Origin of the sequence: Rothia sp. HMSC062H08 (assembly GCF_001810775.1) — a bacterium.
In the GTDB taxonomy this organism is placed as follows: Bacteria; Actinomycetota; Actinomycetes; order Actinomycetales; family Micrococcaceae; genus Rothia.
This window is the reverse complement of the sequence record NZ_KV802665.1, coordinates 121,090-173,449: the sequence shown is the minus strand read 5'-3', so window position 1 is coordinate 173,449 and position 52,360 is coordinate 121,090. Positions and strand designations below refer to the sequence as shown.

The following is a 52,360-nucleotide window of genomic DNA, read 5'->3' as shown; positions in this document are numbered from 1 at the left end:
GCCCCGGATAGTTTCGACTATCCGGGGCTCCACTCTTTTGCTACGCCTACCTACTGTTCAGCAGCGGCAGGATTCTGTGGATCCTGTTCCTGGGCCTCCTCCGCTTCGTTCTCAAAGCCCACGTACAGTGCCGCCAGCGACGGAATCGTCGCCTCCAGCACCTCCTGCGCCTCCTCTGCGGTCGGGGCGAGCTTCGCGCCGGTCAGCTGCAGGTACTCGCGCACCGTCATGGGCTGCGCCCAGTCAAAGTGCTCACGCACGGCGGTGATGTTCGCGCCAGACTGCAACACGTTAATACCGTGGGCAAGACCGATATCCGTCACCTTCACGATAGCGTCAGTCTCATCAGGAATGTCGTACGGGTCGCGGTTCTGCAGGTCCACGATGAACGGCAGCACGCCGCGGCTCTCAGCGCGCAAGGTGAACTTGGTGTGCACCTGGCTCACCTCGTGCACCTCGCCCACACCCACGGCGGGAACCACCATGAAGCCCGCCTGCAAGTCGTTCACCGCGGCCAGGGTGTGTGCCTCCCCGAAACCGGAGTACAGCTGCACCACCGGCACGAGGTAGCACACCTCCGCCTTGAGCGCCTTGCGAGCCTCAATATCGATGTACTCCCAGGCACCGCCGGTACCGTCCGTAATGTCGCCGGAGTGGTGCGCGTAAATTGCGCCCTGGCTGTTTTTCACGGTCTGCGACCAGTAGCTGATCTTGTCCATGTAGTTGCCTTCGGCGTCGAACATCATCAGCGACAGGTCAATGTCCACGCCCTCATCCCAGAAGCAGAAGAGGCGAATCACGCCGGTGGGCGGCAGGTGCACCGTGGAGGTGTTGTAGCGGCCCATACCGTCCAGGGAGGGGCGGGCGCTGCGGGTGTTCAGCGGCATGATCGTATCACCCACCTGCTCGGGCAGGTAGATGCTGGTCTCGGCAAGACGGCCGGACAGGCCAATCTCGACCAGGCGCTCCAGCAGGTCCAGCACCGCCGGACTGTACTCGCGCGCCGGAATCATGGTGGCGATACCGGTCTTGGATAGGTTCATGCGCTGCGGGGCGGCAGGCTGAGCCTTCTGAGCGGAAGCCGAGGCACGCTGGGTGTTTCGCGGGCTCTCGGGGACAGAGGTGTGCGGGTTAGATAGGCCGGCGTTACGGTCAAAGAACGAGCCCAGCGGGTTCGGGATGCCCGCGTTCTGCATGATGTTCTGAACCCTGGCGACGCCCTCCGGGTTGCGGCGCGCGTAGTCAGCGAGCTCCCGGTCCTCCTGCACCGCCACAGGGTTGGCGGGGCGTTCCTTCGGCGGATTCGCGAGCGCGTTACGCTGCAGGGTCACCAGGTTGCGAATCTGCACCAGGATGGGCGCGGACACACGCGGCGCCACGGCGGCAAACGCATCAAAGATGACCTGCTGGCCGGGGCTCGGTGCGGTTTCGATGCCGTAGCGCGGCACCTCAAACGCAGTCAGGGCGCGCACCAGCTGGCGCGCGAACACGCCCGGGCGCGTGGAGAGCAGACGTGCCACGTTCTGCGCATCCCGGGTTGCGTAGGCGCGGTCCACCAGCGATTCGAAGCTGTACACCTCGCCGCGGTACAGGTCATCAGCCCAGCGGCTCAGCGCGGTCAGCGAGGGGTAGTCGCCGGGGTGAATCGCCTTGACGAGGCGCTTGTACATCTCTGCATTGGGCGCGCTGTCGTAGCGGGCGCCGACCGGGTCAGCCTCCAGTACCCGGTTGAGCAGGTGCGCGATGCGGGTGCGTTCGTTACGGCGCAGCTTCAGGCGCGGCGCGATGCTCAGGCTCAGGTCGCCCACCGTGCCGTTGAAACGCAGACGCGAGTAGGCGGCGGCGAGGGCGAGCACCTCCTTCATGGTGCGCAGGTGCTCAGCGTCTTCGGGGTGCAGGCAGGCGGCGATGAACACGCGGTTTTCGCGGCTGGTGTTCTCCGGTCGGGCAGCCGGCAGCGCGTCATGCTGGGCGAGGAAACGGCGCAGCGCCACAAGGTCGCGCTGGTCGGTCTGGTTGTACGCCTGCTGCTGACCGAGCAGCTGCTGGTAGAGGGCACCCGCCATAATCAGGGCGTTCTGCACACCGCTGACCATCTGCAGGGGTCGGCGGTTGCGTTCCATGCTGGTGAAGTTGGAGCGGCTCATCGGCTGCTGCCACTCGTAGGGCACGTAGTTCTCGGGCAGGCCGCCAAGGATGCGCTCGGTGCCGTCCGGGTTGTAGTACGGGTTGGAGAGGTAGTGCATGATCTGCTCGGTGTAGCGCTGCTCGTCGGTGAGCGTCAGGGCGCGCAGATCAAAGTCGCGACGGAACACGCGGCCGGGGCGGTACCCGTATTCGTAGGACCAGATGGTCGCGAACAGGGCAAATTCGTTGGCGCTGGCGTTCAGCGCCTGGGCGAGAGACTCGGGGCTGAGGGTCAGACCGCAATTGCTCAGGACGGACACTCGCCCCAGGTCGGTGTCGAATGCGCCGGAGTGGTGCAGGTCGTTAATGCTCGAGTAGTTCGAGCGGTAGTAGGGGCCGTCCAGGTCGGTGAAGACGTACACGCCGTAGCGGCGCATCAGGATGAGGCGCACGAGGGGGCTGAGGCCCTCGGGCGCTTCGCCGTGAAGGTAGGCGGATTCGTTGAGGTAGGGTGATTCCTGCAGGTAGGGGGATGCGTCGTAGGGAGTGGTCACGGGTCGTCCTTTCCGTTGGTCTCACCCGGCTGTCACCGTCGGTGGTGTGTCTATGTTCTTATCGTAGCGGCGTGGGCGCGGGTTGTCGCGGGGTTTGGTCATCGGTGACCTGCGGGGTAAATATTCGCGGGGAGCAGCCGACCGTTACGTATCGCGGAGCCGGGGCGGCGCTTATCCGCCGCGTGCTTGTCCATCAGCCGCTTATCTGTTAGCCGCTTATCTGTTAGCCGCTTATCTGTTAGCCGCGTGGGAACGGGGGTTAAAAGAAAAATGGCGGGAAGCGAAGAATCCGACAAATATAAGAAAAAGATATTTCAGAAAGTAGGACTCTTCATGATCCGCCATTACCTATAGGGTACTCGCGCCCCGCGACGGCGGTCAAGCTGTTTCGTCACGGGGCGGTGAGTGGGGTTGGGCGCACGAGGTTTCGTGTACGAGGTTGGGTACACAGGGTTGCGCGCGTAGGGGTGCAGATACGGCGGCGCAGTTACAGGCTGCTCCCCTGTGACTCCCCTACCTTGAGCTACCCTTCAGCGCCTGCCGGTGAGGTGCCTTCACCCGAGCTGTCCCCGCTCAAGGTTTCTCCACCCAGTAGCGCGAGCGCGGCCTCGCGGGCGGCAAGCGCCTCCTCCGTCACGCGCGGGGTCACCGCAGCCAGGGCGCGCAGTGCCTTCGCCAGCACCGTGGAGCCCTTCATTTTTGGCTCCAGCTCGGCGGGAATCTCAACCGGCGTGCCGTACAGTTCGGCAAGCTCCACCGCCAGGCGCACATAGTCGCCGCCCTTCGTCAGCCCACCAACCATCGGCAGCAGCAGGCGCAGAACCTGCAGCACACGCCAACCCGCCAGCGGACTAATAGCCGACACCTCACGCAGGGTCGCCACCAGGCGGTTCGGAAGGACCATCCCGTCCTCCAGAGCCCACTTCAGGGTCTCAGCGAAGGTGGATGCATCCAGCAGGCCCGCCTCAAAGAGCGCCGCAATGGCTTCTGCCGCCGCCAGACGGTACTCGGGGTTCTTCGCGCTCGCCACGTAACCGAGCAGAGTGCAGGTCGGGGCGCCCACCTGCACGGTGGACTCCCTCAGCGCGCGCATGAGCACGGGGACGGGGGTTACGGTCTTCTCCTCAACGCACTGCGAAGCGGCAAACAGGAAGTATGCCGAGAGCAGGTCCGGGTTGTTCTGAAGCAGCCAGGACGCCCACTCGGTGAGCGCCGGGAGGAAGTCACCCAGCCAGCTGTCAACTCTGTCGAGATTCAGCAGATACACGAAGGGAATAAATGCGGTGTTAAGAGCCTCGTAGGCGATGGCCTCCTCGGGGCTCATGCCAGCGGTTGCACGGCTCAGCGCTTCGCGAGCCTCATCCACGGTATCCGCGATGTCGCCCTTGACCTGCCACATGGGCTGGTACTTCACGAATTCCTCGGCGTCGAAGTTTTCGAAGCCTGCCTCGCGGAGACGACCCGACCTGCTGGCCTCCTGGTATTCCCAGACTCGATCATTGTCGAGACCGCGGTTGAAGCCGCTCCAGGGCATATCCATGCCAGAAACAGTGCGATAAGTCCAGTCACTGTAGGTCAGCTGGCGGGCGGGTAGTGGTGCGCTCAGCAGGCGCACCGTACGACCATCCGTGTGGTACTCTCCCCCGGCAGCAACGGCACGCATCTGCTCGCGGAAAATCTCATAGAGGTCACGGTAACCCTTCAACGGCTTGTAGTCAGCATTCCAGAGATGGTGTTTATTCTGAATAGTCAGACGTATCATCTCTTCCTTGCTCAGGAGCGCGTTACTCGGGCAGGCTCGTGCAACCATCTCACTACGGTCGGAATACTGCAGGAGCGGCGTCAGCTCGGGTAGCTCCCAGGACTTGCATCCCGCGGCCTCGGCGTTAGCCTCCAACACGGCGCACAGCGCAGGCATGTACGCGACGTTGTTGTAGTAATATTCGCTGGCAATCTTACGCAGGGTACGAAGCTGCTGCTGATCCACCGGTGCAAGCTTGCCGGTCGCGGCGTAGCGGTAAAGGCGCGCCAGGTTCTCTCCCCGGGTGCTGGGAGATTCGTCCCCGGTCATTCGACCGGAGTTTGTGTTCGACTCCTCCGTAATGAGGGTGCAGAACTCGTCCAGATCCGCAATGGGGGTGAACGACTCATGGCGCGGGGTACCGGACAACAGCACCGGCGGTACCTCTACGGAGGCGCCCGCCGCCTCCGCCTCTTCCGCCATGGGTAGGCGGTCTTCGGGCAGGCAGGCTTCCGCGGCACCGCGCAGTTCCAGGGGTAGCACCTCGTAGGCTTCGAGGACGCGGTCAGCAACATAGTTGGCGAGCGCCAGCTGCTCGGTGGTTTGCGCCTTCTTACGCTTGGCTTTGCTCACGCCGGCGTACTGGGTGGCGATGAGCTTAAGCAGGCGCAGGGCGCCGCGCTGAATCTTCTTTTCGGTGCGGTAGAGGTTCGCGCCGAGTGCGTCGATGAGCTGTTCCAGGTCGACCTGTTCGAGGGGCTGCAAGTCGGGGGTCTTCTGCAGGGCGGCGGGTGCGCAGGCTTTGAGGACGTTCTGCAGCATGGTCTGCGCGAACCCGACGGAGGCGCTGGGCTCCGCAGTGAGAACAGCCATGAGCTGCCCGAATCGTGCCCGATTTTCTGCGTCGGTGGGTTGCAGGTCCGTGTAGACGGAGTGGAACGCAGCCGAGTTGAAGGCACTGAAATCGCTGGTCAGGCCGCGTAGCAGGGCGTCCAGAATCTCGTCACGAATATCGAAGTATTCGCCCATGAGACGGCAGAGTTCCGCGCTTTCACCCATGTAGTTGCCGTAGCCCTTGAAGAGCACCCCTTCGGTGCGGAAGACCGCCCAGAATTCCTGGTCGAGCAGGGTCATGTCACGGGTGAAGAAGGTTTTGAGCTGGGCGTGATTACTGGCGCTGCCCTTCTTCACGCAGGGCAGGGCCTCGTGCAGGAAAAGAACCAGGTATTCAGGGGCATCGCAGCTCAGGTTGCGGGCGCGAAGCAGCATGTAGCAGGTTTCCCAAATTTTCTTCGAGCGCGCCCAAGAGTTCGGCAGGCCCTCAATAAAACGCAGAATCCACTCATCAGGGCGTTCGGTGGCGCCGAGCAGGAACGCGTCAATCAGCTGCTGATCCGGGCGCCCCTCCCAGAGCAGGGTGCGCATGGCGCGACCAGCGGAACGGTGGTATTCCCACGGGTCACCGTCGGGGGTGCGCACGAGCGCCCCGGCAACGTAGGCGGCAAGCGGGGTGCGGTTAATGTGGTCGCTACCGATCACGCTCCTGGGGGTGAGGGTTCGGGCGAGGGAGGCGCGCTCCTCCTCGGTGGCGCCGGTGATGACGGCATGGTATTCCTGCACGTCAGTTGATTCTGCCGCCATAAGGGCTTTGAGGGCGGCACGGCGCTCTTCGAGGGTGCGCTCACCGGCGCTGCGCTCGTTAGGGTTATGCGGCTGGGCGGTATCAGTCATCGGTACCTGCTTTCAGAGTTGATGGTGAATGGTTGCAAAGAGTTGAATGGAGGGTTTGAACGGGTGCGGGCGGGGCGGTTAGCTCTGCACCTGGTTGAGGATATTCCGGGCGTACCGCGCCTTCTGCGAAGAACCGGTCAGCGTACCCAACCAGGCACGCAGCGGCTCATCCACGAGCTCCACACGGGTGGCGGAGTCGAGAGTCGCCAACGCCTGACTGAAGGCGCCCAGCAGCTTACCGAGCGAGTTCGCCCCGGTATCCAGATGCGGTATGAGGCGCGCGAAGAAGCGCACCGCCGCCCGCGCATCCAGCTGGGCGAAGTCGGTCAGGGCGAGAGCCCAACGGTTCAGCATCGCCAGCGGCACAAAGTTCACGAACCCTGCCGTGGCATCCTCAAGGCTGAGCTGATCGTCCAGCACGCGGTGCATGATTTCCACGGCGAGGGAACGAATTTCGACGCGCTGCTCCGAGAAGCCCGCGGCAAACACGAACGCGCAGGCGGGACCCCACGCGCCGGGGTGTGCCTCCAACGCCAAATACAGGCTCCGGTCGAAGGCGCTGTGATCCAAGACGTACCAGTTGCTGCTAGCGCAGTAGAAAGCCAGCGGCTCTGCCCGTGAGGGGTAGAGCAGGGCGTACTGTCCTTCTTCGTCGTGGTGGGCGGTGGCGAGGCCGCGGAAAGCGTTCAGCTCCGGGGTGGAAGCACCGTGCATCACCCCGTTCAGTTGAAGGCCCCAGCTCTTTTCCCGCTGGGCTACCGTGATGGATTCCAGGTAGGGGTTGACGCGCCCGGTGGCGAGAGTGCCGTCGAGGGCGGAGCGGAGCACACGAACCTGGGTAGGGGCAGAGCGCGGAGCATCCTGATCGGCGTTCTTCACGTATTGCTCTTCGAGGCTTTCAAGCAGGGTCAGCGCCTCAGCGCGACGGCTCTGTGCGTCCTGTCGCTGCTCATCGGTAGCGTACGGAGGCAACACCTCCGGCACACGCACACGCAACAGCGCCGCCGTGAAATCCGGGCGCAGGATGGGGGCTCCATCAGCCAGGTTCTTGACGTACCGGCGCACCAGGGTATCCGGATGCACCCACCCACCGAACAGTTCAGGGGTGGCGAGCGGCGTGTAGCTCTGCCTGCTCTTCAACACGCCGAGGGCATCCTTGAAGCCGGTGCTGAAGAACGCGGCGTGACGGGAGTACATGTAGTGCAGGTTCGGCACGGTACCGGGGTCTTCCCTCTGGGTCATCTCCGATGCCTGCTCGCGCTCACGCAGCTTCCCGGCGGCGGCAAGAACCGTCAAATGCACGCGCATGTCGAACCAATCCAGGCCCCAGTGGTTCAGCTTTTTCAGGCAGAGGGGAACAAGCTGTTCGAGCAGGTTCGGGCTCTGCGCGGTGCCGTCGGTACTGAGCAGGTAGGCGGTGAGCAGTTCCAGCTCCAGCTCGCATCCGGCGTGCGTTTCGGGCTGGTCTGCTTCGTTGAGCGTATCGGGGGTGGCGCAGGGCGCGACCTGGTGGTGCAGGAGCGCACGGGCGCGTTCTTGCACGTCAGATGCGGTAACGGGGCGCACGGGGGTGTCCCAGTACCGGTGGATGACGGCTCGGGAGGCGGCGGCCTCAATGCCTGCAGGTTCAGTGAGGGCGCTTTCCGCACCGCTCCCCTGTCCATTCTCCGGGTCGCGCGTCTCTTCTAGCAGCGGCGAGCCGTTCTCCTGAATCTGCGCCACGACAAGCGGATCCAGCTGGGATCGGTAGTCGCGGTAGAGTTCGCGGGCGCGCTCGGCAAACACGATAGTCTCAGCGCTCGCATCGTCTGCGGCGCCCGCCTTCACCCATTCTTCGAGGTGTGTGAGGGCGGCGGCTTGAACCTGCGCGTGGGTGTGGCTGAGCGCCATGACCACCGCGTCTTCGCAGGCGGCAGCGTCGAGGGTGCCCGCCCGGTAAAGCGCCTGGAGCATGCTCAGGGTTTTGAGTGCGTTTGCCTTGGTTCCGGCGCATACGGCGGGTGCCGCGTAGGCGAAGGCGGCGGCATCCAGCGCCTGCGGGTTTTTGCTCCAGAGGCGGTGAATATGCTGCACGCCGAGGGTTACGCTCGGACCGATGGGTGAGGAGAAAAGCGTCAGAAATTCGCTCTGACGTGCCTCGATTTCTTCGGCGGTGAGTTTGAGCCCGGTGACCAGGCGTGAGAACCAGCCGACCCGGTACGCCGGAAAGTCGCTCATGAGGGAGCTCAGGAGCGCATCAATCAGGCGGTCACGGCTAATCAGCCCGGTTTCGGTGGCTTCGATGAGGGCGCAGGACCAGCCGGGGTTGTTGACCTTCTGCCCGGGCTTGTAAGAGTCTCGCTGGGTGAGGGATACGTCCCGGTTACCTTCGACGGCGAGCATGCCCCAGATGAGCTCTTCGCGGAGCTGTTCGTCCTCGCGCAGCAGCGGGAGGATCAGCTCGCGGTCGCAGTTAATGAGGGCGGTGTAGTATTCCTCGTTGTGTTCGAGGCGCGCCCCGCCGTAGAGCTCAGCTAGGCGCATCGCAACACCTCCGGTGAACCAGCCGAACTCTGCGTAGGCTTTAACGCGGTCCTGGGTGACGGTTCCGGGCGTGTTTTTACCGAGCTGGGAGCCGTATGGGGTGGTGGTGATGTCGAAGTACTGCCAGCGGCGGTAAATCTGTTCGAAGGTACCGCCGACCGCCAGGATGTTGGCGAGGTTGCGGTTGAAATGCATGATGTCGCTCCAGGTTTTTTGTTGCCTGGTGAGCGGGTAAATGACTTCGCCGGGGAGCGGCTCGGTGATGACCCCTTCGGGGAAGGTATGCGTTTCGGGGCGTTTGCTCATGGTGGTCTTTCGGGAGGAAGCTGAGGGGAACTCTCGCGGCTGGTATTTTGCGGTAGAGATTCCTGGGCAGAAATTCAGCGGCTACAATTTTCGCCGCGAGAGTTCCGTACGGTGCGTGTTTTTTCGGTGTTATTCGCTCGGTTTTCACTCGGTGTTACCGCCGAATGTTTACCCTAGCCGACGGCGTGTTCGCGGTAGAGAATACTGACCGCCAGCGCGTGCTTGCAGGGGCCGCGCGTACCGCGGTACTTCAACCACCAGGGGCAGGAGCAGAGGTACCCCTCCACGGCGTACGGGTCGGCGGGCAGCACCACGGTGTACGTGTTCGCGCCGCTGCGCACACTGTACTCACCGGTGCCGTGCTCCCCCGCCCCGACCCGCTCAATAGCGCTGGAGTCGGCAAGCTTCTTCGCACCAACCAGGCGCGGGTGCATGGCGGTCAGCGCATCCGGATGCACGGGCAGCGGGCGGTGGAAATACTCGCCGGCGTGCGCGTCAAAACCAACCTGGCCGGAGGAAGCCAGCAGGGCAAGGGCGTCGCGGGTTGTCGCCTCATCCAGGCCGGCTCGGGCAGACATGACGGGCACGTCAATGCGCGGCTCGAAGGAAAGCAGCACGCTGAGCATGTCAGCGTTCTGGGCGGTGTTCGGGTTAGACAGCGCCTGCAGCACGGATCCCTCACCGGAGAACCCGCGTGATTTTTCGGGGCTCAAACCGATGCTCAGGCGTGCGCCGGGCAGGTGCGCCACCCATACGCTGGGCACGGGCGCGTTACCGGCGGTCACGGGCTCGCTGTACGCGTCCAGGCGCTGAATGTGGCGGATGAGCGGCTCAAGCACGCGCAGACGTTCGGGGCCTGCCACGCATACGGATCCGGCGGTGGCGCGGGTGGCAAGCCGCAGGGAACGCACCGCACGGGTCGCCCACAGGACCGCCTTGGTGCTGGAGTTACGCGGCAGGGAGTGGATAAAGGTTCGGGCGGCGGCAGCGTCCAGGCTGTGCACGGGGCTCATGCGGGATGAGAGCATCTGCGTTTCTGCAAAGCCCTTGAGCCAGCGGATGGGCAGCGGCACTTTTTCTTCCATGACGGAGCCGTCAAGGGTGGTGGTAAGCAGCCCGTCGTCGCCAACGTTCAGGTGGATGGGCTCCCCCGCCCGCAGGGAGGCGAGCGCGGCGCGCAGAGGCGGGTTGACGTCTACATTGGTGACGCCTACGGCGCTGTGGCTGGCGTCGAGCGCGCTGGAGTCAACGTCGAGGCGCGCGTACACTCCGCAGCAGGCGCTGAAGGATTCGAAGCGTAGGCCTTCGGCGGTGCTGGTGACGACGGGGTCTGCGGCGCGTAGGGCTCCGGCGAGGGAGCTGGGCGGCACGTAGAAGCGGGTGCGGGCGACCCTGGCGACGACCAGTAGTGCAGTGGCGTAGACGTCTGCTCGTTCAAGGAACCCGGAGAAGAAGTACGGGTGGGAGGCGGCACCTTCGGGGGTGCTGCCGCCGCTGGTGGCGAGGCTGAGCGCGCGGGAGTCGGCGCCGTCGATGAGGGCTGACGGGGCGGTGTACGTGTAGTCGAGGGTGTAGGCGCTCATGGCTTCTTTGCCTTTCGTATGTGGTGTATACGTCCTATCATGCCGTAAAGATTCGCGCCCCGCTACCGCTTTCGTCATTGCCGTTTGGTGCATAAAAAATCCCCGGCATTCTCGGTTGAGAAGTGCCGGGGAGAAGCTCTATTGGCTCACCCTCGGTGGGGTGGGCGTGGGCTCTGATGAGAGGCGACTAGACGACGATCTGGCCGTTGAAGCGCATTGCCAGGCCGTACAGGACCACTGCGATAACCCAGATGACGATTACGGTCACGGTCAGGCGAATCAGGTTCTTCGACGCCATACCGGAGGAGTTCAGGGAGTTGGTCATACCGCCACCGAACATGTCGGAGAGGCCGCCGCCCTGACCGCGGTTGAGCAGCACGAGCAGCACTGCAATCACGCTGGTGATGGCAATAATGACCATGAGTACGTTCATGATGACGTCCATGGGGACCTTCCTGTAGTCATTCTTCGGGCGGGGTCTGCGGCTTTCGCGTTGCAGACAGACGGTTTAACTATACGCTACCGTCGCCGTTCGGTCACGTTGATTAGGTTTTTAGGCGGCGCGGTTAGTGCGGCGCTGGTACTCGCTGGGGGTCAACTGCAGGGCCGCGGGCCGGTCGGTGAGCACGCGCTGGGCGGTGAGCTCATCGCCCTCAGTGTCGTAGGCGCGCACGTACCCGCCGTCAATGAGGTAGTAGGTGAACTGTTGCGCGGCCGCCCAGTAGGCGCCTCCTCCGGCGTAGAAGCCCTGGTCAACCCAGTCGCGCAGGGTGAGGGTCACGGGGATTTCGGGCGAGGAGGTGCGGCTGTAGAGCCGGTCGAGGAACTCGTCGCGTCGGCTTTCGAAGTACTGGTATTCGGGCGAGGGCTCCCTGTACTCTTCGCCGCCCGCGTAGCCGAGGTTGCCGCCGTCATTGCCGGGTAGGCGCGGGGCGCTGACCCTGCGGTTGCGGATGTAGAGGAAGAGCATCGTGCCGATGAGGCCTGCGATAATGAGGGAGAATCCGAAGCTGAACATGCCGTTAAGTGTACGGGGTGAACCGTGCGGCGGGCACGTTCCGGGCGGGTTTTGCGGCGAGGGGCGAACGGGTCCCGGCGTATCGCCCACCGGCCGCGCATCGCCGGTTAGCGGGACTCCCCTTAGCCCAACTCCCCAGCCACTTTGCTGCCGAAGCTCACGGACTTACGGAGGTGCACCCGTGAAGAAGTGTGGTTAAGTTAAAAGGCGCGGCGCCCGGTCGGGTGGGTACCCGGCCGAGCGCCGTAACACTATGAAACGCCGTGATGCGTCGAAGCTTTATGCGTCGAAGCGTGCGATTGCTGCAAACTCTTCAGCCTGCAGGGATGCGCCGCCGACGAGCACACCGTCCACGTCTTCCTTACCCATGATGGAGGGCGCGGAGGAGGACTTGACGGAGCCGCCGTAGAGAACGCGGACCTTCTCTGCAACGTCTGCGGAGTAGAGCTTAGCGATTTCCGCGCGGATAGCTGCGGACATCTCCTGAGCGTCGTCTGCGGTTGCGACCTTGCCGGTGCCGATGGCCCAGACGGGCTCGTAGGCGACGACCAGGGTCTCTGCCTGCTCTGCGGTCAGACCAGCGATGGAGCCGCGCAGCTGCTCGAGGGTGTACTCGACGTGGGTGCCTGCCTCGCGGACCTCGAGGGGCTCACCGACGCAGAGGACGGGGGTCAGGCCGTGCTTGTAGGCTGCCTGGACCTTTGCTGCGCACAGCTCGTCGCTTTCGTGGTGGTAGGTGCGGCGCTCGGAGTGGCCGACGAGCACGAAGGTTGCGCCGAGCTTGGAGAGGAATGCGCCGGAGATTTCGCCGGTGTATGCGCCGGAGTCGTGGACGGAGAGGTCCTGGCCACCGTAGAGGATGTCCAGCTTGTCGCCCTCGACGAGGGTCTGCACGGAGCGGATGTCGGTGAAGGGCGGGAAGACGGCAACTTCGGTTGCGGAGAAGTCAAAGTTTGCGTCGTCGAGGGTCCATGCGAGCTTCTGGACGAGGGTGACTGCCTCTGCGTGGTTGAGGTTCATCTTCCAGTTGCCTGCGATGAGGGGCTTACGCGACATAGTTCGCTCCTTAGCTGTCCCGCGCGGTATGCCGTGCGGGGTTGTTGTTCGGAATTTTCCTTTCCCATTTTAGAGGGTTGGCGGCATATTTTCACTGGTTCGGCGCGGTTTTATGCTTCACGTTGACTATTCTCACCCCGCACTCATCGGTTTCTTTTAGCCCTCGCCGTTTTACGGGTTCTGGAGCCGTTTAAGCGAGCGCAGGGAAGCCTTATAGCAGCTTCCCTGCGGATGCGTGCCCTCGTTCTTGTCTCAGGCTATAGATTGCCAAAGCCCTTCGGGTAGATCGGTTCGTAGGTGTTACGGTTGCTGTAGCCGTCGCGGTCCACCACAATCACCCACTGCCCGCGCAGATGCTCCACAGCCAGCGAGAAACGCCCCAGGTACCTCAAATATTTGTGGATATCCTGCTTCTCACCCGTCTCAGTCACGTAAAACGCCAGGTCCGTAGCCTTAGTCGTGTACAGGGTGCTCACCAAAATATTTCGGCTCGTATTTTTAGCCTTTTCACCCGCAACAAGATCGTCAACAACGTTGGCGCTCAGCACATTCTTGTCAGCCGAAATAACCCACCCGCGCTTCTCCCTGTACAGGCGAAGAATATCGGGGTGTAGCACCTTTTCGGGGTCCGTGACCTTAGAAAGAGGCTCCGTGTCGCCCGTGTGGTAGAAGTAGTTCATCGACGCAAAGAAGTACGCCAAGAATGCGTACAAGCCGGCGCGGTCGTAGTTATCCATTCCGGGCTGCTGAATAGGGTATGGCACGTTCTGCGCCGCCTGCGCCTCGGTAGCAGGAATGAAGCGGCCCTTACGCTCAAACGCCGTGTAGACGAGCGGCCCGGAGGAAGGGCCCAAGGTACGGAGCTCATCGTACTTCTCCGTGGGTTCCAGGCTCACTAACTCCTGGTCCCGCTTCTTATCGGCTTGGGAATCCGAGCTCATCGTATTGAGCAGGTTGACACCCCAGCCAAAAGCCACCGCGACGAGGGCGGCACCGGCGAATACGCCAGCCCGTATAAACTTGGCGCGAGAAAGCATAGACCTCATGAGCGCTCGTTGCTCGTTGTATCCGGGTCCGCCGTATCCGGGTCCACCAAAGTTATTCGTCATGTTGCCCTCCCCTAGCTCAAACTATTTTCTGGGATGAATTGGACGGGCCTCCACTCATTCGTGAATTGTGTGCGTAGAGTCCCGTGTATCGCGCCGTCACGAATCAGGCCGCGCGTATCAAAATCGGTGATGGGATACACCTGATTAGTGTCCTTGCGGTACACCTGAACTTCGGGAAGAATATCGAACCGCACATTCCATTCCACAATTTTTAGCGTCTCGTCAATGAGGCGCGGTTGCCCTTCCAGCAGGTTCATGGTCAGAATCTGAGGGTTGGGCGTGATGGCCCAGCCTTTACCCTCTTCGTAGAGGTCCTGAATGGCGGGGAAGAACATTTCCTCGCTGATATTGTCGATCTTCAGAATTGCAGGTTCCGAGGCGAGAATCATGTAGTTTTGGCAGGCATAGTAGTAGCCCAGGTAGGGGCGCAGGTTCCTCGCCGCATAGTGCCTCGGCCTGTACCTCACCCCCGGCGCCGGCGCCGAGTAGGCGGGGTGGTCCCGGTTTGCGGGCGTGTAGGGCCCGATCACGCCATCGGCAACGTACGGGTATGTTCCGGTGTAGTCTTTTTCGTCAAAGAGCGCTTGAGCGTCTACTGTCATTCTTTCCCTCCTTGGATTCCATATTTATGAGCCATCAAGTTCGCGAGCTGCCGAGGTGGTCCTGGACTGCTCGGGCGGCTGGGTTCAGCACCTGGGCGTCTTCGCTCGTCCCCTACTTCGTTCGCCGAAGAGGTACTCGCACCCCGCTCCTCGCCGGAACGGTACCGAAATACCGTCCCGACAGGAACCTTAATGTTAATACTCTACGGCCCAGCCAGGTCCCGGCAGCATTATTGAGTCGGCTCGCGAGTCTCTATGGGCTCAAACCCCGGCGGATACATAGGGGTATATTTACCTATTTCATACTTAACAAAGACCCAACGGCCGCGCAGGTGTTCTACGTGGAAATATGAGACATCCGAAAAAGGTATATTGATGGGGATTTTCTCTCCAGTATCCCGAATATAAAACACCTTATCTTTTGCTCCACGAAAATCTAAGTCGACTACAAAGATATTGCGCTTTGTATCTTTTTCAGAATCATATGTAAGTAATCTTTGCCTGACACTCGCACCGAGGATATCCTCTTTCGAAGATATAACCCACCCGCGCTTTTCTTGATAGAGACGAAGAAGCTCGGGATTCAGCATATCTTCCGGCTTTACAATCCGAGAGAGTGGTTCTGTGTCTCCCGTATGATAAAAATAGTTCACCGCAGAACAAAAGTAAGCTATAAATATGTACAGACCACCCCTGTTGTAAGCATCAATTCCGGGTTGCATAACGGGGTATGGAACGTTTTGAGCTGCTTGTTTTTCAGTTGCGGGGATAAATCGCCCCTTACGCTCGTACGCCGTATATACAAGGGGGCCATAAGAGGGACCTAAAGAAAGGAGGGCATCGTATTTTTCCGCAGGTTCGAAGCGGATAAATGCTTGATCTCGTTCCTCCTGATTTTTCTTCTTTCGTTTCTCGGTCCTCGTTTCGTCCGAATCAAACAGACCAACGCTCTGTCCAACAATCACCCCGGCAGCGCCCACGCTAAGCGTGGCTACTGCGCGGCGGGATATAAGAGGTGCTCTGCCTGCAGAATTCTCGGTTGTCTGCTCATCGTGGTTACTCATGGTCGTCTCCCTAGTTCTTAGTGTTTTCCGGGATAAATCGATGTTCGTCCTGCTCGTGCTTGCTACTCGCTGGGCGGGAACGGAATGTACCGTAAATTGCTCCGTCTCGGATAATCCCACGCGTATCAAAATCAGCGATGGGATAAAGCTGTCCGGTATCTTTTCGATACACTTTGGCTTCCGGAATAATATCGAACCGAACCTTCCACTCCGTGATTCTTTCTTCCTGATTAATCATGCGCGGCTGAGGTTCAAGAAAATACATATTCAGAATCTGCTGGTTTGGGGTAATAACCCACCCTTTACCTTCCTCAAAAAGGTCCTGGATAGCCGGAAAGAACATATCCTGAATTACCGCCTCTTCTTTCAAGAAACGTGTTTCCGATGAAAGAAGTAAATAATTCTGACAGGAATAGTAGTATCTATACTGCTGCCATAGTTCCGCAGAGGTATAACGGTCAGTGACGAAGAGAAACCCACGATTTGGAGCGGGTGGCGAATAAGCGGGGTGATCGCGATTAGCCGGGGTGTATAGCCCGGTGACACAGTTAGCGACATAGGGACATTGTCCCGAGTAGTCTTCACCGTCAAAGAATTCTCTGTCATGCCTAGCCATTCTTTCCCTCCTGGCTTCTACCTAAGACCAGCTGCTGTATTCCTGGGCAGCTGGACTGGATATACTCCTTTGCATATCCACGATGTAATTTTTAAAGGTTTACCCGCCCTGCGCTTAGCAACGCTGACGCCGCCAGCTATGGGAGCCTCTACGTTTCCAGTCTATTGGAAGCCATCCACACCGGCCTCAAGACGGCCCTCCAAACCACAGAATCCACAGGATATAGTCAGGTGTGCACTCAGCGATGAGAAATCCCGCTGGAGCGGTACCGAAGTACCGCTCCGGCTGGGGTCTCTATCCAGCCCCACGCACTTGGGCTACCCTTAGATGGATTGTTCGGCGACTCCCACCCATCGATTTAGTATCTTATTTTATGAAAACCGGGAGGATATAGAGGCATCAAATCCTTTCCATTATTAATCAAAACCCATCGCCCTTTTAAATTTTCTACATACAAACCGGGACGAGTTTCTTCCACCGGCTTATAATTTTCAAGATTAAACCTTTCACCTGTCTCAGGAACAAAGAAATACGGCGTCTTAGACTTGTAAGCATCCGTAATACTGAATTCAAAAATATTTCGCTTGGTGGACTTGAATTCCACATTCGGATAGAAACTGCCTCTACTTATTGAGAGATTTTCATATACGTCACCATCAGCAACAAGCCATCCGCGTTTTTCTTGATAAAGTCGGAGAATTCCAGGTTCAATAACGTCTTCTGGCTTCACAATTTTAGAAAGAGGCTCAGTATCCCCAGCGGCGTAAAAGTAATTCAGAGACGCATAATAGTAAGCGATAAAAACGTATAACCCAGACCTAGTGTACTTATTCATACCCGGGTGTAATACCGGGTAGGGAACATTCTGCGCCGCGCGCTTTTCCGTTGCAGGAACATACCGCCCATTACGCTCATACGCCGTGTAGATGAGCGATTCACTAGTTTTTCCGAGCTCCTCCTGATAGTCGTATTGCTGCTTCGGCTCCATGTCTATATATCTCTGGTGCCGCAAACGTCTACGCGCTTCCAGCTGCTCATCGTACGACCCCAGCACACCGGCACGATACCCGGCAGAAACAAGCAACCCAGCACCCAGAACGCCTACGCCCACTCTGCCTAAAAAGACACGGCGACTAACGGGACGACCTTTCCAAGGTTCAGGCTGATAATTGGACCGGGAATATGGGTCGGAATACGAGGTAGGATACGGGTTAGGACCGCTGTTGATACTCATGATGTCTTCTCCTCTGACGCATTGTTGGTACCTTCTGGGATAAAACTGATTATTGGATTTTCTCCTTTTGTACTCACCGTTTTCATCGTGCCGTGTATTGATCCGTCACGAAGCAGGCCACGCGTATCAAATTCAGCGATGGGATGCATCTCTCCGGTGTCTTTTCGATACACTTTTGCCTCGGGGTGAATATCAAATCGAACCTTCCACTCAGTCACCTCTTGCCCCGAATTCGTGATGCGCGGTCGACCCTCGAGAACGTGCAGGCTGAGAATCCTAGTATCAGGTGTAATTACCCACCCTTTACCCTCTTCAAAGAGATCTAGGATAGCTGGGAAAAAGATCTCGTCCTCACTCCACGGGTCTTTTAAACCCCGTATATCAGACGCTAAAAGCACGTAATTCTGGCAGGAGTAATAATAGATGTAATTAAAAAGCTCCCGCACAAAGCTAGTTACTGAATCATATAAGTAAGCGTAATCTGGGATAGGTGCAGAATATGCTGGATGATTCTGATCAGCTGGAATATACTCGCCGGTTAAACGAGTGGTTGCTAACGAATACTCGCCAGAGAAATCATCCATGTATATAAATTCCTTAGGCAATTTTTTGCTGTCTATCATTGTCTTCTTCCTTACACTCATCTTTGGATGTTTAGAACCAAATCTTAGGATTCACCGGTACGAGGAACATCTACGGGGTACATCGGTGTCCAGTCCTCGTCCTTCTTCAACAGGGTCCACATGCCGTTCAGATGCTCAGCTTCCATCCACTCTCCATCGTCGTACGATGATTCTCGCCCCAGAGGACTCCGATATTTGTAAAGAGATAATTTTTCGCCGATGCTCGGAATATAGAAATACCCTCTATAGGATTCTTTAGATACCCCTATCAAGCACGACATGATGTGTCGGCCATTCCGCTCCGACATTGATAGACGATCCGAACTACCCGTTGGGAAATAAATCCACGCCTTACACACGTCCTCTTTCGATATAACCCATCCGCGGTTCTCTCGGTACAGGCGAAGAATTGTTTCAGGAAGGACAGCCTCCGGTTCAACAACCTTCGACAGGGGCTCGGTATATCCCGTGTAATAGAAGTAGTTGAGTGCCGCAGAAAAATACCCCATGAAGGTCAGAAAACCCTGAAGATTATATTCGTACATCTCCGGTTGAGGTACAGGGTACGGTACATTCTGTGCAGGATGCTCCTCAGTCGCGGGCACAAACTCACCGCGGCTTTCGTAGGCGGTATACGTAAGAGGAACATCTTTATACAGATAAGACTTATCGATTACCCCCACGAATTCTTGATCCGGTTCAAGAGCCGCCAAAGCCCGATCTTTTTGAGCCTGCCGTTCTTTCTCCTCAGCTTCCTGCTTCTTTTTACGGTCCTCTTCAAGCTCCTCCGGAGTCTTAATCAGGCCCGTGCACCGGCTAACAACCGCAGCCGTCAGAACACCTACGCCGGCATATCCCAGGGTTCGTCGGGAAAAGCGCTTCTTCTCAGGGTTTTGTTCAGGGGTTTGCGCAGGGTTCTGCTCCGGAGTCTGACTGACTGAATTGCCATCGTTGTTCGTGGTCATTAGTGTTCCTCCACGGCTTTCGTAAAATACCGCGATGTATTTTCTGGAGTTGCAGTCCTCCACCGGGTGCAACAGACGTGTCCTACGAACGGCGGGGAACCCTACATTCCTAGTCTATTAGAGTCGGTTCCACACGCCTCCGATACAAGCCGCAAACCCAGGGAATCCACAGCAAATAGCCAGGAAACAGCCCCGCATCCTGCCCACATAAGATGGACCGGGCATGAGTGGGCACGCAGAAACCCCCGCCGGAACGGTACCGAAATACCGCCCCGACAGAGGTCTCACGCTAAAACTCTGCGCTCAAATCACGCAGTCAGGCTAGGCCACCCGGATTAGGCGCCCAGTGCCTCCAGACCAGGCAGGGTCTTACCCTCGATGTACTCGAGGGAAGCGCCGCCACCGGTGGAGATGTGGCCGAACTGCTCGTCCTTGAAGCCCAGGTTACGGACTGCAGATGCGGAGTCGCCACCACCAATGATGGAGAACGCATCAGACTCGACGATAGCCTCGGCCACCGCGCGGGTACCCTCAGCGAACGGAGCGATCTCGAACACACCCACGGGGCCGTTCCAGAAGATGGTCTTTGCGCCCTTAATCTTCTCAGCGAAAATCTCGCGGGTCTTGGGGCCGATGTCCAGGCCCTCAGCCTCTGCGCCGAGCTTGCCGCCGGTCAGGTCCTCAATGGGGCGAATCTCGGTGTTAGCGTCTGCGGAGAAGTCGTCAGCCCAGACCACGTCCACAGCGGTAATGATCTCGGTGCCCTTCTCGGGGGCTTCCTTCAGGTAGCGCAGAACGTTCTCAACCTGGTCCTTCTCGAGCAGGGACTTGCCCACCTCGTAGCCGTGTGCGTAGGCGAAGGTGTAACCCATGCCGCCACCAATCAGGATGGTGTCAGCCTTACCAATCAGGTTGTCAATCACGGCGAGCTTATCGGACACCTTAGCGCCGCCCATGACCACCACGAAGGGACGCTCAGGGTCATTCAGGGTCTTAGCCAGAACGTCAACTTCCTTCTTCACCAGGTCACCCAGGTATGCGGGCAGACGCTTAGCAACGTCGTACACGGAAGCGTGCTTGCGGTGAACCGCACCGAAGGCGTCGTTCACGTATGCACCGTTCTCGCCGGTCAGTGCAACCAGCTCGTCAGCGAATTCGCCGCGCTCTGCGTCATCCTTGGAGGTCTCGCGAGCGTCGTAGCGGACGTTCTCGAGAACCAGGACCTCGCCGTCGGCCAGGCCTGCGGCCTTAGCCTTGGCGTCCTCGCCGACCAGGTCGGTGGCGACCTTCACGGGCACGGAGGCGAGCTCGGCCAGGCGTGCTGCCGCCGGTGCGATGGAGTACTGGGGGTCGACCTTGCCCTTGGGGCGGCCCAGGTGTGCGGTGACGATGACGCGTGCGCCAGCCTTGGCGAGCTTCTCAATCACGGGCAGGGATGCGCGGACGCGGCCGTCGTCGGTGACGACGCCGTCCTTCAGGGGTACGTTCAGGTCGGAGCGAACGAGGACGTGGCGGCCTGCGACGCCTTCTTCGAGCAGTTCGGACAGTGCCTTAGCCATGGGATTTCCTCCTGGTTAGGTGGGTTTATATACCGTTTCAATCATACCGAAGAATAGGGGTTTTGACAGCCTAAAAAATAAGCTTTTATAAGGTGTTTCTCCGCAGAATACCGCGGATTTTCACCCTTTCTATCCTCTACTCCCTTACGGTATTTCTGACTCAAAATGAGCGATAGAAAATAGTATGTTTATACATCGTTAAGGGTTTTATTCAAGACCCCTGCAAAAGAGCCTTGGTACAGCAAACCCCGACTCCCCCGCGTAAAGCGGTGGTGCCGGGGTTCACTATATGCGTTAGTCACGCTCTATGACGCTTAGCTATGCGTCGAAGCCCAGAAGGCTTAGAGGGAAGCCACAACCTTGTTGGTGAACATCACGAGGCGGGAAACGTAGCCGTACTCGTTGTCGTACCAAGCGATAACCTTCACCTGATCGCCGATGACCTTGGTCAGCGGTGCGTCGAAGACGGTGGAGATGGACTCACCCTCGATGTCCTTGGAGACGATGGGGTCCTCGTTGTACTTGATGATGCCCTTCATGGGGCCCTCAGCTGCTGCCTTGACTGCTGCGTTGACTTCCTCAACGGTGACCTCGCGCTCAGCGGTGAAGGTCAGGTCGGTGATGGAGCCGGTGATGGTGGGAACGCGGACTGCGAAGCCGTCCAGCTTACCCTTCAGCTCGGGCAGAACCAGGCCAACAGCTGCTGCTGCACCGGTGGAGGTGGGGACCATGTTCACAGCTGCTGCGCGTGCACGGCGCAGGTCGCGGTGGGGAGCATCCTGCAGACGCTGGTCAGCGGTGTATGCGTGGATGGTGGTCATCAGACCCTGCTTGATGCCGAATGCGTCGTTCAGAACCTTAGCCATCGGAGCGAGGCAGTTGGTGGTGCAGGATGCGTTGGAGACGATGTGGTGGTTAGCTGCATCGTACTGGTCGTCGTTCACGCCCATGACGAAGGTGCCGTCGATGTTCTTACCGGGAGCGGAGAGGATAACCTTCTTAGCGCCAGCCTCGATGTGTGCCTTTGCCTTGGTACCGTCGGTGAAGAAACCGGTGGACTCGAGGACTACGTCAACGCCCAGGTCCTTCCAGGGGAGGTTCTGGGGGTCACGCTCAGCGAGGATCTTGATTTCCTTGCCGTCAACAACCAGCGCGCCTTCCTTGACCTCGACCTCTGCGCCGAAGCGACCCATAATGGAGTCGTACTTGAGCAGGTGTGCCAGGGTCTCAACATCGGTGAGGTCGTTGATTGCGACGATCTCGAAGCCGACGCCCTCGGTCTGAGCTGCGCGGAAGAAGGTGCGGCCGATGCGGCCGAAGCCGTTGATTGCTACGCGTACAGTCACTGGAGTATCTCCTTGTCAGTGCGTTGGTGGCGGTGTACAAATCCGATGCCTTGTGGGCTCTGGTTTAGTCGGATTCGTCCGTGCTCTATGTTGCCCGGTGCGTTCCGCCGTTGTTGGTAATAATCCTACCCTAGTTTATGTGTGTTTTGGTGTGTTCTATCGAGAAATTTTTGTGAGTTATGCCATAAAAACCGGCAAAAACCCGTTGTTTTCTGTTGTTTTGCGTTGTGTTCACCCTTAGAAAATGTTGCGATACGGTCACGGCAACATAAACACACATGAAACGCACATTTGCTAAAAACCGCGCCATATCAAGGCAAAATCTGAGGGTAAAAAATACCCTTTCACCTGCGAATGGGTTTCAATGGCGCCCCGTGCGCTCGCACACGGTGCAAATTCTCACCCAAAAACAGACGACCCCAAAGTAAGACACACCACAGCCTTAAAGAGGGCTAAATACGCTCCCGATGTACAAATTTGCGCATATTTCGTGTCGCATTTCGTGTCGCCCGCGGCGCATCATACGGGACACCGCATGAGCACCCCCGCGGACACACAGCACAAGCACACAGCACAGGGTCAGCACGGGCACGCCGGGTAGGCGGCGAGTACACGATCCTAATAAACGACCAGCGCCACAGCACCCAGCCCCGAATGAGCCGACAGCACCGGCGGCAACGCACTCACCAAAAACTCCGGCGCCGAAGAAACGGCGGCATCATGAACGAGGGAGCTCTCCCCCAGCATCTGCTGAACCTGCTCATACAGCTGCAGCGCCTGCGCCGCATTGCCCACATGATGCACCGCAACCACCTCACCGCGCGGGGATGCGGCAAGCGAAGAACTAGCGGGGTCGGCGGCAGTAGAGCCCACTGAAGCAGAGCTGAGCGCCGCCGCATGCTGATGCTCGCGGCAGGTCTGTACCGTCACCTCCACCAAGCGTTCCAGGGCGCGCGCCGCAGTGCGGGGGCGCTCCACATACGCCAGCTTGCCCTCGGTAATCGTTCCAATCGGCTTAATCTGGAACATCTGACCCACCATCGCCAACGCCGGGGAAACACGGCCACCGCGGCGCAGAGCATCCAGGGTCGGGATATAGAAGTAGAGCGTGGACTGCTCGCAGACGGACTGAATATAGTCCACCAGCTGCGCCGCAGTTGGATAGTCAGGGCTCGGATACTCAGGGTTCGGATTCTCAACGCGCAAGCCTGCGGAGGCAGAGTTCAGCACCTCCAGGGCGCGCACCACCGCATGACCGTAAGCGCCCGCGACCGTGCGGCTATCCACCACGCTCACGCCCTCGGAACCCAGGCGGCTCAGGCGGGCACCGGTGCGTGCCGCCTCCACCGTACCTGAGAGCTCGCCGGACAAATGCACAGACACCACATGCATAAAACCTCGCGACGCCAAATCGTCATACACATCAGCAAACACGCCCGGCGCAGGCCCGGAAGTGCTCACCGTCTGACCCATCACGTGCGCAAGCATAATCGCCTCATCCACCTCGGCGGCGGTCAAGTCCTGCAGTTGACGGTCCGGCTCACCGGGCGTGCGAATAGTCACCGGCATCGGAACCAGCACAAAATTACCGCAAGCGCTCAGGCGCCGCACGAGCTCCGGGTCAAGGGCGGCGGCGCTATCGGTTACCACGGCAATGCGGGGCGCATTATCCTGCTCGTGTGCAGGATGTGCCCGCTCAGCATGTTTCTGCTGAGTATCCTTCTGGCTCATTAGTCCCTCTCCCCTGCTGGTTATATTCACGACACAACTATTGTGTCTGGCGTCTCATTGTGGGCTTCTACCACCATAGCCCCGGCAGAGCAGAACGTCCAGGTTCAACGCGCTAAAGGCCGCGTTAACGGCGCAAGCCCCGCCGCGCCTCCGGGTTCGTTCCATAAAACGAACCGAAGCCACAGCGGGGCTTGTGCTTTATCTAAGAAGCTTAGTTAGCTACAAAGCTTAGATTACGATGTTCACGAGCTTAGGCGCACGCACAATCACCTTGCGGATCTCGGCGTCACCAATCGAACGCTGAACAGTAGCATCCGCCAGAGCCAGCTCCTGAAGCTCCTGCTCAGAAATATCCTTTGCAACCTCCAGGCGAGCCTTGACCTTGCCCTTAATCTGCACGATAGCGGTGACGGTGTCATCCACCAGCAGAGCCGGGTCAACCTCGGGGAAGCCCGCGGTCAGAACCGGGGTGTCGTGGCCGAGAGCGTGCCACATGTCCTCAGCGGTGTAGGGTGCGTACAGAGACAGCAGAATCGCGATAGTCTCAGCAGCCTTACGGACAGCCGGGTCAGCCGCACCAGCACCGGAGTCAATAGCCTTACGGGTAGCGTTCACAAGCTCCATGGTCTTAGCAACAACCACATTGAACTTGCCGTTATCCAGCAGGCCCTGAACCTCGTGCACGGTGCGAGCAATCAGCTTCTGCAGCTCCAGGTCACCGGTGGTTGCGTCAACGCCGGGTTCGCTGGTGACGTCCTGAGCCACACGCCATGCGCGAGCCAGGAACTTCTGCGAGCCGGCGGGAGAAACGTCGGCCCAGTCCACGTCATCCTCGGGCGGGGACGCGAAAATCATGGTGGTGCGGATAGCGTCCACACCGAACTTGTCGAGCTGCTCGCCCAGGTTCACGCCGTTACCCAGCGACTTGGACATCGCCTTACCGCCGTTGAGCACCTGACCCTGGTTCATGAGCGCCTTGAACGGCTCATCGTGCTTGATCAGACCCAGGTCGCGAACAACCTTGGTGAAGAAGCGTGCGTACAGCAGGTGCAGAATAGCGTGCTCCACACCGCCAACGTACATGTCGACGGCACCCCACTCGCTCATAGCCTGCGGGTCGAAAGGAGCCTTGTCGTAGTTCGGGGAAACGTAACGCAGGAAGTACCAGGAGGAATCCACGAAGGTGTCCATGGTGTCCGAGTCACGGCGAGCCTGCTTGCCACACTTGGGGCAAGGCACAATCGCCCAATCATCGGCAGCAGCAAGGGGCGACTGGCCCTTAGGAGCCAGCTGCTCACCGCGCAGGTTATCGGGCAGCAGCACCGGCAGCTGATCCTCAGGCACCAGAACCTCGCCACAATCCTCACAGTGAATCACGGGGATGGGGGTACCCCAGAAACGCTGGCGGGACAGCAGCCAGTCACGCAGACGGTAAATGACCTTGCCCTCACCGGTGCCGGCAGCCTCAACCAGCTCAATAGCCTTAGCGAGCGCCTCAGCCTTCGGCAGGCCGGTCAGCTCACCGGAATTGATGAGCACGCCGTCACCAGCTGCGGCAACACCGCTGGTAGCCGGGTCCTCAGCACCCTCAACGTCCAGGACCTTCACGATGGGCAGGTCGAACTTCAGGGCGAACTCAAGGTCGCGCTGGTCGTGCGCGGGCACAGCCATAATCGCGCCGGTACCGTAATCGGCGAGCACGTAGTCAGAAGCCCAGACGGGCAGCTTCGCGCCGGTCAGCGGGTTAATCGCGTAGCGGCCGGTGAACACGCCGGTCTTCTCGCGGTCAGAGGACTGGCGGTCAATATCGCTCAGTGCCTTAATGTCTTCGCGGTACTGCTCCAGGTCAGCCTTGTGCTCGGGTGCCACGATCTGCTCGGCGAACGCCGCATCCGCAGCAACCACGATGAAGGTTGCGCCGTACAGGGTGTCCGGGCGGGTGGTGAACACGGTGAAGGACTCAGCAGCCTGGTCCTCGGTCGCCTCAATCTCGAAGCGCACCTCAGCGCCCTCAGAACGGCCAATCCAGTTGCGCTGCATGAGCAGAACACGGTCGGGCCACTTGCCCTCCAGCTGCTCCATGTCGTCCAGCAGCTGCTGTGCGTAATCAGTGATCTTGAAGTACCACTGGTTCAGCGACTTCTTAGTCACGGTAGTACCGCAACGCTCACACGCACCGTTGACAACCTGCTCGTTCGCGAGCACGGTCTGGTCCTTGGGGCACCAGTTGACCATGGAGTCCTTACGGTACGCCAGGCCCTTCTTGTAGAACTGCTCGAACAGCCACTGAGTCCACTTGTAGTACTCGGGGTCCGAGGTGTGCAGGCGGCGGCTCCAGTCAGCGGCAATAGCGTAGCGCTTGAAGGACTCAGCCTGAGTCTCAATGTTCTTGTACGTCCACTCCTTGGGGTGAGTGTCGTTCTTAATGGCTGCGTTCTCAGCGGGCAGGCCGAAGGAGTCCCAGCCAATCGGGTGCAGAACATCGTAGCCGCACTGCTTGAAGTAGCGGGCGTTCATGTCACCAATAGCGAATGCCTCCGCGTGACCCATGTGAAGGTCACCGGAGGGGTACGGGAACATATCCAGCACATACTTGCGGCCCTTGGGGGCGTCACCGGTGGGCTGGAAAACCTTCGTTTCGTCCCAGTAGGGGCGCCACTTGGCTTCCATAGCGCGGAAGTCGTACGCATTTTCGTTGCGTTCGGTCTCTACCTGAGCAGACACAGCGATTCCTTAAATAAAGACAGGTTGATAAAAACTTAACCCTCCAAGTGTAACGCGAAACCTGCACCACACCAGAGTTGAGGCCGCACCGACTACCAAATGGACGGCACCACCCGCGCGATTACCCGCGCGATTATCGATGCGGCGGGCGGGTTTCAGAGCCCTTTCAGGCTTCTCCCCTAGAATTAAGAACGGGACTTTGCCGTCCCAGTACCCAACCCGCGAAAGGTACCCATGACCTCCACCGTTACCCCGGACTCCCCCAACGCCTCAGTTCTTGAGGGCGTGCCCGGCCCGCTCATTCCCGGCACCCGCCACGACGCCCTCATCGGTGACGGCGCGCAGGCGGTCATGACCCGCTACTGGCAGTACGGCAAAGGCATGAACGACGGAGTCTTTCCCGAAGGCTCCTACCCCGTACTGCTCGTGCACGGCTTCCGCGGCGACCACCACGGTCTCGAAATCATCGCGAACTACCTGCTGAAGCTCATCCCGAACGTCAGCATCATCAGCCCCGATCTGCCCGGCTTCGGCCGCTCCGCAGACCTGCCCGAAAGCACCCTGGGTGAGGACAGCATCGACGCGTACGTGGCGTGGCTGAACGACTTCGTGGAACATATCAACCCCGCCCGCGAGGATGCACGCCCCCTGCCGCTGCACGTGGTCGGCCACTCCTTCGGTTCCATCGTCACCAGCGCCTTCGCCGCCGCACACCCGAACTCGCTCGCGTTGCTTTCCCTTATCAACCCCATTAGCGAACCCGCCCTTGAAGGTAGCCAGCGCGTCGCCTCGCGTCTTGCCTCCCTCTACTACCGCGCCGGCGCGGCACTGCCCGAAAAAATCGGCTACCCGCTACTGCGTTCGCAACTGATTACCCGCGCCTCCAGCGAAGTCATGATGCGCACCAAAGACAAGGCAATGCGCCGCTTCATCAACGGCCAGCACGCCGCCTACTTCGGCTCCTTCGGCTCCCGCCGCGGAGTGCTCAGCGCCTACGAAGCGTCCATTACGCACACCGCCGCCGAATACGCTGCCGCCATCCGGGTGCCGGTGCAGATGCTCGTCGCCGAAGACGACGACCTGGGCACCCCCGAAACAGCTCGCGCCATGTACGCGACGCTGACCTCCCGCGACCTGCCCGCTACTTCGACCGGCGCCCGCGAGCGCCTGGACATGATCCCCGAAGTCGGGCACCTCATCCACTACGAAACCCCTCGCCGCGCTGCGGAACTCATCGCCGATTTCGCCGCCGGCCACTCAGGGAACGAGAAGTAAGGAACCAACATGAAACTCATGGTTGACGCCCGATACACCCGTATCGGCTTCCACGACGGTATCAGCCGCTACACCGCCTCCCTACTGGGCGCGCTCAAAACCCTCATCGACACCGGTGACGAAGCCGCCGCCGACCTCGACCTCACCATGATCATCAGCGACGAGCGTCAGCTGGACATGCTGCCTGACCTGCCGCACGTGAAAATCTGCTCGCCCACCGGCCCGCTCGAACCGACCGCCTCGCTGCAGCTGAACAAGTACGCGCCGGACGTGGTGTTCTCCCCCATGCAGACTATCGGCTCCACCGGACGCAAGTTCAAGCTGATCCTCACCCTGCACGACCTGATTTACTACTCGCACCCGACCCCGCCGGGGTTCCTGCCCGCACCGGTGCGCGTGGGCTGGCGACTCTTCCACAAGACCTACACCCCGCAGCGTTTCCTGCTCAATCACGGCGACGCGGTCGTGACGGTTTCTGAGTCGACCGCCTCGCTGATTCGTGAGCACGAGCTGACCACCAAGCCGCTGTTCGTGGTGCCCAACGCCCCGCAGCCCGGTAGCGTCGTCTCCCGCCAGACCGCGCTGGAGCGCGCCACCACCCGCGAAGAGCAGCCCGTCAAGCACCTGGTGTACATGGGTTCGTTTATGCCGTACAAGAACGTAGAAACCCTACTGCTGGCGATGCGTTCCCTGCCTGATTACCGCCTGCACCTGCTGTCGAAGATGCCGCCGCAGCGCCTGGTGCAGCTCACCGACGAACGCCTCATCGGTGAGAACGTGGAGGTGCACAACGGCGTGAGCGACGAGGAGTACCAGCAGCTGCTCCGCCAGGCGCACGCCCTGGTGACTGCCTCCCGCGAAGAGGGTTACGGCCTGCCCGTGGTCGAGGCTCAGGCTGCCGGTTGCCCCGCGGTGATTAGTGACATCCCGATTTTCCGTGAGATTGCGCCGCACGCCGTGTTCGCACCGGTTGACGGCGCCCCGGAGGCGCATGCCGCCAACTGGGTCAAGGCAATCCGTTCCCTGGAGGACACCGCCGTTCGCGAGCGCGTCATCATTGACGGCCTGTCGGATGTGCGCCGCTACTCCTGGCGCAATTCGGCACTCAAACTGCTGGAGGTCGTGCGCGGGCTCTAGAGCCTGCGTTGGGCAAAGAAATGCCGCCGCACTCCCCCGAAACTCGGGAGGGTGCGGCGGCATTCTACATATTCAATTCATGGTCGCCGGGTAGCATATGTGGCTTACAGCGGCGATTCGCAAGGGCAGCTTGCGGTAAAGGTTTACAGCGGCGGTTCGCTACACACTTCCTCCGCGCCGACGCAGGGAACCCGCCCTCGCAGAGCTCGGGCACCCTGAGGGCGCATCCGGAAGGTGCAGCCTCACCGCATCGCACCGGAGCAGAGATCCTTAGACCGCAGTAAAGCTACCGGTACGAGCTGCTTCCTTCGCAGCCAGTTCATCCGCGTGACCGTACGCGTAGAAAATCTTCGCGTCATCCAGCTCAGCAAATCGAGCCAGGTAGCGGCACACCGCGCCACGCTGAGCCTTCGTCATCGAGGACAGCAGAACAGGGTCCGGGTGGGTAATACCGTTGTCGCGGCTCGGTGCCGAACTACCGAACTCGGGCTCGTAATCAGAGGTGATATTGGTGAAACTCATCGGTGAGTACCTTTCCTTAGGGCGTTTCTTAGGGCAGCGCCGCAACAATGCAGACGCTACCGGAGGCAACACCGCGAAAAGAACCTACGGAGATCATCGGAAGTCTCTTCGCAGTAGTGGTTGTGATACCTCTAAACTACCCAAGAGCTAATCAATGTTCAAGAACCATCAGGGAACGCCCCCATAGTGGACATGTTCCCGGTTGTCAGGAAGAAATCAGGGGCACCATAGCGGCATGCGACCGCCGAGTTCACCACCGAGCTAAAACCCACCCGAAAGCCAGAGTGAAAGCCAGTGTGAAAGCCAGCCCGAAAAGCAGAAATGCTGCCGCACTCACACAGAGTGCAGCAGCATTTCTAAAAACTAACGATGCAGGCTACGCCATAGTTGCGTAGAGACCGCGCTCGGCATCCTTACGAGCTAGCTCATAAGCGTGACCGTACGCGTAGAAAATCTTTGCGTCATCCAGCTCAGCGAAGCGCGCCAAGTAGCGGTAAACAGCTCCTCGTTCTGCGCTGGTCATGTCGGAAAGCAACACGGGGTCCGGGTGCATGACGCCGTAATTGTGTACAGAAGCAGACCCGCCGCATGCAGGTTCGTATGCGGGGGTGATCATAGTCTGAGTCACCAGTATTCATCTTTCGTTGGTGCGCACGGTTGTGAAGCGTGCGCGAAGTTGAGTGATAGATACTGCCAACACCACCTCGACAAGCGCCGAAATAGTATCCGCAGTGCTGAATATATTACCGCGGATACGGAGACTACGCTAATTAGGGGCGCCTAGCACTATCACCAACCACTAAATGCACAAAGGTGCATAAAATGGCGGATGTGCACCCACACCGAACGGGATAATCTACGCCCCGTTCGCCTGTGCCGCACTAGTCTGGGCTGCATAAGTTTGCGACGTGCCCTTCTCCCCTGCGCTCGCCAAGGCTTCATCTTCGTCACCATCAAGACCCAAAAGAGCCGTCACCATCGGCAAAGGATTGAACTCACTCAGCTGACCCGTGCGGTCTACCTTGCGCATCATGAACGCACGCTGCAAACGCCGCTGAGTCCACGGCGAAAGCACCATCATCAGCAGCGCCTCCACCACAAAAATGCCGACCAGAATCCATAGCAGCAGATCCGAAGAACCCGCCTGCTCACGCAGCTGCTGAGCATCCGCCACCAGACGGTCGAATCCCTCCGAATGCAGGCGCGACGTATCAAGCCCCGTCAACGCGGACAGGCTCACCGGCGACGCCACATTCAGCAGCACCGACAGCATCAGCAGAAGCACCGCATACAGCCCGTAATGCATGGTGCGCATCAGCTTCTTCACGCGCGCAAAACCGTGATTCAGTTCCGTGCCAATATCGGTGAAAGCCGCCGCCTTCTGCGCCTGCTCACCCTCCGGCATCATATGCGGCACCAGGCGGTGCGCAAGCATCAACGGCACCGGCGAACACGCATCAAAATACTGCATGTGACTATTCACCGACGGGCCCGGCAGGGTCACAAAGCTGACGTCTACATCGGCGGGCTGAGTAATATTCGACCTGCCAATGCTGTCACCACGAGCGGAAATCTCGCACCGGTCAGCCACATCAAGATCCTGCAGCATCGGCGCGTAGGCGCGCACATACAGGTGGCAGGCGCTACGCACCGACATCATGAGCACCAGAATCAGCGCGCCCCAAAACGCCACGGAGGCGGCGGTCAGCTCAGGGACCGCGCCCTCAACACGCAACTGAGCCAGCAGTAGCATGAACACCGCGTACAGCATGAAAACGCCGTGCACGAAGAGCAGCGGAATCAGCCACTTCACGTAGGCGCGCGTGCCGTACGGGTTGACCAGGCGCACATCCGCCGGGGTGTTTACCGAGGTAGTTGCAGAAGTTTTTGCGGAGGCGCTTTCCCGGGCACTCTTGCGGCCAATACGCACCCTACCCTTGAAGGCACCCGGCACACTCACAACCAGCGGCACCACGCTCAACGCTAGGGGTACCAGCATCGTATAGTGCAGCAGCGAACGGTACGGACCAAACAGCAGGGATGCCTCCACCAGCCAGGAGAACGCCGCAACCGCGCTCACCCACAGCAGCATGGCGCGGTTACGGTAGCCGCCCGCGGCATCCAGGTGCCCCGGAATGTCGTTGCGGTCACTAGCGATAATGCTAATCGGGACCACGCCACTACCCAGGCCGTAGAAGAAACGAATCGGCTTCTTACCCGCCGCCGCACGACGACGCAGCAACTCATAGCTCAAATACCCGCCCTGCGAATGAGCAATAATGCCCACCGCATCGCTACGGGAACTCAAATCGTCCAGCTGACGATCCAGACGCGCATAAATACGCTCCAAATCGCGCGACTCCGGGCTGGTTGCCGTCTGAATCAGCTGCGTCGGAATAGCCTTCACCAGCGCCCACAGCTCACGGGCACGACGAGCCAAAACCCAGCCCACAATACCCAGGCCGAGTGCCGCCGCCAGACCCGTAAATGCACCCTGCGGAGTGCCCAGGGACGCCACAAAAGCATCGCGGAACGTCATGAGCGCCATAGCCGCCAGCACCAGCCACAGCGCTACGTTCACAAACCGCGCCGTAGAACGCAACAGGTGCCCGGCACGCTCACGCCAGGTCGCGCCGGGGCGCTCATAGTAGAAGCAGAACATCAAAAACAGCGGCAAAACCGACGCCAACCAGGGCAAATGCTCCTTCAACGGGCGGTAATGTCTGGGCCGCCAGAAGCCCTCCTGAAAAAGGAGGCTGCGGCGAGTGACCGTGCGAACCGGGCGCGGCTTCGGCTGAGGCAGGTGCGGAAGCTCAAGGTTCGGCAGCTCGATATTCGGGAAATCGATGTTCGGGAGCTCTACCTTGGGAAGCTCAATTTTCGGCAGCTCAATCTTAGGGAGCTCCACTTTAGGCAGTTCCACCTTGGGTAACTCCACTTTGGGCAACTCAACCTTCGGAAGTTCAATTTTCGGCAGACTGATTCTTGTAGATTCTTTGGGCTCGGAGGCTTCGGCGAGTTCTTCCTGCGCGGAGTTCTCCTCAATCTGCGGGCTTTCCTCAACCGGGTCGGCTGGGTACTCCGTGCGCTCAATCGTCAACGAATACGTCAACTCGCTGTGGTGGCTCAGCGGGTTCACCTCAGCGGCAGGCGGGAGGGTATCACCGTCAGGAATCACCTCAACACGAACCCGCGCAGAAGCCTCCGCGGCGGAGTTCTCTTCGGAGAGCGCGACAGAATCTGTGTTCAGCGCCAGCAGAGTCTGCACACTATGCGCCACAGGCTTGCCAAAATACGCGAGCGTCTCGCCGTGATTCTGGTAGCCGATACCGTGAACCAGCAGACCGCCGCATCGTGATGCTGGCCCTTACGGTGCAGGGCGCTCTCGGATGCGCAGAAGCATACTCAGCCAGCCGCCGTTGCTCACCATCAGGCAGCGCACTACCCTTCAGCAGATGAGGCACCTTCGACATGCCTCTCACCTCCTCGCCTCTGCGCACAGCGCGCCCGCAAACCCGCGTGCTCAACGCCCAACCCGGGGCAAAAACCGCCCCTCACTAGAACACTACAGCACGACTAGAAAATCACAGCACATCCAGGCCGTCACAGCGAATCTGAACCGGGCGCTCCCCCACGTTCTTCTTCAACGCCGCAATCGTTGCACGCGTAGCACGCAACTCACGGGTCACCTGCTGAGCAATGCCGTACGAGAAGAACATCAGGGTACGCCAATCGCCCTGAACCGGCGCCTCCTCAGAATCCTCTTCAAGAGACTCCGACCAGGCAAAATACCCCTGATCCAGAGGAACCGGGCCCACAATACGCAGCTGCTCACGCACCCGCTCCGGCAACGCAGAAGAGCCCAAGAACTCCTCCATGAAGGCGCGAACATCCGCCTCCGCACCGGTCACCGCAGCCGTACGAACCGCCGGAGGCAGACCCGTCTGAGCGCGCTCCTCCAGCTCCTGACGAGCAAACCACGCCGGATCCCAACGCACCAGCGCCTGCTCCACCGGCGACGGCGAAGCAGTCGTCACCACCGTACCCTCAAGAGCCGCAGGACGAACCAATGCCGCCGCATTCAACCAGCGACGCAACGCCGCCTCCGGGGCACGCAACGAATCAAAACGAAGCATCTTATCGGCATCCAGAAGAAGCGCCGCCGCATAGCCGCCAAAAGCCACCGGCTCAGCACCCGGAGTCGCCACCACCAACGCAGGCTCAGGACCAACCGACGCCCGCACATGGTCACCCGCCGAAGAAATCACCGGAACATTCGGGAACGCACGGCCCAGCTCCTCAGCAGTACGAGTCGCACCCGCCGCCGAATAACGCCAATGCGTAAAACCGCATTCAGAACAACGCCACTGCTGCGCCAAATGACCGCACCACGAACACGACGGAACCGACGAACCCGAAGCCACCGACAAAGGCCCACTACACTCGCCACAACGCGCCGGCATGCGGCAACGCTCGCACGAAAACGACGGAATATAACCGCTACGCGCCACCTGCACCAACACAGGACCACGCGCCAACGCCCGACGAGCATGCTCAAACGCCAGGTGCGGAATACGCGCCATCGCCGCCAACGGGTCACGCGCCAACTCAAACTCCGAACCTGTCGAAAAAATACGCGGCGAATAATCACGCACCAACGCACGCGGCGCACGCACATGAGACGCCCAACGGGTACGCACCAGACGCGCCGCCTCACTACTCATACTGAACCCGGCAAACAGCGCCGCAGTATTCTCAGCCGAAGCACGCAGAAGCAACACATCGCGGGCATGACAATACGGGGCGCGCTGCTCCAACAGCGAGGAATCGCCATCATCCCAGCACACCACCAGACCCAGATTAGCCACCGGCGCATACGCGGCGGCACGGGTACCAATCACCACCGGAACCCGACCCAAACGCGCCTTCACAAAACCGTGATAGCGAGTATGCGGAGTCGAATCAGAACTCAAACGCACAAACGAGTCAGCGGGCAGACGCTCGGCGAGCGCCGCCTCCAGAAGATCCAGGTTCTTAACGGTCGGAACCACCGCAATAGCACCGCGACCACTCGCGGCAGCCGTAGCGAGAGCAGTCGCCAAAACATCCGCCCACGTGTGCTCCAGGTGGCCGGGAAGAACCGTCATCACGGCGCGAGTTGCGGCACCGGCGGCGACATCCTCAATGAACTCCGCACCGTTCTCGTAATCGGAGAAGACGGAGGCGGCATCCGGCGCATCCGGGTTCAGCGCCGGCGGATCCAGCACGAAGGGCGCGGGCGCGCCGGGAGTGGCAAGCCAGGCGTACGGGTCGGTTTCGCTAGAGGCCGCGGAGGTGGCAGCCGGCTCAGAATCCGCGGGCTCAGAGGCTTCATGCTCGGGAGCTACGTTCTCAGGTTCTACATTCTCCGGAGCAGACTCACCCGCATGCGAAGAAACACCCAAATAATCCGACTCATAACCCGGCAGAAGGGGCGCATACTTCTTATCCAGCGCGGCAATACGCGGCGGCACCGCCAGGCGCAGTACGTTCGCCACCGTGGAGGCGTAACGGTCGGCAAGCGCCTCGGCAAGCGCAAAAATTTCGGGCGCAACAGAGGGCACACGCGACAGCACCGACTTGAGCGGCAGCAGCGAAGTGCGCGTCCAATCAGTCGTAGCGGCGCGCTCCTCAATGTAACCGGTCAGCTCGTGGCCGTTGAACAGCACGCGCACGCGGGCGCCGGGCACCGCATCCTCACTCAGCTCGGCGGGCACACGGTAATCAAACGTGCGGTCCACCTGCGGCAGGGTGCTATCCACGCGCACACGCGCCACAGGGTTCGGCACGCCGCTCGCCTCCAACTCGGCGGCAACGTTTACCGGCTCCGGGGCAGCCGGAATCAGGGCATCGCGAAGAGCAGGAAATCCCTGCAACAGGTCAAGCTGTTGCAGGGATTCCTGCTGAGCACCCAACGGTGCCGAAGAGTTCGATTCAGAACTGCTCTGAGTCACCCGAATCAGCGTGCTCCTCTACCCTGACAGATATTAGGAGGAGGACACTGCCGAACGCAGTGCATCCACGCGGTTCAGGCGCTCCCAGGTGAATTCCGGTTCGGTACGACCGAAGTGGCCGTGAGCTGCGGTCTTCTTGTAAATCGGGCGGCGCAGATCCAGTTCGTTAATGATTGCCAGCGGGCGCAGGTCGAAGACCTCATGCACAGCCTTCTCAATCTTGATCGGGTCGACCTTCTCGGTGCCGAAGGTTTCAACGTACAGACCGACCGGCGCTGCCTGGCCGATAGCGTATGCAACCTGAACCTCGGCGCGGTCAGCAAGACCGGCACCCACAATGTTCTTCGCAACCCAACGCATTGCGTACGCTGCGGAACGGTCCACCTTCGACGGGTCCTTACCGGAGAACGCGCCACCACCGTGACGAGCCGAACCGCCGTAGGTGTCCACAATGATCTTGCGGCCGGTCAGGCCCGCGTCACCCACGGGGCCACCCTGAACGAAGCGGCCAGCGGGGTTCACAATGAACTTGGCGTTGGAGGAATCCAGCTCGACGCTGCCCAGAACCGGTGCGATAACGTGCTTCTCAATGTCTGCACGCAGGTCAGCCAGGTCGTAGCTTGCGGTGTGCTGGCTCGAAACAACGACGGTGTCCACAGAGACAGGCACATTGTTCGAATCGTAGCCGAGGGTCACCTGAGTCTTGCCGTCGGGGCGCAGCTCGGTCAGCAGGCCGTCCTTACGGACCTTGGTCAGACGCTCAGAGAGGCGGTGCGCCAGCCAAATCGGGGCGGGCATCAGCACGTTCGTCTCGTTCGAAGCGTAACCGAACATGATGCCCTGGTCGCCCGCACCCTGGCGGTCGTACTCGTCAGCAGCAATGCCCTGACGAACCTCGAGGGACTCGTACACGCCGGCGTTAATGTCCGGGGACTGCTCACCAATGGAGACAGACACGCCGCAGAACTCGCCGTCGAAGCCGCGGGTAGAGGAATCGTAGCCGATACCCAGAATGGTCTCGCGCACGATGGAGGGGATTTCGACGTAGCTAGAGGTGGTCACCTCACCCGCAACGTGCACCTGCCCGGTGGTTACCATGGTCTCCACAGCAACATTCGCTGCGGGATCCTGGGCGATGATGCCGTCAAGGATGGCGTCAGAAATCTGGTCACAAATCTTATCGGGGTGGCCTTCAGTCACCGACTCGCTGGTGAATAGGCGCAGATGGTTATTACTCACGGTTTCCACTCTACTGGTTGAGGGCGCGCGAAGATAGCGCGCTCGTAATGATGACGGTTTCCTTCAATTATGACACGTTTGTTAAGCGCTATTACGAGGCGGGGTGCTGCAGCCACTCGCCGGACGAGCGGCACCTCCCTCGGCACCACCAAACACTTAGGTCAGCGCCGCTAGAATCTTTTCCGCCAACGCCGGACCAATACCCGGCACCGCCGTCAGCTCCTCAGCGCTCGCCTGCTTAATCTGAGCCACCGACCCGAAGTGCTTAATCAGCGCGGCACGCTTCACCTCGCCCAGGCCTGGCACCTGATCCAGGGCGGAGGCGACCATCGCCTTACCGCGCTTAGAACGGTGGAAGGTGATTGCGAAGCGGTGCGCCTCATCGCGGATGCGCTGCACCAGGTACAGCGCCTGCGAGGTGCGCGGTAGCACGACCGGGTAGTCGTCGTCCGGTAGCCACAGCTCCTCCAGGCGCTTGGCGATGCCGGCAACGTACACGTCCGTAATGCCCAGGTCGCTCAGCGCGGCGGAGGCGGCAGCCACCTGCGGCGGGCCGCCGTCCACGAGCACCAGGTTCGGCGGGTAGGCAAACTTCGCAGGCTCGGGCGTGGAGGCGTCAATCTCGCCGGAGTGCACGGGCGCAGCTTCGCGTTCCGCCTGCTGCGCCAGGTGCCTCTTGAAGCGGCGCGTGATGACGTCGTACATGCTGGCGGTATCATCACGCGCAGCGTCGCCGGTAATGCTGTAGGTGCGGTAGGCGTTCTTCGCGGGCATGCCGTCCTCAAAGACGACCATGGAGGCAACCACGTTCGTGCCCTGCACATGCGAAATGTCGTAGCACTCGATGCGCAGCAGCGGGTCGGGCAGTTCCAGCGCCTCCTGCAACTCCACAAGGGAGGCGCTGCGCGTGGTCAAATCACCGGCACGGCGACTCTTGTGCAGGGTCAGCGACTGGCGCGCATTCTCGGCAACCGTCTTCATGAGTTCTGCCTTGTCGCCGCGCTGCGGGACGCTAATCTCCACGGGGCCGCCGCGCACCTCCGCCAGCCAGGACGCCAGCTGCTCCTTATTCTCGGGCTCCACCGGCACGAGCACGGAACGCGGAATATCGTAGCTGTTCAGGCTCTTCTCGGCGTCCTTCTGGGAGTCGAGGCTCGCCGCAATATCGCTGTACACCTGCGCGATGAGCTGCTCGATGAGCTGTGCGTCGGTGCTGTCGTTGACCTTCTCCACGATCCAGCCGCGCTGGCCGCGGATCCTGCCGCCGCGCACGAAGAACACCTGAACGGACGCCTCCAGGTCGTCCTCAGCGTAGGCGAACAGGTCAGCATCCACGGTCGCGCCGAGCACCACGGCGTTACGCTCAAACGCCTTAGTCAGCGCGGCAATATCGTCACGAAGAATCGCGGCGCGCTCAAAGTCCATATCAGCGGCGGCGGCCTTCATTTCTGCGGTCAACTGGGCGATATGCTTCTCAGCGCCACCACCCATAAACCGGGTCAGCCCGCGCGCCAACTCGCGATGCTCCTCGGCGCTAATCTTGCCCACGCACGGCGCCGCGCACTTATCGATATAGCCGAGCAGGCAGGGCCGGCCACTATTCTTCGCGCGGTTGAACACGCCGTTCGTGCAGGTACGCACCGGGAAAACGCGCAGTAGCGCATCCAGGGTTTCACGAATCGCCCACGCCTGCGAGTACGGCCCAAAATAGCGCACGCCCTTACGGCGCTCGCCGCGAGTGACCATCGCGCGCGGGTACACGTCATTGACGGTAATCGCCAGGTACGGGTACGACTTATCGTCGCGGAACGCAATGTTGAAGCGCGGCGAAAACTCCTTAATCCAGGTGTATTCAAGCTGCAGCGATTCCATCTCGCTCGCCACCACGGTCCACTCCACGCTCGCCGCTGTATGCACCATCGCGTAGGTCTTCGGGCTCAGCGTCTGCGGGGACGCAAAATAGCTGTTGAGGCGGTTGCGCAGGTTCTTCGCCTTGCCCACGTAGATGACGCGGCCGTCGGCATCGCGGAAACGGTAAACGCCCGGGTCGGTGGGGATTTCGCCGGGGGCGGGGCGGTAGCTGGAAGGCTCTGCCATGGGTACTTTCTCCTCGCTCTACTGGGCTACCGGGGACATCCCAGGCTCGCGCATACGACAAACCGCGCATCCTGCACCCATCTCCCCCAAAGCGCGGGGGTCGGTGCGTGAATGCGCGGTTTAAGTCTACGCGGTATAGGCGGCGCGTGCCCTAGCCTGCGTCACGTGCGGCTGAGGGCGAAACGTTGTACTCATGCTTTCGCGCCTGGCCGGACAGCTGGGCGATCTCATCCATGATCGTGTCGGTGGTGGCGCGGCGCTGCTTGCCGCTCATCTTCTCGCCGGTCTTCTCAAAGTAGAGCGGCTTGCCCACGCGAATCGTGAAGCGGCGCGGGTAAATCATGTTCGAGCCGGGCTTCTGCAGGCGGTCGGTGCCAATCAGGCCGACGGGCACGACGGGTGCACCGGTCATGTGTGCCAGCCAGGCCACGCCAATCTTGCCGCGGTAGAGGTAGCCGTCGCGGGAGCGGGTGCCCTCGGGGTAGATACCGAAGACCTTGCCCTCGTTCAGCTTCTCCAGGGCGATATCGAGGGCCTTGAGCGACTCGGAGCGGTCGGCGCGGTTGACGGGAATGATGTCCACGGCCTCGAAGAAGGCCTTCATCATCTTGCCGCGCGGGCCGGGGGTGTTCACGTATTCGGCCTTGGCGAGGAACGCCACGCGGCGGGGCATCATGGCGGAAATAATGATGGAGTCCAGGAAGGAGAGGTGGTTGGAGGCGACAATCACCGGGCCGGTGGCGGGGAAGTTCTCGAGACCGGTCACGCGGGCGCGGAAAACGGTGCGCAGAATTCCGGTGACTGCTTTCTGGGTGGATTTGTAGAGAAGCACGTGAACTCTCCTGAGGTGCCGATAGATTGCGGGCTGTGGCGGCGGTCCGCCGTGGATGCGGGGCGAGTGGCCCCTTCTGAGGGTACACCGTGTGGGTGCACAGAATCTGTACTGAAAAAATTTGTACTGTGTTTAGTAGTACCGAGTTTTATTATTCCACACCCGAGTGTAGGAACGTGAGGGGTGCCGCATTCCCCTTCCACATGCTGGGATGCGCCTCCCACCAATAATTTCGGCAAGATTTCCGGTAGAAGCTCAAGTAGAAGCCCGAGTAGGAACCCGAGTAAGAGTCCTGATTGAGGGAGCCTGCATAGCTTCCGCCCTATGTTCCCCCGTTGCAGGCTGGTAAGTAGTCACGGAAGCTAAGGATTCAACCTCAACGTAACATTCGAACTTTTTTGCCTTGTAACTGTGGCTTTTATGCCTGAATACGCCTGTCATATTGTGACGATACGTCAGCAAAGTTTCGTAAATACGCATTTAATATGCAAAAATGAGAGCAGGGTGGGCTGTCGCACCTCCCTCAAGGACGATTCACCCTGAACATAGTGAGCCGCCCCTCCAGCGGATGTGCGTCGGGACCACTCCACCTACACAATCCACGCACACTGGAGACATACACTATGGCTACAAAACCCGTCTCGCGTGCGCAGGCAGCAAAGATTGCCCGCCGCTCAGACACGGTCGGTGCCTATGCCGGAAAAGGCTGGGTACAGGCTGTTGCGTTTGTGATGCTCCTGGGCTTCACCATCATGGCAGTCCTCGCAATGCGCACCTACGCACTCTCCATGCCGCTCCCCGATAAAATTGTCGGCAACGACGGCAAAACTATCGCAACCCAAGAGCAGATTCTGCACGGTCAGGAACTGTTCCAGGGACGCGGCCTGCAGCAGTACGGATCCGTTCTGGGTCACGGTGCTTACCTCGGCCCCGACTACACTGCAGAATACCTGCGCCTGACCACCGATGCTGCCGTCAAGGAGTACCGTGAACAGGGCAAGCAGGACCCCCGCGAGCTCGTCAAGAACGAGTGGCGCAAGGAGAACAAGTACGACGAGCAGACTAAGACCATCACCTGGTCCGCTGGTCAGACCAAGGGCTACCAGCTCATGCTCAAGCACTACCGCGAAACCCTGATGAAGGGTGACACCTCGCAGGGCCTGTTCCCCAACGCCATTAAGAACGACGAAGAACTGCACGACATCGTCGCATTCTTCGGCTGGACCGCGTGGGCATCGGCGGCAGACCGCCCCGACCAGCCCTACTCCTACACCAACAACTGGCCCTCCGAACCCAACGTGGACAACAAGCCCACCGCGGATCTGATGGTCTGGTCGGCACTCTCCCTGATTGCCCTCATCGGTGGTACCGGTCTGATGTTCGCCATCTACGGCCGCTGGTCCCGCGCTATCGGCTGGCACGCGGAAGAGGCACCCGTCCTCGACTTCCGTCAGCCCGACGAAGTTCGCCTGACCCCCTCGCAGAAGGCAGCCTGCCTGCTCTTCGCAACGATCCTGGTGCTGTTCCTGCTGCAGGCTCTGGTGGGTGCGCTCACCGAGCACTACCGTGAAGAACTCACCGGATTCTTCGGTATCGACATGGGCCAGTTGCTGCCCTACACGGTATCCCGAACCTGGCATCTTCAGCTCTCCCTCTTCTGGACCGCAGGCGCGTTCCTGGCGGGCGGTATCTTCATCGCCCCGCTGATTACCCGCCGCGAACCCAAGAAGCAGGGCCTGCTCACCTACGTTCTCATCGGCGCCGTGGTCTTCGTGGTCCTCGGCTCGCTGCTGAACGAATGGTTCTCCCAGAAGGGCCTCATCCCCAAGGAATTCACCGGCTTCTTCTCGCAGCAGTGGGAGTTCCTGGACCTGCCGCGATTCTTCCAGATCCTGCTCACCGCGGGTATGTTCATCTGGATCGTCATCGTCTGGCGTACCCTCTCCGCTCGCCTGAAGGGCTCGAAGAAGACCTCCCTGCCGTGGCTGTTCCTCTTCTCCGGCCTCGCTATCCCCATGTTCTACGCGGTCGGCCTGCTCGCAGGTCAGCGTACTCACGTGACCGTCGCCGAATTCTGGCGATTCTGGGTGGTTCACCTCTGGGTGGAGGACTTCCTCGAACTTTTCACCACCGTCATGGTGGCGTACATCTTCGTGCTGCTCGGCGTGGTCCGCGAGCGCATCGCGATCTCCATCATCATGATGGACGCCGTGCTCTACTCCGTCGGTGGTGTGATCGGTACTCTGCACCACACCTACTTCGTCGGTACCCCCTCCGAGCAGATGGCATTCGGTGCGTTCTTCTCGGCTGCTGAGGTTATCCCGCTGACCTTCCTGACCGTTGAGGCGTGGGGCTTCATGCAGCTGGGTGCTCGCCAGTACTCCAACCGCACCAAGCCTTTCCCGCACCGTTGGGCTGTTATGTTCCTGATTGCTGTGGGCTTCTGGAACTTCCTCGGCGCGGGTGTGTTCGGCTTCCTGATTAACCTGCCGATCGTGTCCTACTTCGAGATTGGTACGGCGCTGACCGCAAACCACGCACACGCATCCATGATGGGTGTGTACGGTATGCTCGCGATTGCGTTCGCGGTGTTTGGTCTGCGCTACCTGCTCCCTGAGGACAAGTGGCCTGAGAAGGGTCTGAAGTTCTCCTTCTGGACCCTGAACATTGGTCTGCTGTGGATGTCCTTCATCTCGCTGCTGCCGCTGGGTATTGCTCAGCTGTACAAGTCCGTGGGTGAAGGCTACTACGAGGCTCGTTCCTTCGCGTTCATTCACGACGGCGCTTCCGCCGTGATGGGTTGGATGCGTATGCCTGGTGACGTCATCTTCCTGGTCGGCATTATCCCGCTGATTAAGCTGGCTCTGCTGGGTATCAAGGAGATCTTCTCCAAGAACGCTAAGGAAACCGTCCTGGAGCTGCCCGAACCGCCGCTGTACGAGGTGGTTGAGGACGCTCGCATCGCAGAGTTCGCCGGCGCTAAGGCTGCCGAGGAACTGCCCGAGCAGACCAGCCCCTACCGTAGCGATCGTCGAGGCTAACCATGCCTGAGCAGATTGCTGGAGTTTCTTTCCTCGTGTGGCTGGCCTGCGTGTACGCGCTCGGCCTGGTCGCCGTGGGTTGGGGCTTCGATATTCTCGCCAAGCGCACCAGCCAGCGCATGGTGGCGGCGCGAACCTTCGGGTTCACCTACCACCAAGAGAGCGACGCGTGGCTCTGCCCCGAAGACCAGTGGCTGTGGGCGACCGCATTCGACTCGGATAACCGAGTGATGCGTTACCGCGCCAAGCCCAGCGTGTGCAACACCTGCCCGATTAAGGACAGCTGCACCGTCTCGGCGAACGGCCGCGAGCTCACCCGCGAAGTGGATGAATGGCCCTACTCCGAGTCGGGTCGTTTCCACCGCGGGCTGGCGGTTGCTGTCTCGCTGCTGGGCGTGGTCATCCTGATTGGTGCCGCCATCGTCTGGCACTCCCCGCTGGAGCTTCTGGTGGAGGGTGCCGCCGCGGTGGTCTGCCTGTCGCTGACCTACCCGCTGGCTGTGAAGCTCATGCGTTCCCCCGCGAACTTCGAGAACGATCCGAAGCATATTCACGCATCCACCGCTGACGAATCGGTGAACGTGAAGATGGACCGTTTCGCGGCGAAGTGGGGTGGCGTGTCGAATGAGCGTAAGCGCCGTACCGAGCAGACCCGCAAGCAGATGATTGCGGAGGCAACCCTGCCGGTTCGTACCTCTGCCCTCGACCCGGACCGCCCCGCATGGAGCGGTACCGGCACCTCGGTTAAGCGACTGCACAAGACCACGAATGAGGTCCTGCAGGAGCAGAACCTGGCTGAGGTTGAGGCTGCCGAAAAACTGGCAGAGCAGATGGCGAAGAAGTAGCGCTGCACAAGTTTTTCCGTTCCGGCGGCTGACCGGTCGATTGGTCCCGTCTGTTAGCTTCGGCGGCCACCCCGTGTGGAATTCTCTTTTATTCCTCTTTTGAGTTTTCCATGCGGGGTGCCGCTAAAGCACCGACCGCCGCGAGGTACGCCGGGACGGGAAATTCCCCTCCCAAACTCCCCACACAGCCCGGTACCGGGCAACACCCACTACCTACACCCCTACTACCTGCACCGTACGAGGCGCGGGCAGGTGGGCACACATACCGTCCTCCCCCAATACTTGTGAAGGAAAACCATGGATCCCGTCACTTTGGCAACTATCCTCATCCCAGTTGCCGTCATTGTTCTTTTTATTCTGATTCGTATGTTCCGCGTCATCCCCGAATACGAGCGTGGCATCTCTTTCCGCTTCGGTCACCTGCGTTCGGAGCTGAAGCCCGGCCTGAACGTCGTCTTCCCCCTCGTTGACTCCCTGCAGCGCGTTGATATGCGTGTTATCACCCTGACCATTCCCCCGCAGGAAGTCATCACCAAGGACAACGTTCCCGCCCGCGTGAACGCCGTGGTCCTCTTCCGCGTGACCAATGCCAAGAACGCCGTGCTTGAGGTTGAGAACTACCCGATCGCCACCAGCCAGATTGCGCAGACCACCCTGCGTTCCCTGCTCGGTCGCGTTGACCTGGACACCCTGCTCGCACACCGCGAGGACCTGAACGAGGACCTGCGTTCCATCATTGGTTCGCGCACCGAGCCGTGGGGTATTCAGGTGGAGCTCGTTGAAATCAAGGACGTTGAGATTCCCGAGGCTATGCAGCGCGCCATGGCTCGCGAGGCTGAGGCTGAGCGTGAGCGCCGCGCAAAGATCATTTCGGCACGCGGTGAGCTGGAGGCCTCCAGCGAGCTGAAGGAAGCATCCGACATTCTGAGCCAGTCCCCCGCCTCCCTGCAGCTGCGTTACCTGCAGACCCTGCTGGAGCTGGGTGCCGACCAGAACTCGACCGTGGTCTTCCCGCTGCCCATGGACGTGATCGGTCCGCTCGTGGGTGCGCTCAAGGGTGAAAGCAAGTAGGCGCTTCTCCCCTTCCCTGACGCACTAGCCTGACGCACTAGCCGCAGCGGCTGACCCGCAACGGTGAGAAACATAGAAATATCCCGTGCAGATGAGAGTATCTGCACGGGATATTTCTATGCGGGATTTATACGCGAAACGCTTTCAAGCGGAGCCCGAGAAGAAAATTCGGGAAGGAAGGCGTTTGGCCCGCCGCGGGGGTTGGATGAGGTGGTTGCGGCGGGCCAAACTTTCCTAGGTCGGCTACACACCGTAGAGGTGCGGGCGCGGCAGGTACATCAGCCAGTTGGGTGAGGGCCGGAATCCTACCGCAAACGGTTTTCACCGACGCCTTAAGCATAACCGGCACAACCGCCGAACCGGCGGCAGTCTGAGTGAAGCATCAATCACCCATCTCGCACCATGCCGGGGCGGTATTCAGCCCAAAAACCGGCGCCTAAAGCATCGGTACCTATAGCACCTGCGAGCTGGCTCCGGTGTGCCCCTAGCGCAGCGCCAGTCATCTAGCGCAGCTCCCGGCAATCTAACGCAATGCTCGGTGCGCCTGGTCAAAGAACTCACGCTCGTACACGCACGCCGACAGGTACGCCTGCGCCGCACGCACACGCTGAGCCGGTGAAGCCGCCTCGAACGCACGCTCCACCTCCGCGAGGCTACGTGCCACATCCGCGGCGAATTCTTCGCCACCGTACATGCTCAACCACTCCGCGTACGGGTGGTCCGCGTGATTCTGCGAGGAGAGCACAGCGCCCACCTCTTCGTAGAGCCAGTAGCAGGGCAAGATAGCGGCGGCACCGACCACGTAATCATCACCGGCGGCGGAGGCACGCAGGAAATTCGTGTACCCCATCGTAATCGGCGAGGGGCCACCCAGACGCGCACGGTTCGCCAGCCAGCCCTCGTGCAGTTGCGATTCGGCGGCAATCGCCTCATGCGCACCGGCGGCCCAGTGCACCTGCGCCTCAGCTGTATCAGCACGCGCCGAGAGAGTCGCGAGCGCACGCGAATAATCCCGCAGGTAGAGGGCGTCCTGGTCCAGGTAGAAGGCGAACAGGTCCTCGTCGAGGGTGCCGTCACCGAGGGCACGCACGAAGGGCAGGTCCAGGATCTGGTGCCAGGTTTCGCCACCGGCTGCCCAGAGGGCGGCGGTCCAGGGTCCGGCGGGCTTTACAACGGCTTCACCGGCGGGCACGGGGCTGACCGGCAGCAGACGCTCCGGGCTGGTGCCGTCCAGAGTATTACCCTCAGAGTCGGTGGTGGCGAGCAGGTGATGCCACGGGTACGCGGAGGCGGCAGCCTCCAGGCGGCGGGCACGGGCGGCGTGGTCCACCGGGCCGTGGCCCTCACCGGAGCCAACTTGCAGACCGGCGCCTGCGGCGATGGATTCGTGGAGCCAGCGGGTGCTCCACTGCAGGGCGCGGTGGGTGTCTTCGCTGGTCAGCTGCTGGTCTGCAGCGTGCTCTGGGGCTTCGGTGTGTCCTGGGGCTTCGGCATGCTGGAGCAGTTCCACGCCCAGGCGGGTTGCCAGCGAGGAGGACAGGGAGCATCCGGTGCCATGCGTATTGCGGCTCTCCAGGCGCGGGGTACGCACATGCGCGCAGGTGCCATCCGGGAAGACCGCGGTGTTACCGGCGTCCTGACCACACAGGTGGCCGCCCTTCACAATCACGGTAGTTCCGGTCGCCGCCGCAAGGTTCGCCGCCTGCTCGTGCGCCTCATCGAAAGTCTGGGCGGGCTCCTTCTCACAGAGCACGGCAAGCTCCGGAATGTTCGGGGTAATCACATTCACGAGCGGCACGAGATCGCGCAGCGCCTGCTCCGCTTCCGCCTGCAGCAGGCGGTCACCGCTGGAAGCAATCATGACCGGGTCGAGCACAACCACGGGCACCGGATGCTCGCTCAGCCAGGTGCGGACGGTGCGGATCGTGTCTGCGTCGCCGAGCATGCCGATTTTCACGGCGTCAACCGTGACGTCATCAAAAACGGCGGCAAGCTGCGCGGTCAAAAATTCCAGGGGCGGGGTGAATACTTCACGAACCCCGCACGTGTTTTGGGCGACCAGTGAGGTAGTCACGCACATGCCGTAACCGCCGGATGCGGCAATGGACTTGAGGTCCGCCTGAATACCTGCACCGCCGGAGGGGTCGGTTCCGGCAATGGAGAGAACCCTCGGCACCCGAGCTGTCTGCGGTGCCCCGGATGCTCCGGAGGCGCTCGCGCCGGGTACAGGGTTGGTAGTGGGTGCGCACGCGGGCGCAGTAGGCTGCTCTGCCATGATCGATAATCCCTTCGCTAGTTCGAACTAGAGCAGGTTCAATGGGTGATTCTCTCAGCCTTGAGTGTTATTACGCCGTTTCGTGCGCCCGCTGTGCTGTAGCTCTTCGCTGTGCCGTAGCCCTTCGTTGGGCGGTTAGTTTGGCAGGTTAGCGGGTCGCGGGCGTCTCAAGGCACCCCATATCGCTCTGCCAGGTTATCACAATGATTCTTAGTAGCTGAAAGTTTTGCGGGTGACAAGTGAATCTCTCCGAAATTTTCGTTTGAGTCTTGCGTTGCTACAGGGGCTCCCCGCCGCCGATTTCAGCGCACCCTTGTACGGAAACCACCCGTTAAACGAGTAGTGCCCGGCACCGCTTCACACGGTACCGGGCACTATCAGCCGGGCTTATCCTCCGGGCTTAGGTCAGGGCGAAAATCTCTGCCGGTGAACCCTCCGCAATGATCCTGCCCTCGTGCAGCAGGACCGCACGGTCAGCCAGCGAGGCGATACGCGCATCGTGCGAAATGATCAGCACCGCACGGTTCGCCAGCACGGCGCTCAGGGACTCGGTTGCGTCCGCGAGCTCCAGCTGAGTGGTGGACTCGTCCAGAATCACGGCGTGCGGGTCAGCAAGCACAATACGTGCCAGCGCCAGCTGCTGAATCTGGTCGCGAGTCAGCGGCGAATCCGCTCCGCTGACGACAGTATCCATGCCCTGCGGCAGATCGCGCCACCAGCGGGCACCGATAGCGTCCAGCGCCTCGCGCATCTGCTCGACGGTTGCATCCGGCACGACCACCGTAAAGTTATCAGCGAGGGTGCCGAAGAAGACGTGCGCTTCCTGGGTGCAGACCAGCAGGCGCGGGCGGCCGTCGGCGGCGGCATCGGTCGGGAAGTCGCCGTGACCGACCGGGCGACCCATCACGGTGATGGTGCCGTCCAGGGCGGTCAGCGAACCACCAATCAGACGAGCCAGGGTGGTCTTACCCGAACCGGAACGACCCACCAGGGCAAGCGCCTCACCGCGGCGAATCTTCAGGTTGATGCCTTCCAGAACGAGGGCGTCCGGCGAGTAGCCGTAGGAGACGTCGGTGCAGTTAATTGCGTACTCCGGGTTCTTCACGGCTTCATCAGACACGGCGGCGAACGCTTCGGCGCGATGCTGTGCACGCGCCTCACGCTGCTTCTTCGCCAAGGAGACCACACCGAACACGCGGCCCATGTTCACGAGCATGATGCGCAGGCTGCTCACGTGGTGGTTCAGCATGTCGGCGAGGATTCGGAGGCTGAAAACCATGACCGAGGCGGTCGCTACGGCACCCCAGCTTGCCCAGCCGAGAGCCACGCAGGCGGCGCCCCAGAGCATACACAGAATCGTGGGGATCCACGCGTTGATGGCATCCACGGTGAAGTACAGCTGGCGGATGCGCACCATGCCCAGCTGCGCGGCGAACTGGCGCTTGTTCTCACCGGCGAAGGCATCTTCGCGGGCGGTATGAACGCCCAGCTCACGGATTGTGGAGGTGCCGCGAATGTTCTCGGTCAGCACGCTGTTGAGGTCGCTCACGCGCTCCTGGGCGGTCTGGTTGCGTGCCGCCATAAGCGGCAGCATCTTCGACATGATGAGGGCAAGACCGGCAATCATGGGTAGCATAATCAGACCCATTGCCGGGCTCACGAACGCCAGGGAGAGCGTGGAGATAATGAAGTACAGCACCACGTAGATTGCACCGAGCAGGTCCTCACTGACGGACTTCGCCGCCGAGGAGAGGTCGTCGGTCACGCGAGTGAGCAGGTCGCCACTGCCGGCTTCTTCCACGGTGCGTGCGTCCAGGTCGAGGGTGCCGTCGAGGGTGTCCTGGTTGGCGTCACGGGTGACGAGCGCACCCAGTCGCGCCGCACTGTACGAGGAGACCATGAGGGTTATCGCCTGCACGATGAATGCCGCCAGGATAATCAGAATCGGCTGCCACGGGTAGCTGGAGAACTTGCCCGCCACCACGTCGTCCACGGTGGCACCAATCTGCAGGGGCACCACCGCACCCATGAGGGTGCTGACCATGTAGATGACGAAGGTGTAGAGGGCTCGCCCCTTATGCGCCGCGAGGTAGTTCCACATGCGGCGTGCCACGTAGGCGGGGGTTTCGATGGGGAGCTGCTTTGCCATGCTAGTTCACCTCCTGATTCTGAGTGGTTTCAGGCTGAGCGGTTTCCGGGTAGCCGTCGCGTTCCATGCGGCGGGTCGTCTCCGCGGTCGTGGAAACAACGTAGACCTGCTCCAAATCCTGCAGCAGGCCGGGGTAGCCGACGGGCAGGCGGTCGCTACCAACCTGGGTTTCCATCGCATCGTAGATGTAGCGCTGGCTGGGTTCGTCCACGGAGTTCAGCGGCTCGGTCAGAATGAGCACCTGCGCGTCCTGTGCGAGCGCGCGGGCGAGTGCCAGACGCTGACGCTGACCGCCGGAGAGGTTCGCGCCTTCGCTGGTGATGCGGGCGGCGAAGTAGTCTTCGGGGTTGCGTCCACCCAGTCGGTAGGCGATTTCGCGGGAGTCGGTAATCTTCAGCAGTTCCGCATCCTTTGCCTGTGCCAGCTCCTCGTCGGGATTCGGCACGGTTCCCAGGCGCAGGTGCTCCTGCAGGGTTCCAGCGAAAATCATGGGGTTCGGTTCGCTCAGCAGCACGCGGCGGCCGGAGGCGTCCTTGAGGTCCTCTCCCCCGCGTCGCAGGGTGCGGGCGAGCGCCTCGGCGTAGTCTTGCGCGGTGAGGTTGTAGTCGCGCGGATTGACGTACACGATGCGCGGGTTGCTTGCACCGGCGGGGGCGACGGGTACGGGCACCTCGAGGGTGCTCGCCTCGACTGCCTGTTCGGCGCGTGCCAGCTGCGCCATTTCTTCGTCGGTGCGCGGGCTCTTCAGCACGCCCTGGCGTACGCCCGCGTGACCTTCGAAGCGGGCGACCTTGGCGAGCGCAATCTTGGCGTATCGCCATGCGGTGAGGAAGTTCTGGGTAATCCAGATGGGGCCGCCCATCATCGCGATAATGGAGGCGACGGTCACCAGGGACGCGGCGGGTGTGTCGGATACCCAGCGGCCGTTTTCGACGTGGCCGGTGAGGGCAAAGCCGATGCCGAGCAGGGTCACGGCACCGCCGAGCAGCGCGCGGATGAGGAACATCCAGCGGTGCGTCTTTTCGTAGCGCATGTAGCTGTCGAAAACTTCGTCGGTGCCGCGGTGGTAGCGTTCACGCATCTGCTCTTCGGCGCCGAGGCCGGCGATGGTGCGCAGACCGGTGGCGATGTCGGAGGCGCGTGAGGAGGCTTCGCCGTCCTTTTCGCGGTATTCGCCGATCTTGGATTCGAGGAAGGTCGAGTACCAGGCGATCACGCTAACCACGATAATCGTGCCGATGAGGGTGACAATCGCGGTGGCGGGGTTAATCAGCCAGAGCTGCACGGCACCGAGGGTCGCGATGATCATGGCGTTGACGAATAGCGGCAGTGAGAAGTAGACATCCGTAATGCGGCGTACGTCTTTGTTCATGACGGTGACCGCTTCGCCGGAGTCTACGCCAGCGCGGGTGCGCCCCATGAGCCGGTTGATGTAGATACGCCAGTCGCGGCTAAGTTCCGCGCTGAGGGTCATGGAGGTGCCCCAGCCGAAGAACTCATTAATCACGATGAAGGTGATGGCTGCGACGACCACCCAGAACATGGGCCAGGCGTCGGGGGCTTTGCCGGCGATGTGCTGGTTGATGAATTGACCCACCATGACGGGGATAAGAATCGCACCGGTACCCGCGGTGGTTTCACCCACGATGGGGATTACCCAGCGGTGCCAGGGGTATTTGTATCCGGGTGCGGTGACGCGCAGGGCGAGGCGCTTTTTGAGGGCTTCCTCTTCTGCCTTGCGCTGTTCGCTACCGGTTACTTCCTGTGCAGCTTTTTTCTGCGCAGTTTTCTTCTGAGCGGCTTTTTCCTGCGTGGTTTTGTTATGCATGGATTCTTCATGCGTAGCTTCTTCACGCGCGGCGTTTTCTTGTGCCTTGTCAGCGTTGTATTCAGTCATTCAACGTCTCTCCTTTCTCTTACCCTATTCCTTTATCAATGTGGCACGCAACACTATTTACGCAATAGATGGGCGTGTCGTCATTTATGCAACGTATTTTGGGGCGTGTATCGACCGCACAGTATGGTCCGGCATCAATCGGCGGACTTGAACCTAGGCGGTAATTTATGCGGCATGGAACCCTGCGGTGTGAGGCTCTGCAGTGTGGAGCCCTGTGCCTTTGACCTTCTGAGCGCCAGGTTGTGCATCACTGCATCTAAAACGCTTTATTCCACCCTACCTGAACTTTAGGTTTTCCCGCATTAGAGCACGCGACTTTGCACCTATGCCGAGTTGTTCCCTCGTAACGATAACGCCCCCGCGTCCGCCCTATTCCCGATAGACTGGAATCCTCATGAGTATTTTGAATTTTCTTTCTCCCTCGCTGGGCGAGAACCCCGGCGATTACAATCGACGCGATTTCAAGGTCAACCCCCTCACCGCCGAAGAAATCTATGAGGCGTTCACCGAGTGGATTTCAACCCGCGGCATGACCCTGTACCCCGCCCAGGACGAGGCTGTTCTGAGCATTGCCGCCGGACATAACGTGGTGCTGGCAACCCCGACCGGTTCGGGTAAGTCCACTGTGGCTGTTGCCGCGCATTTTACGGGCCTGGCGACCGGTCAGCGTTCCTACTACACCGCCCCCATTAAGGCGCTGGTGTCTGAGAAGTTCTTCGACCTGATTAATATTTTTGGTGCCGAGAACGTGGGCATGATTACCGGCGACTCCGCCATTAATACGGAGGCGCCGATTATCTGCTGCACCGCGGAGATTCTCGCCAATATTGCCCTGCGCGAGGGTAAGGATGCGGACCTGTGCCAGGTCATCATGGACGAGTTCCACTTCTACTCCGACCCGCAGCGCGGCTGGGCGTGGCAGCTTCCCCTACTGGAGCTTCCGCAGGCACAGTTCCTACTGATGAGCGCGACCCTGGGTGATACGACTCGCTTCCAGGAGGAGATGACGGCGCTGACCGGTCGCGAGAGCGACCTGGTGGCTCACTCCGAGCGTCCCATTCCGTTGCATTTCTACTACTCCACCACCCCGGTTCAGGAGACGGTGCAGGAGCTCGTGCAGACCAAGCAGACTCCGGTCTACATTGTGCACTTCTCGCAGAAGGCGGCGCTGGAGCAGGCGAACGCACTGCTGTCGGTGGCTATTGCTTCGAAGGAAGATAAGGAACGCATCGCGGAGCTGATTGCGAAGTTCCGTTTCGGTCCGGGCTTCGGTAAGGCGTTGAATAAGCTGGTGCGTGCCGGCATCGGTATTCACCACGCGGGCATGCTGCCCAAGTACCGCCGCCTCGTGGAGCAGCTGGCTCAGGAGGGTCTGCTCAAGGTGATTTGCGGTACCGACACCCTGGGTGTGGGTATTAACGTACCCATCCGTACCGTGCTGATTACGGCGCTGTCGAAGTTTGACGGTGCCCGTAGCCGCCGTCTGCGTGCCCGCGAGTTCCACCAGATTGCTGGACGCGCCGGCCGCGCCGGTTTTGATACCGCCGGCACCGTGGTGGTTCAGGCACCCGAGCACGATATTGAGAATGCTCGCCTGTTGGCTAAAGCTCAGGCGAAGTTCGGTGACGACACCAAGCGCATTAACCAGTCGCTGTCCTCCAAGCGTAAGAAGGCGCCGGAAGGCTTCGTTGGCTGGTCCGAGAAGACCTTCGACCAGCTGGTAGAAGCCGCCCCGGAGCCGCTGACCTCCTCCTTCGACATCACCCACTCGATGC

General features: G+C 60.5%; 34 protein-coding genes and 1 riboswitch (1 of these 35 cut by a window edge). Of the genes, 6 read left to right on the top strand and 28 right to left on the bottom strand.

What is annotated here, in order from left to right; genetic code table 11:
• Nucleotides 1-50 precede the first annotated feature (50 nt).
• From HMPREF2765_RS03380 to leuS, 18 genes are all read right to left on the bottom strand, one after another.
• The gene (locus HMPREF2765_RS03380; protein ID WP_070604264.1) at nt 51-2,681 is read right to left on the bottom strand and encodes a TerD family protein; all 2,631 of its coding nucleotides are present in this window, start codon (nt 2,679-2,681) and stop codon (nt 51-53) included.
• A gap of 523 nt (nt 2,682-3,204) precedes the next feature.
• Nucleotides 3,205-6,153: an endonuclease gene (locus tag HMPREF2765_RS03375; protein WP_070604263.1), complete on the bottom strand. Its 2,949-nt coding sequence runs from the start codon at nt 6,151-6,153 to the stop codon at nt 3,205-3,207.
• Between the two features lie 78 nt (nt 6,154-6,231).
• Nucleotides 6,232-8,982, bottom strand: a complete 2,751-nt coding sequence (locus tag HMPREF2765_RS03370) for a DUF6493 family protein (RefSeq protein WP_070604262.1) — start codon at nt 8,980-8,982, stop codon at nt 6,232-6,234.
• Between the two features lie 173 nt (nt 8,983-9,155).
• On the bottom strand, nt 9,156-10,565 hold the full coding sequence (locus HMPREF2765_RS03365; protein ID WP_070604261.1) for an SWIM zinc finger family protein: 1,410 nt from the start codon (nt 10,563-10,565) through the stop codon (nt 9,156-9,158).
• A gap of 187 nt (nt 10,566-10,752) precedes the next feature.
• Nucleotides 10,753-11,010 carry a preprotein translocase subunit SecG gene (secG, locus tag HMPREF2765_RS03360; protein WP_070604260.1) on the bottom strand — a complete coding sequence of 86 codons (258 nt, stop codon included), beginning with the start codon at nt 11,008-11,010 and terminating at the stop codon, nt 10,753-10,755.
• Nucleotides 11,011-11,118: 108 nt separating this feature from the next.
• On the bottom strand, nt 11,119-11,583 hold the full coding sequence (locus HMPREF2765_RS03355) for a hypothetical protein (RefSeq protein ID WP_049334136.1): 465 nt from the start codon (nt 11,581-11,583) through the stop codon (nt 11,119-11,121).
• Nucleotides 11,584-11,862: 279 nt separating this feature from the next.
• Nucleotides 11,863-12,639, bottom strand: coding sequence for a triose-phosphate isomerase (tpiA, locus tag HMPREF2765_RS03350; protein ID WP_070604259.1), 777 nt, complete (start codon nt 12,637-12,639; stop codon nt 11,863-11,865).
• 257 nt (nt 12,640-12,896) lie between these two features.
• The gene (locus HMPREF2765_RS03345; RefSeq protein ID WP_070604258.1) at nt 12,897-13,748 is read right to left on the bottom strand and encodes a DUF6318 family protein; all 852 of its coding nucleotides are present in this window, start codon (nt 13,746-13,748) and stop codon (nt 12,897-12,899) included.
• 11 nt (nt 13,749-13,759) lie between these two features.
• Nucleotides 13,760-14,350, bottom strand: coding sequence for a DUF6318 family protein (locus HMPREF2765_RS03340; RefSeq protein WP_070604257.1), 591 nt, complete (start codon nt 14,348-14,350; stop codon nt 13,760-13,762).
• 230 nt (nt 14,351-14,580) lie between these two features.
• Nucleotides 14,581-15,414 (bottom strand): DUF6318 family protein, encoded by an 834-nt coding sequence (locus HMPREF2765_RS03335; RefSeq protein ID WP_141749078.1) that lies wholly within the window; start codon nt 15,412-15,414, stop codon nt 14,581-14,583.
• A 10-nt stretch (nt 15,415-15,424) separates the two neighbouring features.
• Nucleotides 15,425-16,030: a DUF6318 family protein gene (locus tag HMPREF2765_RS03330; RefSeq protein WP_070604256.1), complete on the bottom strand. Its 606-nt coding sequence runs from the start codon at nt 16,028-16,030 to the stop codon at nt 15,425-15,427.
• A gap of 358 nt (nt 16,031-16,388) precedes the next feature.
• The gene (locus tag HMPREF2765_RS03325) at nt 16,389-17,264 is read right to left on the bottom strand and encodes a DUF6318 family protein (protein ID WP_141749077.1); all 876 of its coding nucleotides are present in this window, start codon (nt 17,262-17,264) and stop codon (nt 16,389-16,391) included.
• A complete protein-coding gene (locus HMPREF2765_RS03320; protein WP_246824916.1) occupies nt 17,261-17,848 on the bottom strand; it encodes a DUF6318 family protein in 588 nt (195 codons plus the stop codon). Before HMPREF2765_RS03320 ends, HMPREF2765_RS03325 begins: the two co-directional genes overlap by 4 nt.
• A gap of 83 nt (nt 17,849-17,931) precedes the next feature.
• The gene (locus HMPREF2765_RS03315) at nt 17,932-18,852 is read right to left on the bottom strand and encodes a DUF6318 family protein (protein ID WP_070604253.1); all 921 of its coding nucleotides are present in this window, start codon (nt 18,850-18,852) and stop codon (nt 17,932-17,934) included.
• Between the two features lie 335 nt (nt 18,853-19,187).
• Entirely contained in the window at nt 19,188-20,411 is a 1,224-nt protein-coding gene (gene pgk, locus HMPREF2765_RS03310; RefSeq protein ID WP_070604252.1) for a phosphoglycerate kinase, read from the bottom strand.
• 341 nt (nt 20,412-20,752) lie between these two features.
• Complete coding sequence (gap, locus tag HMPREF2765_RS03305) at nt 20,753-21,757, bottom strand: type I glyceraldehyde-3-phosphate dehydrogenase (RefSeq protein WP_070604251.1); 1,005 nt, start codon at nt 21,755-21,757, stop codon at nt 20,753-20,755.
• Between the two features lie 618 nt (nt 21,758-22,375).
• Entirely contained in the window at nt 22,376-23,488 is a 1,113-nt protein-coding gene (locus HMPREF2765_RS03300) for a DegV family protein (protein ID WP_210390874.1), read from the bottom strand.
• Nucleotides 23,489-23,716: 228 nt separating this feature from the next.
• On the bottom strand, nt 23,717-26,212 hold the full coding sequence (leuS, locus tag HMPREF2765_RS03295; protein WP_070604250.1) for a leucine--tRNA ligase: 2,496 nt from the start codon (nt 26,210-26,212) through the stop codon (nt 23,717-23,719).
• A 234-nt stretch (nt 26,213-26,446) separates the two neighbouring features.
• Between leuS and HMPREF2765_RS03290 the strand changes: the two genes are divergently transcribed.
• Nucleotides 26,447-27,487 (top strand): alpha/beta fold hydrolase, encoded by a 1,041-nt coding sequence (locus tag HMPREF2765_RS03290; protein WP_070604249.1) that lies wholly within the window; start codon nt 26,447-26,449, stop codon nt 27,485-27,487.
• A 9-nt stretch (nt 27,488-27,496) separates the two neighbouring features.
• Complete coding sequence (locus HMPREF2765_RS03285) at nt 27,497-28,624, top strand: glycosyltransferase family 4 protein (protein WP_070592962.1); 1,128 nt, start codon at nt 27,497-27,499, stop codon at nt 28,622-28,624.
• Nucleotides 28,625-28,894: 270 nt separating this feature from the next.
• Here HMPREF2765_RS03285 and HMPREF2765_RS03280 read toward each other — a convergent pair whose 3' ends face one another.
• The 7 genes from HMPREF2765_RS03280 to HMPREF2765_RS03250 form a co-directional block, all read right to left on the bottom strand.
• Nucleotides 28,895-29,146, bottom strand: coding sequence for a DNA mismatch repair protein (locus HMPREF2765_RS03280; RefSeq protein WP_070592960.1), 252 nt, complete (start codon nt 29,144-29,146; stop codon nt 28,895-28,897).
• Nucleotides 29,147-29,522: 376 nt separating this feature from the next.
• Nucleotides 29,523-29,774 carry a hypothetical protein gene (locus HMPREF2765_RS03275; protein ID WP_044143859.1) on the bottom strand — a complete coding sequence of 84 codons (252 nt, stop codon included), beginning with the start codon at nt 29,772-29,774 and terminating at the stop codon, nt 29,523-29,525.
• A gap of 228 nt (nt 29,775-30,002) precedes the next feature.
• Nucleotides 30,003-32,414 (bottom strand): aconitase, encoded by a 2,412-nt coding sequence (locus HMPREF2765_RS03270; protein WP_246824915.1) that lies wholly within the window; start codon nt 32,412-32,414, stop codon nt 30,003-30,005.
• Between the two features lie 316 nt (nt 32,415-32,730).
• Nucleotides 32,731-35,139 (bottom strand): primosomal protein N' family DNA-binding protein, encoded by a 2,409-nt coding sequence (locus tag HMPREF2765_RS03265; protein WP_070604248.1) that lies wholly within the window; start codon nt 35,137-35,139, stop codon nt 32,731-32,733.
• 33 nt (nt 35,140-35,172) lie between these two features.
• Nucleotides 35,173-36,378: a methionine adenosyltransferase gene (gene metK, locus HMPREF2765_RS03260; RefSeq protein WP_049353130.1), complete on the bottom strand. Its 1,206-nt coding sequence runs from the start codon at nt 36,376-36,378 to the stop codon at nt 35,173-35,175.
• Nucleotides 36,379-36,534: 156 nt separating this feature from the next.
• Nucleotides 36,535-38,475 carry an excinuclease ABC subunit UvrC gene (gene uvrC / locus HMPREF2765_RS03255; RefSeq protein ID WP_049349725.1) on the bottom strand — a complete coding sequence of 647 codons (1,941 nt, stop codon included), beginning with the start codon at nt 38,473-38,475 and terminating at the stop codon, nt 36,535-36,537.
• Between the two features lie 151 nt (nt 38,476-38,626).
• Complete coding sequence (locus tag HMPREF2765_RS03250) at nt 38,627-39,307, bottom strand: lysophospholipid acyltransferase family protein (protein WP_070604247.1); 681 nt, start codon at nt 39,305-39,307, stop codon at nt 38,627-38,629.
• 623 nt (nt 39,308-39,930) lie between these two features.
• Here HMPREF2765_RS03250 and HMPREF2765_RS03245 point away from each other — a divergent pair.
• The 3 genes from HMPREF2765_RS03245 (at nt 39,931) to HMPREF2765_RS03235 (ending at nt 44,264) form a co-directional block, all read left to right on the top strand.
• Nucleotides 39,931-42,348, top strand: a complete 2,418-nt coding sequence (locus HMPREF2765_RS03245) for a nitric-oxide reductase large subunit (protein WP_070604246.1) — start codon at nt 39,931-39,933, stop codon at nt 42,346-42,348.
• 2 nt (nt 42,349-42,350) lie between these two features.
• The gene (locus tag HMPREF2765_RS03240) at nt 42,351-43,193 is read left to right on the top strand and encodes a transposase (protein WP_049341322.1); all 843 of its coding nucleotides are present in this window, start codon (nt 42,351-42,353) and stop codon (nt 43,191-43,193) included.
• Between the two features lie 297 nt (nt 43,194-43,490).
• Complete coding sequence (locus HMPREF2765_RS03235) at nt 43,491-44,264, top strand: slipin family protein (RefSeq protein WP_005506196.1); 774 nt, start codon at nt 43,491-43,493, stop codon at nt 44,262-44,264.
• A 523-nt stretch (nt 44,265-44,787) separates the two neighbouring features.
• On the opposite strand, the gene HMPREF2765_RS03230 is transcribed toward HMPREF2765_RS03235, so the two are convergent.
• From HMPREF2765_RS03230 to HMPREF2765_RS03220, 3 genes are all read right to left on the bottom strand, one after another.
• The gene (locus HMPREF2765_RS03230; RefSeq protein WP_246824914.1) at nt 44,788-46,539 is read right to left on the bottom strand and encodes a bifunctional hydroxymethylpyrimidine kinase/phosphomethylpyrimidine kinase; all 1,752 of its coding nucleotides are present in this window, start codon (nt 46,537-46,539) and stop codon (nt 44,788-44,790) included.
• Nucleotides 46,531-46,729, bottom strand: a riboswitch (TPP riboswitch). (Overlaps the previous gene by 9 nt.)
• Nucleotides 46,730-46,939: 210 nt before the next feature.
• Nucleotides 46,940-48,688 carry an ABC transporter ATP-binding protein gene (locus HMPREF2765_RS03225; protein ID WP_070604245.1) on the bottom strand — a complete coding sequence of 583 codons (1,749 nt, stop codon included), beginning with the start codon at nt 48,686-48,688 and terminating at the stop codon, nt 46,940-46,942.
• Nucleotide 48,689: 1 nt separating this feature from the next.
• Nucleotides 48,690-50,585 (bottom strand): ABC transporter transmembrane domain-containing protein, encoded by a 1,896-nt coding sequence (locus tag HMPREF2765_RS03220; RefSeq protein WP_070604244.1) that lies wholly within the window; start codon nt 50,583-50,585, stop codon nt 48,690-48,692.
• Between the two features lie 394 nt (nt 50,586-50,979).
• Here HMPREF2765_RS03220 and HMPREF2765_RS03215 point away from each other — a divergent pair, with 394 nt between their 5' ends.
• Nucleotides 50,980-52,360: the 5' portion of a DEAD/DEAH box helicase gene (locus HMPREF2765_RS03215; protein ID WP_070604243.1), read on the top strand. The gene runs 1,220 nt beyond the window's last position; 1,381 of the gene's 2,601 nt are visible here — the first part of the coding sequence; the start codon lies at nt 50,980-50,982; the stop codon falls past the right edge of the window.

Bases quoted from the DNA above. Each gene is read 5' to 3' on its own strand.
- HMPREF2765_RS03340 (WP_070604257.1), bottom strand. From the start codon at position 14,350: ATGACAGTAGACGCTCAAGCGCTCTTTGACGAAAAAGACTACACCGGA.
- HMPREF2765_RS03245 (WP_070604246.1), top strand. From the start codon at position 39,931: ATGGCTACAAAACCCGTCTCGCGTGCGCAGGCAGCAAAGATTGCCCGC.
- HMPREF2765_RS03220 (WP_070604244.1), bottom strand. From the start codon at position 50,585: ATGACTGAATACAACGCTGACAAGGCACAAGAAAACGCCGCGCGTGAA.
- HMPREF2765_RS03230 (WP_246824914.1), bottom strand. From the start codon at position 46,539: ATGGCAGAGCAGCCTACTGCGCCCGCGTGCGCACCCACTACCAACCCT.
- uvrC (WP_049349725.1), bottom strand. From the start codon at position 38,475: ATGGCAGAGCCTTCCAGCTACCGCCCCGCCCCCGGCGAAATCCCCACC.
- pgk (WP_070604252.1), bottom strand. From the start codon at position 20,411: ATGGCTAAGGCACTGTCCGAACTGCTCGAAGAAGGCGTCGCAGGCCGC.
- HMPREF2765_RS03370 (WP_070604262.1), bottom strand. From the start codon at position 8,982: ATGAGCAAACGCCCCGAAACGCATACCTTCCCCGAAGGGGTCATCACC.
- HMPREF2765_RS03320 (WP_246824916.1), bottom strand. From the start codon at position 17,848: ATGGATGATTTCTCTGGCGAGTATTCGTTAGCAACCACTCGTTTAACC.
- HMPREF2765_RS03290 (WP_070604249.1), top strand. From the start codon at position 26,447: ATGACCTCCACCGTTACCCCGGACTCCCCCAACGCCTCAGTTCTTGAG.
- HMPREF2765_RS03235 (WP_005506196.1), top strand. From the start codon at position 43,491: ATGGATCCCGTCACTTTGGCAACTATCCTCATCCCAGTTGCCGTCATT.
- HMPREF2765_RS03225 (WP_070604245.1), bottom strand. From the start codon at position 48,688: ATGGCAAAGCAGCTCCCCATCGAAACCCCCGCCTACGTGGCACGCCGC.
- HMPREF2765_RS03325 (WP_141749077.1), bottom strand. From the start codon at position 17,264: ATGAGTATCAACAGCGGTCCTAACCCGTATCCTACCTCGTATTCCGAC.
- HMPREF2765_RS03315 (WP_070604253.1), bottom strand. From the start codon at position 18,852: ATGACCACGAACAACGATGGCAATTCAGTCAGTCAGACTCCGGAGCAG.
- secG (WP_070604260.1), bottom strand. From the start codon at position 11,010: ATGGACGTCATCATGAACGTACTCATGGTCATTATTGCCATCACCAGC.
- HMPREF2765_RS03285 (WP_070592962.1), top strand. From the start codon at position 27,497: ATGAAACTCATGGTTGACGCCCGATACACCCGTATCGGCTTCCACGAC.
- HMPREF2765_RS03345 (WP_070604258.1), bottom strand. From the start codon at position 13,748: ATGACGAATAACTTTGGTGGACCCGGATACGGCGGACCCGGATACAAC.
- HMPREF2765_RS03300 (WP_210390874.1), bottom strand. From the start codon at position 23,488: ATGAGCCAGAAGGATACTCAGCAGAAACATGCTGAGCGGGCACATCCT.
- HMPREF2765_RS03375 (WP_070604263.1), bottom strand. From the start codon at position 6,153: ATGACTGATACCGCCCAGCCGCATAACCCTAACGAGCGCAGCGCCGGT.
- HMPREF2765_RS03240 (WP_049341322.1), top strand. From the start codon at position 42,351: ATGCCTGAGCAGATTGCTGGAGTTTCTTTCCTCGTGTGGCTGGCCTGC.
- HMPREF2765_RS03330 (WP_070604256.1), bottom strand. From the start codon at position 16,030: ATGGCTAGGCATGACAGAGAATTCTTTGACGGTGAAGACTACTCGGGA.
- HMPREF2765_RS03365 (WP_070604261.1), bottom strand. From the start codon at position 10,565: ATGAGCGCCTACACCCTCGACTACACGTACACCGCCCCGTCAGCCCTC.
- tpiA (WP_070604259.1), bottom strand. From the start codon at position 12,639: ATGTCGCGTAAGCCCCTCATCGCAGGCAACTGGAAGATGAACCTCAAC.
- HMPREF2765_RS03280 (WP_070592960.1), bottom strand. From the start codon at position 29,146: ATGAGTTTCACCAATATCACCTCTGATTACGAGCCCGAGTTCGGTAGT.
- HMPREF2765_RS03335 (WP_141749078.1), bottom strand. From the start codon at position 15,414: ATGAGTAACCACGATGAGCAGACAACCGAGAATTCTGCAGGCAGAGCA.
- HMPREF2765_RS03355 (WP_049334136.1), bottom strand. From the start codon at position 11,583: ATGTTCAGCTTCGGATTCTCCCTCATTATCGCAGGCCTCATCGGCACG.